Here is a 42,223-nt window from a genome sequence, read left to right as displayed (position 1 = left end):
GGTGCGGCGGGTGCGGCCAACAGCCGTGGCGGTGCGGTCGGTGGCCGGGCCGCGGCCGGCGCGGGTGGTCGCGGGGTCGTCGGTCCGATGGGCGCCGGTGGCCGGCGCGGCGACGGTGAGGACGACGAGGAGCGCTACGCGCCGGACTACCTGCTCGAGACCGAGGACGTCTTCGGTGACGACCGCCGGGTCGTGCCGCCGGTGATCGGTGGGGCGACTCCGCAGGAGTAGACAACAGCTGACGCAGTCGGGGCGGGGTGTCGCGCAAGCGGCGCCCCGCCCCGGTTTCTCTCTGAGTAAGGTTGGCTCTGTGACCAGCGCGTTCTCGATCGGTGAGCGGGAGACCGAGCCGATCACCCTGTCCGCTCTCGAGTTCGACGTCCTGTGGGAGCACCTGCGGCTCGGCCAGCTGCCGCTCGTGGTGAAGGTGCCCTCGCCCGGCAAGACCTTCGAGGAGCGCGCGCGGCTCGAGCAGCGGGCGTGGACGGACCTCGAGGGGCGCGGCCTGGGGCGGCCGGTGGAGGTACACCCGGACCTCGAGGACATGTTGCCGGTGCTGGCGAAGCCGGACCGCGAGGTGGACGTGCGGGCCTATGCGGGCCGCGACTTGCGGGTGCTGGCTGCGGCGGCCGGCGAGCAGGCGGCGGTGGCCGAGCTGAGCGGCGGGCAGGTGACGCTGCGCCGGGCGTCGGCGACGGCTCTGGCCGGGGTGGCGTTGTCGGCGCTGCCCGCGTCGGCGCCGGGCCCGGGCCGGTCGGTCACGTTGCGCACCGAGGACTTCGAGGCGGCGGCCCACGGCGCGGAGGGCGTGCGCGAGGGCTTCCAGAAGGCGTTGCTGGCACGTGGAATCCGCGCGGACGACGCGGAGACGCTGACCGAGATGATCAAGGACGTGACCGGTACCGGCAACTTCGGCGCGGCCGCCCGCGACAAGTTCGGCCGCCGGCGGCGAGCCGAGCGCGTGGTGTCTTTCTTCGACACCGAGGACGGGCGGTACGTGCAGATCCGCCGCTCGGCGCAGGACGGCACCCCGTGGACGACGATCTCGCCGGCCGACACGCGCAACCTGACCCACCACATCGAGGAACTGCTCGACGAGGTCGTCCGCGAGGTCGCGTCCTGAGCACGAAACCCGTTGACCCGCACGAACTTCGCGAGGCCGTGCTCGCGGTCAACCCGTGGCTGGCCGGCGAGGCTCCGCGGCCGCCCCGCCCGACCGTGGCGGCCGCGGTCCGGCTGAGCCTGCGCACGCTCGCCCAGGAGGCGCCCGGCCGCAGTGTCGAGGTGCGGGTGCCGCCATTCGCGGCCGTGCAGTGCGTCGAGGGGCCGCGGCACACCCGTGGCACACCCCCGAACGTGGTCGAGACCGATCCCCGAACCTGGCTGGAACTGGCCACGGGCACCCTGACCTGGCCCGACGCGGTGGCGGCGGGCAAGATCACCGCCTCCGGAAACCGGGCCGACCTCTCCCCGCTCCTGCCGCTGGTCCGCCTCTGACCCGAATGCTCACCACCAGCGGAAACGCCGGTTGTCCACAATGCTCGCCGCTGTCCACAGGCAAGCTCGACAACCCCTTCTCGTCGGTGTGAGCCGGTAGGCTGGCACGTGAGGGTGGCCCCCGGGACAGGGTGGGGCTTTCGGTAGCCGGGTTCTGCACGCGCGTGCGCGCGGGGGAGCTTTTGTTTGTGGTGGGACGGGTTGTCCACGGGGGACGGGTGTTCTGGGCTCGGGTTGTCGGGGTGGGGCCGTAGGCTGGGTGTCGGGGGGCCGGAGGCCATGCCGGGGTCAGAACAGGCGGCCCAAGGTGTTGTCGTACAAGGACTTTCCGGCCTCCACCAGGTCCCGACCGCCCTCGACGACGTCGCCGATCGTGCCCACGACGACGTCGCCCGCGTCGTTCAGCAGCTCGCCGCCCGTATCGCGGAGCTCGTCCCACGCCCCGTCCCAGTCGCCGTGCAGGGCGTCGCCCGCGGCGTTCCACAGGCCGCCGCCCACGTCCTCGGCGATGTCCACGGCCTCCTTGCCGAGGTTCGCCGCCGCGTCGATCGCCGGGCCGACCACCGGGAGGTCCGAGCCCGGCAGCGACGGCGGCAGCGGCGAGTCCTGCCAGCGCGGTTCGGTGACCGCGTCGTAGTTGCCCGTCGCGATGTTGCCCAGGTTGCGCAGCGACTCCGAACCGTCCTGGTAATACGTGCTGTGCGCGCCGAACAGGTTCTCCTCGGTCGCCGCCTCGAACTGGTTGGCGCCGAAGGACTCCTCGTACGGCGTGGTCGACGAGCCGTCCTCGGTGAACCAGTCGCCGCTCGTGCCCGCGACGATCGGATCGTGCTCGGTCGCGCCGGCCCACACGTGGCCCGCGCCCGCCGACAGCTGGTCCACCGACGACGCTCCCACGCCCGGCGAGCCGAGGAACGCCAGATCGTCCGCGGCCAGGCCGTTCATCCCGCCGTACCCGACCACCGTGCTGCCGTAGCTGTGCCCCAGCGCCGTCACGTGCGGGTCGTGCCCCGCCGCCTCGGCCGCCGCACGGTAACCGTCCACATCGGACACCAGGAGGGCGCCGCCCTCCTTCGCGTCGTCCGTCGAGGCCACGCTCAGGTCCCACGACGGCGCGTCGTAACCGAGCCACGCCACCGTCGCGTTCCGCTCGCCGGGCGCCGCGGCGTCCATCTCCTCCCGCAGCTCCGCGGCATGCTCGTTCGGAAACCCGTTCTCCAGCGTGGTCCCGACCCCGGGCACGGCGATCGCGACGTTGTCCGCCACGTCCGGGTTGCCGAACGCCACCGCCAGCGTGCCCTCCTGCCGTCCCGGCCCGACCGGGTCGTACGAGAGCACGTACACCTCGTCCGGGGTCCGGGCCGCCGCCTCGGCCACCCGCTGCTCCGCCGCGACCGCGTTGTCCAGCTGCCGGTGCACGTCCTGCCGCTGGTCCAGCAGGTCCGCCAGCCGCGGATCGGCACGCAGCGCGCCCTCGTCCGACGGGTCCAGGCCGACCTCGCTCGCCCGCTGCGTGATCTGCCCGTCCAGCGCCGAGGCGGACGCACCGAGCCGCTCCTGGTCCGCGTCGATCCGCCGCCGGTTCGCGTCGTCGAGCACCCCGGCCGGCAGCCCGCGCAACCGGCCCAGCGCGTCGAACCGGGTGGCCAGCAGCTGGTCGCGCTCCGCCCGCGACAGGCCCTGCCACCACGCCGCCACGGCCCGCGGGTCCGACCCGGGCGGCGGCACGGTCGCGCCCGACGGGGACGCCGTCCGCTGCCACGTGGCGTCCGACCCGGCGACCTCGGCGAACGCCGGCCGCAGACCGGTGAGCGAACCCGCATAGGCCCGCAGCGTCCGCTCGTAGCCGTCGCGCACGGTCGTCAGCGCCTGGTTGACCCGATCCGCGAGCGCCGCGGTCGCCGCGCCGTCCAGGCCCGCGGGCCGGGAGCGCCACGCCGAGATCGCGTTGTCGGCCGCCGCGCGCATGGTCTGGTACGCCCCGGCGGCCGCCTCGAGCACCTTCGCGGCCTGGTCGAGCCGCGCGTGCGCGGTCGACGTCGCGGTGCCGGACAGCGAGGATCGCGCCGCGAACGCGTCCGCCGCCGCGCCCTGCCAGCCGGCGGTCGCCGTCGAACCGCCGCCGTCCAGCGACGATCGCGCGTGGGTCAGCGCCGACATCGCCGCGGTCACCGGCTCGGCCGCCGCGCGGATCCGGCCCGTGTCGCCGCTGGCCAGCTGCCCGTAGAGCGTCTCCGGGTCGATCACGAGCCGGCCGCCGTCACGCTCGAGGCGGCGTTCTCGTCCCGCCGCTCGTAGTCCTCGGCGCCGGCCACCAGCCCGTCGGCCGCGTCGCCGACCCAGCTCGCGCCGTGCCGCAGGTCGTCGCCGTGCGCACCGACGAAGGCGGCGAACGCCCTGGCCAGCTCGTCCGCCGCGGGCACCTCGCCGAGCGCCGCCGCCACCAGCTGCGCCGACGACAGCCGTGCCGCCGCGTCCCCGACCGCGTCCGAGCCGGCGTAGACGTCGCGCGACGCGCCGCGCAGCGTCGCGGGGTCCACCTGATATCCGTCGGCCACGGCGACCTCCAATACTGAGGGCGCACTGAAATTACCCAACAAGGCGGCTGCGTAGGGTGTTTCCGCGCGCACTGTGTGCATGTGCGCACGAATCGGCCGGGAGGCAGGCATGCCGGTGTGGACTCCGCCGCGGTGGCTCGACGTGTTCACCGAGCAGGCGGCGATGTTCCGGGAAGCCGCGGGCCGCGCCGACCCGCGCGCCGACGTGCCGTCCTGCCCCGGGTGGACCTTCACCGAGCTGACCGTCCACGTCGGCCGGTTCCTCGCCCAGGTCAGCCGCTACCTCACCAGCGGCAGCGTGGTCCAGCTGCGCCCCCGCCCGGCCCGGCCGCCGGCCGAGCCGCTCGCCTACCTCGACGTGGAGCTCGCCGCCGCGAGGGAGGTGCTCGCCGCGACCCCGGGCAACCGTCCGGTGTGGACGTTCTCACCCGCGGCGCCGGACCTCGCCTGGGTCTGGCACCGGCGCGCCGCGCACGAGCTGAACCTGCGCCGCTGGGACGCCCAGGCCGCGCTGCGCACACTCGCGCCGACCGACCGTGACCAGGCCGCGGACGCGCTCGACGAGCTGCTCGGCACGCTGCTCGCCGCCCGGCTGCGCACCGATTCGCCGCCGACCGTCGCGGGCACGGCGGTGGTGTCCTGTACGGACGGTCCACAACGCTGGTTCGTCCGGCTCGCGCCCGGGGAGGCCCCGCTGGTGCGCCAGGCCGCGCGCGACGAGCCGGCCGACGCTCGGCTGGACGGTCACCCCGCGAACCTGCTCTACCAGCTGTGGAGCCGGATGCAACTCACCGGTACGGGTGAGCGCGACGTCCTGCACGCACTGAGAATGAGCTGACCGCCACTCCGGCGCGTCGCGCTGTCCTGGCCGGCGGCGACCTACACTGGTGGCATCTGACGCCGTCCGCAGGGGAGCAACCTCGGTGGTCACCGACCAGAGCAACGCGCCGGAACCCGAGCCCCGCGAGGAGTGCGGCGTGTTCGGGGTGTGGGCCAAGGGCGAGGAGGTCGCCAAGCTCACCTACTTCGGCCTCTACGCGCTGCAGCACCGTGGGCAGGAGGCAGCCGGCATCTCGGTGTCCGACGGCCGGCAGATCGTCGTGTTCAAGGATCTGGGCCTGGTCAGCCAGGTGTTCGACGAGCAGACGCTGTCCTCGTTGCGCGGGTACATCGCGGTCGGACACTGCCGCTACTCCACCACCGGCTCGACCACGTGGGAGAACGCCCAGCCGACGTTCCGCAACACGGCCGTCGGCGGCGGCTTGTCCTTGGGCCACAACGGAAATCTCGTGAACACCGCCGAGCTGCTCGACCGGGCGCGCGCGGCCGGGATCCGCACCAACAACGGCGCCACCACCGACTCCGACCTGCTCTGCGGGCTGCTCGCGGCCGAGGCCGCCGACCGCGGCATCGAGCAGGCCGCGCTCGACCTGCTGCCGGGCGTGCGCGGCGCGTTCTGCCTGGTGTTCGCGGACGAGACCACGCTGTACGCCGCGCGCGACGCGCACGGCGTGCGGCCGCTCGTGCTCGGCCGCCTCGAGCGTGGCTGGGTGGTCGCGAGCGAGACCGCCGCGCTGGACATCGTCGGCGCGTCGTTCGTGCGCGAGGTCGAGCCCGGCGAGCTGCTCGCCATCGACCAGAACGGGCTGCGTTCGGCGCGGTTCGCGAACCCCGAGCCGAAGGGCTGCCTGTTCGAGTACGTCTACCTGGCCCGCCCGGACACCACGATCGGCGGCCGCTCGGTGCACGCCACCCGCGTGGAGATCGGCCGCCGGCTCGCGGTCGAGTCGCCCGCCGACGCCGACCTCGTGATCCCGGTGCCGGAGTCCGGCACGCCCGCGGCGATCGGCTACGCGCAGGGCTCGGACATCCCCTACGGCTCGGGCCTGGTGAAGAACGCCTACGTCGGGCGCACGTTCATCCAGCCCTCGCAGACGATCCGCCAGCTCGGCATCCGGCTCAAGCTCAACCCGCTCAAGGACGTCATCCGCGGCAAGCGGCTGGTCGTGGTCGACGACTCGATCGTGCGCGGCAACACCCAGCGCGCGCTCGTCCGCATGCTGCGCGAGTCCGGCGCCGTCGAGGTCCACGTGCGGATCGCGTCGCCGCCGGTGCGCTGGCCGTGCTTCTACGGCATCGACTTCGCCTCCCGGGCCGAGCTCATCGCGAACGGCATGGAGCTCGACGACATCCGCCGCTCGATCGGCGCCGACTCGCTCGGCTACGTGTCGCTCGAGGGCCTCATCGCGGCCAGCGAGCAGCCGCGTAGCCGCCTGTGCATGGCGTGCTTCGACGGCAAGTACCCGATCGCGCTGCCGGACGAGGCGCTGATCGGCAAGCACCTCCTGGAGGGGTTGGAGAAGGGGGTCGCGGGCTCCGCCGCTCCCGTCGTGCCCGCCGGATATGGTGCCGAGGACGCACTCCAGCGACCCTGAACCGGGAACCATGACCGACACCAGCAACACCCCGCACGCGACCTATGCCGCCGCGGGGGTGAGCATCGAGGCCGGTGAGCAGGCGGTCGAACAGCTGAAGCCGTTCGCCGAGAAGGCGGTCCGGCCCGAGGTGCTCGCCGGGATCGGCGGGTTCGCGGGCCTGTTCAAGCTCAAGCTGGACCGCTGGAGGGAGCCGGTCCTCGCGGCGTCCACGGACGGCGTAGGCACCAAGATCGCGGTGGCGCAGGCGCTCGACGTGCACGACACGGTCGGGATCGACCTCGTCGCCATGGTCGTCGACGACCTGGTGGTGTGCGGCGCCGAGCCGATGTTCCTGCAGGACTACATCGCGGTCGGCACCATGCTCCCGGAGCGGATCGCGGCCCTGGTCAAGGGCGTCTCGGAGGGCTGCGTGCGGGCCGGCTGCGCGCTGCTCGGCGGCGAGACCGCGGAGCACCCGGGCCTGATGGCCGACGGTGCCTACGACCTGTCGGCCACCGGTGTCGGCGTCGTCGAGGCGGACGCGGTGCTCGGGCCGGAGCGGGTGCGGCCGGGCGACGTGGTGATCGGCATGGGCTCCTCGGGGCTGCACTCCAACGGCTACTCGCTGGCCCGGCACGTGCTGCTGGACATCGGCCGGATGCCGCTCGAAGGGCAGGTCGAGGAGTTCGGCCGCACGCTGGGCGAGGAGCTGCTCGAGCCGACCCGCATCTACGCCAAGGACTGCCTCGCCGTCGTCGCCGAGGCCGACGTCCGGACGTTCGCGCACGTCACCGGCGGCGGCATGGCGTCGAACGTGGCCCGGGTGATCCCGCCGGGGCTGCGGGCGTCGCTCGACCGCGGTACGTGGACGCCCGCACCGGTGTTCTCGATGATCGCGCAGCGCGGCCGGGTCGAGCGGCAGGAGATGGAGCGCACGTTCAACATGGGCGTCGGGATGGTGGCCGTGGTGGCACCGGAGGACGTCGACCGGGCTCTGGCGGTGCTCACCGCGCGGCACGTCCCGGCCTGGGTACTCGGCGAGATCGCCCCGCTGGGTGACGATCCGGACGCGGCGCGCGCCGAGCTCATCGGTGATCACCCTCGTTTCTAGGCAACCGCGTCCGGGACACCGCCGTACTACGGGGGACGAGAGGAACGCAGGTCCGTGCCAGACCGCGATGCGGAGTTCGGGGAGTACCTCGAGAGCCGGGCCGTCGTCATGCGCCGGACCGCGTACCTGTTGTGTGGAGGTGACTGGCATCGGGCGGAGGATCTCGTGCAGACCACGCTGACGAAGATCTACGTCGCGTGGTCCCGGATACGGCGCGACGGCAGCGTCGACGCGTACTCCCGCAAGGTCATGGTGCGGGCGGCGATCGACGAGTCCCGGCGGGCGTACCGGCGGCGCGAGGCGGTGGTCGGCGAGCTGCCGGAGACGGAGGCGTCGCTGCCCGCGGGGGTGGAGGACGCGGTCGACGTGCGGCGGGCACTGGCCCGGCTGCCGGCCGGTCAGCGTGCGGTCGTGGTGCTGCGGTACTGGGAGGACCTGACGGTCGCGGAGACCGCGGCGGCGCTGGGCAAGAGCGAGGGGACGATCAAGAGCCAGGCGTCGAAGGGGCTCGCGGCGCTGCGCCGGATGCTGTCCGAGTCCGGCTATTCGGGGTCGGCCGGCGCGCCCGGCTCCGCCGACCCGTCCCGCTCCGCCGGTGACCGGGAGGCGGGTGCGTCATGAGTTCGTCGTCCGACGACGAGGACGTCAAGGCGCTGCTCGGTCGCGCGCTCGCCGGCGAGCCGCCGCTGACGCTGGACCGGGACGAGGTGTTCCGGACCGGCAGGCGCAAGCTGCGCAACCGCCGGGTGTTCTCCGCCGGGGGCGCGATCGCCGGTGTCGTGGCGGCCGCGGTCGGGGCGGTCCTGGTGACGGGTCTGCTCGCCGGGGAGACCGGGCGGGAGCTGCCGCCCGCGGCGAGCCGGACCGGCCATCCGGTCCCGTCCGGCCCGTCGTCGACCACGGCGGCCGGCCCGTCGTCCGCACCGGCCCGGCCGCCGCTGTCGGTGAACCAGGCGGACCGGCTGACGGCGTTGCTGGCCAAGTCCCGGGTGCTCGACGCGGACACGGAGCTGACGGCGATCGGCGGCGGTGAGGCGAGGTTCCGGCCGGGGACCGACGCCTACGAGCTGGAGGCGGACGTGAGCTCGTCGTCCGCGGAGGGCTCGCTGTCCGTGTCGGTCGGCTGGGCGGATGCCGCGACTGGGGTCGGCTGCGAGTGGATCGAGGACCGCAACGCCGGGTGCGAGGTGCGGACGGTGGCCGGGAGCCTGGTAGCGGTGGCGACGTCGAAGGACTCCGACACGGGCGTGAAGCGGTACACGGTGTTCATGGTCCGGCCGGACGGGACGAGCGTGACCGCGAGCGCCTCGAACCTGTCGGAACGCCAGCGGCGGAACGGAAAGCGGCCGACGGACAAGCTCCCGGTCGTGGACGCCGGCACGCTGGTCGGGATCGCCGCGAACGCCGGCCTCAGGTTCCATGGCTGACCTTCGGGTGACCGGTCACCTGGTGATCCCCGCGGCCGAGTTGCACGAGCGCTTCTCCCGTTCCTCCGGCCCGGGTGGCCAGGGCGTCAACACGACGGACAGCCGGGTCGAGCTGTCGTTCGACGTGGCCCGCTCGCCGTCGATTCCGCCGTGGCTGCGTGACCGGGTGCTGGCACGCCTGTCGTCCCGCCTGGTGGGCGGCGTCCTGACCGTGGTCGCCTCGGAACACCGGGCCCAGCTGGCGAACCGTGCCGCGGCCCGCCAGCGGTTGGCGGCCCTGCTGCGGGCGGCCGCCGAGCCCCCGCCCGCGAAGCGCCGCCCGACGAAGCCGACGCGAGGAGCGAAGGAACGCCGCCTGGCGGAAAAACGCCGCCGCGCCGCGACGAAACGCGGCCGCCGAGCCACCGACGACGACTGATCCAGAGTTGTCCACAATGGTCACAGTTGTCCACAGCAACGCCGTGACCACGTGTTTCGTCAGTCCCCACCGGTAGACTGGCACGTGTGGGCGGGGTGTGGACAGGTCGGGCGGTTGTGGACAACCTCCCTCAGCGGGGGGTGGCCGTGGTCGCGCGGACGATCAGGCGGGGGCGGAGCAGGTGGCGGGCCGGCGTGGTGCGCTCGCCGCGGACGCGTTGGATCAGTGCCTCCGCGGCCAACCGGCCCATCTCGTTGCGGGGTTGGTCGATCGTGGTCAGCGCGACGTGGCGCAGGGCCGCGAGCCAGGTGTTGTCGTAGCCCACCACCGACACGTCCGCCGGCACCGACAGGCCCGCCGCCTCCAGGGCCGACAGCACGCCCACCGCGTTCAGGTCATTCGCGGCCACCACCGCGGTCGGCGGTGTCACCTCCGCGGTCGGCGGCGTGCCGAGCAGCGAACGGACCGCCGCCGCGCCCGCGGCCTCGGTGTACTCGCCGCGCACGACCCGGGGAGCCAGGCCGTGCCGCCGCATCGCCGCGACGTAGCCGGTCCGGCGCGGGGCGGCCTGCGATCCGCCGCCACCGTCGATGTGCACGATCTCCCGGTGGCCGAGCGACACCAGGTGGTCCACGGCCATCCCCGAGCCCGTCCGGCCGTCGTCGTTCACCGTGTCCACTGTGGACTGCCTGGAGGAGCGGGACACCAGGACCACCGGGGTGTGCGCCGCGGCCGCGGCGATCGAGCTCGCCGGCAGGACCGGGCCCAGCAACGCGATCCCGGCGGGGCGGAACGACTGCAGGCCGGTGAGCGCCTGGCGCTCGCGCGCCGGCCGCCGGCCGCCGGTGTTGATCACCAGCTCGAACCCGGCCGACCGCGCGTAGGAGTCCAGACCGTCGACCACCTCGGCCCAGAACGGGTTGTGCAGGTCCGACACCATCACGCCGAGCACGTGCGAGGTCCGGCTCGCGAGCGACCGCGCCATCGCGTGCGGCGAGTACCCCAGTTCCTCGGCCGCCGTCAGCACGGCCGCCCGCCGCGCCTCGCTCACCTTCGGCGAACCGCGCATGACCAGCGAGACCAGCGCCCGGGAGACGCCGGCCCGCGCGGCCACGTCCTCGATCGTCGGTCGCCCCAAGGCCCCACGCTCCTTGACACCGGTGTGACGGACATTACAGGATGTTCCGTTAGAGCGCTCTAACGACGGACGGAAGCGAACATGCGCATCGGCGTCGCCGGGGTCGGCCGGATCGGGACCATGCATGCGGCGCACCTCGCGTCGCTCGCCGCGGTCGACGAGGTGCTGCTCTACGACCCGATCGAGGGCCGGGCCGAACAGGCCGCGGCCGTCCTCGACAAGGCCCGCCCGGCGACCGGCGTGACCGGCCTGCTGGAGCAGGCCGACGGCGTCGTCGTCGCCACCCCGACCGACACGCACCCGACCCTCGTCCGCGGTTGCCTCGCCGCCGGCACGCCCACACTGTGCGAGAAGCCCATCGCCGCCGACCTCGCCGAGATGGCCGTGCTCGTCGAGGAGATCGACGCGAGCGGGACCGCCGTGCTCGTCGGCTTCCAGCGGCGGTTCGACCCCGCGGTCGTCGAGCTGCGCCGGCGCATCGTCACCGGCGAGCTCGGACCGATCTACCACGTCCGCGCCACCGGCTTCGACGCCAGCCCGCCCGACCCGGCCTACCTGCCCACGTCCGGCGGGATCTTCCGCGACCTGCTGATCCACGACCTCGACGCGGTCCCGTGGCTCGTCGGCGAGCCGGTCGCCGAGGTGTACGCGTCCGGCTCGGTCCTCGTCGACCGCGCCTTCGCCGACGCCGACGACGTCGACAACGCGGTGGCGCTGCTGCGGTTCGCCGGTGGCGCGCACGCGGTCCTGCACGGCGGCCGGCACGACCCGCTCGGCTACGACCACCGCATCGAAGTACTCGGCGGCATGGACTCGGTGGCCGTCGGGCTCGACCCGCGCACCCCGCTCACCTCGCTCGAGCCGGACGGGCCGCGCGTGAACAGCGACGCCTACCCGGGCTTCCCCGAACGGTTCCGGCGCGCGTACCGCAACGAGATGCAGGTGTTCGTCGACGTCATCGGCGGCCGCGCGGACAACCCGTCGCCCGCCCGGGACAGCCTGGTCAGCCTGCGCCTGGCCGAGGCGTGCGAGCGCTCGCGGCGCACCGGGGCGCCGGTCCGCATCAACGACGGCGACGGGGGGAGCACGCCATGAGGATCGCCGCGGCACCGATCTCCTGGGGCGTCTGCGAGGTCCCGGGCTGGGGCCGGATGCTCGAGCCCTCGACCGTCCTGGGCGAGATGGCCGACCTGGGCATCACCGCCACCGAGCTCGGCCCGCCCGGATACCTGCCGACCGAGCCCGCCTCGCTGCGCGCGCTGCTCGACGAGCACGCGCTGGGCCTCGTCGGTGGGTTCCTCGCCGTCGCCCTGCACGACGAGACGGCCCGGAAGTCCACAGTGGACGAAGCGGCGCGGAGTGCGGAGCTGCTCGCGGCCGCCGGCGCGGACGTCCTGGTGCTGGCGGCGGCCACCGGGCTCGACGGCTACGACGATCGCCCGGCCCTGTCCCCGGCCGCGTGGCGGACGCTCGTCGAGATCGCGGGCCTGATCCGCGACCGGGCCGCGCGCGCGGGCCTGCGGACCGCGCTGCACCCGCACGTCGGCACCCACGTGGAGACCACGGCGGAGGTCGACCGGTTCCTCGCCGACTCCGACCTGCCGCTGTGCGTGGACACCGGCCACCTGCTCATCGGCGGCACCGATCCCGTCGAGCTCGTGCGCGCCGCCCCGCACCGGGTCGGTCACGTGCACCTCAAGGACGTCCGTGCCGACCTCGCCGAGGCGGTGCGGGACGGGCGGATCAGCTACACCGAAGCGGTCGCGCGGGGCGTCTACGTGCCGCTCGGGGAGGGCGACGTCGACCTCCCCGAGCTGCTGAAGCTGTTGCGCGACAACGACTACGACGGCTGGTACGTGCTCGAGCAGGACACCGCGCTGCCCGAGCACGGTGCCGACGAGACCGGTGCGGACGAGCTGCCGCGCCGGGCCACCGCACGCAGCCTGGCCTTCCTGGATTCGGTCCACTGAGGACATCAGGCAGTGAGACGGGAGACGACGATGTCTGACCGAGGGCGACGAAAGCCCAACCTCCTGGCCGCCGCGCTGGCGGCCATGGTGACGGCGACCGCCATGGTGCTCGCCGCGTGCACCGGGCCGACCGCGGAGTCGGAGACCGCCCCGGGCGGAGGTGGTGGCCGGGCCGGCGAGTTCGACCCCGACGCCCCGCTCGACTTCGCGGTCATCACCCACGGCGCCGAGGGTGACGCCTTCTGGAGTGTGGTGAAGAACGGCGCCGAGGCGGCCGGCCGCGAGCTGGGCGTCACGGTGACCTACGTGTCCGACGACGACCCGGGCGCGCAGGCCAAGCTCATCGACAACGCCGTGGCGCAGGGCAAGACCGGGCTGGTGGTGTCGATGGCGAACCCCGACGCGCTCGAGGACTCCATCGTGGCGGCGGTGCGCGCCGGCATCCCGGTGGTCACGATCAACTCCGGGTCCGAGAGCAGCAGGGAGTTCGGTGCGATCGCGCACGTCGGCCAGGACGAGAGGATCGCCGGGCGGGCCGCCGGAGAGCGGTTCGCCGACGCCGGCAAGACGAAGATGCTCTGCGTCATCCACGAGGCCGGCAACACCGGCCTGAACGACCGCTGCGACGGCGCCCGCGAGGGTTTCGGCGGTGAGGTGGAAAACCTTCAGGTGGACATCAACAACCCCACCGACATCGAGGCACGCATCAAGGGCGCGCTGCAGACCAACACCGACGTCGACTCGGTGCTGACGCTGTCATCGCAGGTCGCCGACCGCGCGGTGACCGCCGCGCAGGGCGCCGGTTCGAGCGCCCAGATCGCCACGTTCGACCTGAACACGGGCGTGGTCGACGCCGTCCGGGACGGCACCGTCCTGTTCGCCGTGGACCAGCAGCAGTACCAGCAGGGCTACCTGCCGATCATGATGCTCAAGCTGTACCGGCAGAACGGGAACACCCTCGGCGGCGGGCAGTCCGTGCTCACCGGCCCGGGGTTCGTCGACAAGTCCAATGCGGACCTGGTGCGTCCGTACACCGAACGCGGCACGCGGTGAGGAGCGGCACATGGTTACCACAACGGTAGAACCCGACCCGGAACCCGCGGCCATCGACGAGCGACTGACCACACCCACGCTGGCGAACCGGCTGGTGGTGCGGCCGGAGATCGGCGCGCTGCTCGGCGCCGTGGTCGTGTTCGTCTTCTTCTCGATCGTCGCCGACAAGTTCCTCACCCTGAGCGGCGTCGCGACCTGGCTGGACGACTCCGCGACGCTGGGCATCATGGCGGTCGCCGTGGCGCTGCTGATGATCGGCGGCGAGTTCGACCTGTCCGCCGGCGTGATGACCGCGTCCACGGCGCTGGTCACGGCGATCTTCGCGACGCAGGTCGGGCTGAACGTGTGGCTCGCGCTGTTGCTCTCGCTCGTGTTCGCGCTCGGCGTGGGCGCGCTGAACGGCTGGCTGGTGGTGCGGACCGGGCTGCCGAGCTTCATCGTCACGCTCGGCACGTTCCTCGCGCTGCAGGGACTCAACCTCGGCGTCACCAGGCTGATCACCGACTCGGTGCAGGTGAGCGGGATGCGCAGCGCGGAGGGCTACGAGTCGGCGGGCTTCGTGTTCGCCTCCTGGGTCGACACCGGGGACACGAACTTCCAGATCTCCATCGTGTGGTGGCTGGGCTTCGCCGCGGTCGCCGCGTGGATCCTGCTGCGCACCAAGTTCGGCAACTGGATCTTCGCGGTCGGCGGGGCGGCGCCGAGCGCGCGGGCGGTCGGCGTGCCGGTGGCGCGGACGAAGATCCTGCTGTTCATGGGCACCGCGCTGGCCGGGTGGCTGGTGGGGTCGATCAACATCCTGCGGTTCACGACCGTGCAGGCGAACCAGGGCATCGGGCTGGAGTTCCAGTTCATCATCGCGGCGGTGATCGGCGGCTGCCTGCTCACCGGCGGGTTCGGCTCGGCCATCGGTGCCGCGATCGGCGCCCTGATCTTCGGCATGGCGCGCCAGGGCATCGTGTTCGCGAACTGGAACAGCGACTGGTTCATGCTCTTCCTCGGCATCATGCTGCTGGGCGCGGTGCTGGTGAACAACACCTTCCGGCGGCGAGCGGAAAGGGTCCGGCGGTGACATCAACAGACAGTGCGCTCATCGAGGTCCAGGACATCGGCAAGAACTACGGCAGCGTGATCGCGCTGCGCGAAGTGTCCACTGTGGTCAACGCGGGCGAGGTGACCTGCGTGCTCGGTGACAACGGCGCCGGGAAGTCCACTCTGATCAAGGTGCTCGCCGGCGTGCACCAGCACGACGCCGGGCAGTTCCTGGTCAGCGGCGAGCCGGTGCGGTTCTCCTCGCCGCGCGAAGCGCTCGAGCGCGGCGTCGCGACCGTCTACCAGGACCTGGCCGTGGTGCCGCTGATGAGCGTGTGGCGCAACTTCTTCCTCGGCTCGGAGCCGACGCTGGGGGTCGGGCCGCTCCAGCGGCTCGATCGCCGCAGGGGCAAGGAGACCGCGCGCACGGCGCTCGCCGAGATGGGCATCGACCTGCGGGATGTCGAGCAGCCGGTCGGCACGCTCTCCGGCGGCGAGCGGCAGTGCGTGGCGATCGCGCGTGCGGTGTACTTCGGCGCGAAGGTGCTGATCCTGGACGAGCCGACCGCCGCGCTCGGCGTGAAGCAGTCCGGCGTGGTGCTGCGGTACGTGGCGCAGGCCCGCGACCGCGGGCTCGGCGTCGTGCTGATCACGCACAACCCGCACCACGCCTACCCGGTCGGCAACCGGTTCCTGATCCTCAAGCGGGGTCGCAGCCTCGGCTCGATGGAGAAGTCCGAGATCACGGTCGAGGAGCTGACCCGGCAGATGGCCGGCGGCGCGGAGCTGGAGGCGTTGGAGCACGAGCTGCGGGAGGTCGCCAGCTAGGAAGGACGCCTTCCGGACGCTCATCGTCCGGAAGGCGTCCTTCCAGGCCGGCAGGCGAGGAGGTGGGCACGGTGAGGTTGACGGCCGCGCGGGCGCTGGTTCGCTGGCTCGTCGCGCAGCGCGGCGCGCTGCTGGACGGCACGGAGGTGCCGCTGTTCCCGGGTGTGTTCGCGATCTTCGGGCACGGCAACGTGCTGGGCCTGGGGACCGCGCTGTCCGAGCAGCCCGACCTCCCGGTGTGGCGCGGTCACAACGAGCAGGGCATGGCGCTGGCGGCGGTGGGCTACGCGAAGGCAACCCACCGCCGCCAGGTCGGCGTCGCCACGTCCTCGATCGGGCCGGGTGCGCTGAACATGGTGACCGCGGCCGGGGTCGCGCACGCCAACCGGTTGCCGCTGCTCCTGCTCCCCGGCGACACGTTCGTCAACCGCGCGCCGGACCCGGTGCTGCAGCAGGTCGAGCACTTCGACGACGCGACGGCCACGGTCAACGACGCGTTCCGGGCGGTCAGCCGCTACTTCGACCGGATCACCCGACCCGAGCAGCTGATCGCGACGCTGCCGCAGGTCGCCCGGGTGCTCACCGATCCGGCCGACTGCGGGCCGGTCACGCTGGCGTTGCCGCAGGACGTGCAGGCCGACGCGTTCGACTTCCCCGACGTTCTCTTCGAGCCGGTCGTACACCACGTGCCGCGGCCGCGGCCGGACCGGCACGCGCTGGCCCGGGTGGCCGACGCGGTCGCGGCGTCGCGCCGCCCGCTGCTGGTGCTCGGCGGCGGCGTGCGGTACTCCGGGGCCACGCACCGCGCGCTCGCGTTCGCGGAGCGGCACGGCGTGCCGGTGGTCGAGACCACCGCCGGCCGCACGCTGGTGCCGCACGACCATCCGCTGCACGCGGGTCCGCTCGGCATCACCGGCTCGGCGTCGGCCAACGCGCTCGCCGCCGAGGCCGATCTGGTGCTCGCGGTCGGCACCCGGTTGCAGGACTTCACCACGGCGTCGTGGTCGGTGTTCGCGCCGGACGTGCGGCTGGTCACGGTCAACACCGCGCGGTTCGACGCGGTCAAGCACGGCGCGCTGGCGCTCGTGGCGGACGCGGACGAGGCACTCGGCGAGCTCGCCGGCCTGCTCGACTCGTGGCGGATCTCGGCGTCGTGGACCGCGCGTGCCGGCGTCGAGCGGTCCCGTTGGGACGCCTACGTCGACGGGCTCCGCGAGCCCGCGGCCGGCCCGCCGACCTACGCGCAGGTCGTGGGCGTGGTCAACGAGGAGAGCGCGCCCGGCGACTACGTGATGACCGCGTCCGGCGGGCTGCCCGGCGAGCTGATCGGCGGCTGGCGCGCGCCCGGCGGGGCGGAGCCGGGCATGGATGTCGAGTACGGCTTCTCGTGCATGGGCTACGAGATCGCCGGGGCGTGGGGCGCGGCGATGGCTTTCTCTGCGGCCCGGCCGTCCGGTGTGGTCACGACGCTGCTCGGCGACGGCTCGTACCTGATGCTCAACTCCGAGCTGTTCTCGGCCGCGTTCGCCGGCCACGGCTTCGTCGCGGTCGTGTGCGACAACGACGGCTACGCCGTGATCGACCGGCTACAGCGCGGCAACGGCGCACCGGGGTTCAACAACATGTACGCCGACGCGCGAACGCTGCAAACGCGACCGCCACGTGTGGACTTCGCCTCGCACGCGGCCGCGCTCGGCGCTGCCGTGCTGTCCGTACTGGACCTCGCGGACCTGCGGGAGGCGTACCGGCAGGCGCGCGACCACGCACGAGCCGGCCGGGTGGCCGTCGTGGTGGTCCGCACCCACCCGTCCTCGTGGACGGACGCGGGAGCGTGGTGGGAGGTCGGCGTGCCGGAGCACTCGGCGTACCCCGCAGTCACCGACGCCCGTCGGACGTCGGACAAGGCAAAGTCGGACCAGGTGCGCTACCTGGCCCACCCCTGAACCAGACGATCAACGACGGTAGTCGTCGTCCTCGAAGTCGTCCTCGTCGACACGGTCCTCACCGTTGCCGCCCGCTGGGGACTGGTTCGAGAGCTCTCGTTGCAGAGCTTCGAAGTCCGTGTGGGGAGTGCTGTATTTGAGCTCTCGGGCTACCTTGGTCTGCTTAGCCTTCGCCCGGCCGCGCCCCATGGCTCGACCCCCTCGCACAGTGACGGGGCGGCCGGGGGAATCGGCGGCCCCGCAGATCTCGACATTTGGTTCCTGGTAACTACCGTACCGTGCCGACGGGGTTCTGTGCGAAGGGGCACGGCGTTCGCCAAAGGCACTTCGGTGCCCTGATCGCCCCGTGGCCGATGGCTCGGGCATGCCGTGACACGATGCCTCTCGTGCCCCGACCGTTCGTCGCCTACCTCAGGGTGTACGAACCGCTGTCCGCGTTCTCCGAACCGGTCGCGAAGCGGCACCGGGAGGCACTCGAGCTCGGTCACATGGACTACGCCGCCGCCGGCGAACGCGAGCGGGACATGTGGCTCAGATCACAATTGTCCACGCCGCCGAGGCTGCTGCCCGGCGAACTCGCGAACGGCGACCCGTCGCCCCGGGCGTTGCGCGAGGTGCTCGTCCTCGATCCGGCGGAGGTTCCCGTCGAGGCGGCCACGGTCGGTCCGGGTCCGCTGGTGTGCCCGCTGGACGTGCGGGCGCGGGCGGCGGCCGCGCTGGTCGGCTTCCTGACGTCGTCGCATCCGGCGCTGCGGGAGATGGCGCTGAGCGAGTCGCTGGACTCGGTGCGGGAGAAGGCCGCGTCGGTGCTCTCGGACCTGCCGGGCGGTGCGGTGCACATCGTGTCGACGACGTGGACCGTGCCGCTGCCGTGGTTCACGCTGGTGGACCCGGCGCACCGGCACCTCGAGGTGGCGACCCGCGAGGACGCGCGCCGGCAGGTCTGCTGGCGGGTGGCGATGGCCGACGCGCGGCGGCGGGTGGCGAAGGCGCATTCGCTGGCGGAGCGGGTGCTGGGTGACCAGGGGCCGACGAAGGTGCTGGAGGACACCGGCCGGTGGCTGGAGCACTTCCACCCGCACTCGGCGGTGGAGCTGGACTACGGCGGCCTGGTGCAGCTGCTGGACGACGAGGAGCTGGTGGAGGACACGTCGGCCGACGACGTGAACGCCATCGTGGCGGCGCTGGAGCGCGAGGACGTGGAGGAGATCGCCGGCCGCTTCGAGCGCCTGCGGGACTTCTGGGGCGACCTGGCCGTCCGCGAACGCTTCAACTAACCAACGCCGGCAATCCGAGCAAACCGCGCGCTCAGCAACCTCGTGCCCACCTAACTACCCGCGCGCACGCGCGTGCGGAACGCCAGAAACGTAAGCCCCACCCTGTCCCGGGGGCCACCCTCGATGCCAGTCTACCGGTGAGGGCTGACGAAACCGGTGGTCGCGCAAGGGCTGTGGACAACCCGGGGCCCGTGGATGACGGTTTCAGTCGGTCGGGTCCTCGCCGCGTTCGGCGGCCAGCAGGCGGTCCACGGAGGCGCTGCCCGCGCGGTAGCGGCTGCCGATCTCGTCGTTGAGCAGGTCCACGACCTTCTGTACCTCGCGCCGGCGCTGGGACACCGACGCCTCCTCCGCCGCGTACGTCCGCAGCGCCAGGTCCAGCCGCTCCGCGGGCAGTGAGCCGACATCCGACAGGTCGGCGTCCGACACGAGCGCCTCGACATGCCGGCGGTGCGCCTCCGCGCGCGACGGCTCCAGCGGCTGGTGCCGGCCCGAACCCGCCGGGGCCGGGCCGACCGCGTTGTCGGAGAGGATCTCCACCAGGCGCTCGACCACCGAGCTCGAGCCGCCTTCCACCCGCCGCTGCTGCTCCGCCTTCACGATGTCGATCCGCGCGTGCAGCAGCCGGCGCAGGTACGAGAGGTCCGTCTCCTCCTGCGCGGCGTCGTCGCGGCGCGCGCGGACCTCGGTCAGCTCCAGCTTGTTCAGGTCAGCGACGTAGTCCGGCGCGAGCACCCGGTCGATTCGCCTGCGGCCACCTGGTCGGACTTCGATCACGCCGCCCATCCTCCGGTACCGAGGGGTCCGTCGCCAACCCGGGCGGCATCAGTTGCTTTCCGCAACGCGAATCATGGAGCGGACCTCGTCCGCGGACAGGGGCGGGCGCTGCGCCAGCGACGCGAGCTCCGCGGCCCGTGCCACCAGTTGCGCGTTGTCCCGCACCCGCTCGCCGCGCGCGAACGAGATCGTGTCCTCCATGCCGACCCGCAGGTGCCCGCCGGCGGACAGAGACGCCAGCATCACCGGCAGCGTCGTGCGCCCGACGCCGGTCGCGGAGAACGTCGCGCCCTCGGGAATCGCCTGGGCCGCGGCGACCAACGTCGACGCGTCGCCCGGCATGCCGCCCGGCACGCCCATCACCAGATCGACGTGTACGTGCCCGCCCGCCGGCGGCCCGTGCTGGTCCAGCAGCCGGCGCAGCGTGGCGAGCTGGCCGAGGTCGAAGATCTCGTACTCCGGCACGATCCGCCGCTCCCGCATCCTCCGGTGCAGCTCGACGATGAACTCCCACCGGTTCATGAACACGTCGTCGCCGAAGTTGACCGTGCCCATCGTGCACGAGGCCGAGTCGGGCATCGCGTCGAGCACGCGCAGCCGGTGGGCCTCCGGGTCGGTCACCGCACCGCCGGTCGACAGCTGGACCACCAGGTTCGTCTCGGACCGCAACGCCGCCACCGTGTCCTTCAGGCGCTGCGGATCCAGCGTGGGCGCGGCGTCCTCGCCGCGGATGTGCACGTGGATCATCGCCGCGCCCGCCGCCTCACATGCCACGGCCTCGGCGACGAGCTCCTCGAGGGTGACCGGCAGGTTCGGCACGTCCGACTTCGCGTGCTCGGCGCCGGTCGGCGCGACGGTGATCAGGGTCCCTGTCATGGCCGCAGATGGTAGTGCGGGGCGCTGGTCAGCCACGCAGCCGCCGAGCGGCCTCGCGACCCAGGCCCGGAGTCGACTCGGGCACCGAGTCGGGGTCGATGGCGGCCTGCACGACGCGGTCGTCGACGCCGGCGAGCAGCTCGGCGTCGGTCGGCACGGAGTACTTCACCAGCGCGAGCGCGATCGGGCCCAGCTCGTGATGCCGGGCGACCGAGCCGACCCGCCCCACGGTTCTCTCGCCGAGCACAACCGGATCTCCGGTCTCCGGCAGCACTTCCGGCGACCCGTCCAAGTGCAGCAGCAGCATCCGGCGCGGCGGCCGGCCCACGTTGTGCACCTTCGACACCGTCTCCTGCCCGCGGTAGCAGCCCTTCGCCACGTGCGCGGCCACGTGCACCCAGCCGACCTCGTGCGGGATCGCGCGCTCGTCGGTGTCCACGCCGAGCCGCGGCCGCACGGCCTCGACCCGCAGGGCCTCGAAGCCCCACGAGCCCATCGGCCGCGCGCCCGCCTCGGTGAGCCGGGCCCACCACTCGGCCAGCGACGTGCGCGGTACCAGGAGGTCCGCGGCGAGCGCGCCGGGCCAGGGCATCCGCCGCACGATCACGTCGGTGCCGACGGCACCGCCGGTGGCCACCCCGTAGTCGGCCTCGGGCAGCGGCAGGCCGACAGTGGTCAGCAGCTCGGGCGTCTCCGGCCCGACGACCGACAGCACGGCCCGCTCCGCGGTGGCGTCCCGCGGGGTCACCTTCGACCAGAACACCATCGACTCGAGGTACTCGAGCAGCGCCACCCTGCCGCCGCGGGCACCCGTGGCGGCCGCCCCGGGCTCGGTGTCCAGCCACACGGTCTCCCCTTCGTAGGCCAGGACCAGGTGCGCGTCGACCCGGCCCTGGCTGTTCAGCACGAGCGCCTCGGTGCCGGTGTCCGCCGGCAGCTCGCTGACGTGCTGGGAGATCACGAGATGAAGCCAGGACAACCGCTCCTCGCCGGTGACCGCGATCAGCTCCCGGTGCGACCGGTCGACGACGGCGACCTTGCGCGCGGCGGCCCGCTGCTCGGCGAACGGGTCGCCGTAGTGCCACGGCACGCGCTGGTCCGGTGAGCCTTCGGGCGGCGGTACGGCGCCCGGCCGGTCGAGGGTCACGAGCTCTCCCCGGTGCAGGTCCGGCACGTGCCGGACAACGCTAGATGGCTGACATCCAGTGCGAACCCGTGGCGGGCACGCAGTGTTCCGCGCAGCTCCTCCATGACCTCGCGCGGTGCCTCGATCACGTTGCCGCACCGGTGGCACACGAGGTGGACGTGCCCGTGCTCGTGGACCGAGTAGCTGGGCGCGCCGTGGCCGAGATGGGTGTGCCGGACGATGCCGAGGCTCTCCAGCAGCTCGAGCGTGCGGTAGATCGTGGTGATGTTGACCGTCGGCGTGCGGGTCTGAACCTGCTGGCACACCTGCTCGGGGGTCGCGTGCTCCAGCTCCAGCAGGGCGTCGAGGACCAGCTGGCGCTGCGGTGTCATGCGCATGCCACGGCGGTGCAGCGTCTTCCGCAGTTGATCCCGTTCCGCGTCGATGTCGCGCAACCTCATGGTCTCCACGACACGAATCGTAGGCGCGTGGCCTGAGTAGGCTTCCGGGCATGCGGGTGCTTGCGATGCTTGATGGAACAGTGGCCGACCCCGAGGCGGCGCACATCCGGGTGGACGACCTCGGCCTGATGCGTGGCGACGGGATCTTCGAGACCGTCCTCGTGGTGGACCGCGAACCACGCGAGCTGGGCCCACATCTGGACCGGCTGGCCCGCTCGGCCGCGATGCTGGAGCTGCCGCCGCCGGACCGGGCCGCCTGGGAGCGGTGCGTCCGGGTCGTGCTGGACGCGTGGCGAGGCCCGGACGAGATGGCGCTCAAGCTCGTGTACACCCGTGGCCCGGAGTTCGGCGACGGCACGCCGACCGGGTTCGCGATGGGCATGCCGATCGGTGAGAAGACGCTGCGGAACCGCGTGACCGGCGTGCGAGCGGTGACGCTGGACCGCGGCTACGACCCGGAGATCGTGGCGCGGGCGCCGTGGCTGCTGCTGGGCGCGAAGTCGCTGTCGTACGCGGTGAACATGGCCGCGTTGCGGTACGCGGAGGCGCACGACGCCGAGGAGGCGATCTTCATCGGGGCGGACGGCTCGGTGCTGGAGGGCCCGACGTCGAACGTGGTCGTCGCGACGGGCCGGACGCTGCGCACGACCCCACCGTCGAGCGGCGTCCTGCGCGGGACGACCCAGGGCGCGCTGTTCCGGGCCGCGGAGCGGGCCGGCTGGGTGACGAAGGTGGAGCCGCTGACGCTGCCCGAGCTGCGGGAGGCGGAGGGACTCTTCCTTGCCTCGAGCGTCCGCAAGATCACCCGCGTGCACACGCTGGACGGCGAGAAGCTGCCGGACGCGAGCACGCTGCACACCGAGCTCAACGCCCTGTACGAGTCCGAGTACGCCTGACCACCGCGCCGACCCCGCCCGGTGCGAATGGACCATTCACACCGCCAAGCTGTCCACACCCCCAACCACGACCAGCGTTTCGTCAGTCCCCGCCGGTAGACTGGCGTGGCGGGGTGGCCCCCGGTGAGGGTGGGGGCCGCGGATCACGGGGCCGGGAAATCGGGCGCGGGCGTTCGATGGGCGGGCAGTTGAGGGGCGGGCGTCCAGGGCGAGAGGGCCGGGTCAGCCGGCGACTCGGCGGAGGTAGGCCGACGTGTGCGGTTGCAGGGGCTGGCCGACCATGGCGCGTTCCTCCACGTACGCCAGGTCGCCGTTGTTGACCAGGCCGTACAGGCGCTTTGCCCCCGCCACGTCCTTCGCCGACGACGTTCGCATGGTCACGTCCGTCGCCAGCTCCCAGGACGTCTGCGTGCGTGGCTCGCCGTAGAAGATCTCCACGATCCCCGTCGCGTGGGCCAGCAGCAGCTCGATCGTCTCGTCCGGCTGGGGGCGCCACCAGCCGACCTCCCGCGCAGCGGGGCGGATCACGCGACCGTCCACGTCCAGCAGCCACGCGCGCGACTCGTAGAACACGAACGGCCGGCCGTCGTGGGCGAACGTGACCTGCTGGCCGAAGTGCTGCGACTCGATCGTGGGGTACACGACCTCGCCCTCGCCGCGCCACACGCCGATCAGCGGCAGCAACGGCAGCAGCGCGTCGTGCAGGTTCGCGCCGTCGCGCAGGTTCGCCGTGTCGTTCGGGATCGGCAGGTCCGGCCATTGCGGCAGGTTTCGCTCACGCGTCATGGCGGCCCGCTCGGCCGCCGCGCGCAGCGCCGCGTCACCGCTGCCGGGAACCGGGCCCTCCGGCTCGCTCACGCGACCACCTCGACGGCCTCCGGCGCGGACTCGCGGGTCGTGTGCAGCCGGTGGGCCAGCAGGCCGAGAAACCCGGTGGCGGCGAGCGCCGCGATGATCAGCAAGGCGGTCCAGAACAGTTCCACCCGGCCGAGGATATGCGAACGCGGGACGGCCGAACCGCACGGCCGTCCCGCGTTGCGCGGAAAGCTCAGCCGACCACCACGGCCACCGGGTGCAGCCCCGGACCGTCGGCCGTCACGCTGGCCTCGCCGTTGCCGCTTCGGTGCAGCGCGCGCACGGTCCACCGGCCCGGCGCGGCGAAGAACCGGAAGTCACCGTCCTTTGAGGACACGACCTCCGCGGTGAACTCGCCGCTCGAGTCCAGCAGCCGTACGTAGGCTCCACCGACCGGCGTGCCGTCCGCGGTCACCTTGCCGCCGAGCACGATCTCCTTCGCGAGATCGATGCCCGCCGGCAGGTCCGCGGTCTGCTCCGGCGCGGCGCATCCGTCGCTCATGTCTTCTCCTCCCAGCGGGCGTCAGTGGGTACCGGGGCCGATCTCGACCGGCACGCCGACCAGCGAGCCGTACTCCGTCCAGGACCCGTCGTAGTTCTTCACGTCCGGGTAGTCGAGCAGCTCGTGCAGCGCGAACCAGGTGTGCGACGAGCGCTCACCGATGCGGCAGTACGCGATGGTGGCCTTGGACTCGTCGATCCCGGCCTCCTGGTACAGCGCCCGCAGCTCGTCGGCGGACTTGAACGTGCCGTCCTCGTTCGCCGCCTTGCTCCACGGCACGTTGATCGCGGACGGGATGTGCCCGGCGCGCTGCGCCTGCTCCTGCGGCAGGTGCGCCGGCGCGAGCAGCTTGCCCGAGAACTCGTCGGGCGAGCGGACGTCGACCAGGTTCTTGGTGTTGATGGCCCCGACGGCCTCGTCCCGGAACGCGCGGATCGAGGTGTTCTGCTCCTTGGCGGAGTAGCTGGTCTCCTCGCGGGTCACGGCGTCGGTGGACAGCGGACGGCCGTCGAGCTCCCACTTCTTGCGGCCGCCGTCGAGCAGCTGCACCGCGTCGTGGCCGTACAGCTTGAAGTACCAGTACGCGTACGCGGCGAACCAGTTGTTGTTGCCGCCGTAGAGGATGACCTTGTCGGAGTTGCCGATTCCCTTGGCGGACAGCAGCTTCTCGAAGCCGGCCCGGTCGACGAAGTCCCGGCGTACCGGGTCCTGCAGCTCGTTCTTCCAGTCGATCCTGACCGCACCGGGGATGTGGCCGCCGTCGTACGCGGAGGTGTCCTCGTCGACCTCGACGAACACCACCCCGGCGGTCCCGAGGTTCTCTTCGGCCCAGTCGGCCGTGACCAACACGTCTTCGCGGCTCATCGGAGCGCTCTCTCCTTCGTTGGGGTGATTCGTTTGATCAGCAGATACGTCTCGCAGCCGAGGCAGAACGCGAACGCGGCGTTGAGGAACGCCGCCGCCAGCGCGAACGCCGTCGCCACCAAGCCGAGTGCCGGCACGTCCAGGGCGTAGCCGAGCGTGCCGAGCACGGCGAACCCGAAACCGACGCCCTGAGCGAAGCGCAGCGGCGCCTGGTCCTCGCGCGCGCCGGTCGGCGTCAGCCTCGGCGCGACCAGGCGCCGGTAGAGCAGCGAGTACGGGGCGACCCGCAGCCCCGCGAACGCGCCGATGGCGAAAACCACGGCCTGCGCGGCGAGCAGAGGCCACCACGAGGTGACGAGGACGACCGCGAGAACGACCGTGGTGACCCATGCGGCGAACCGCGGGCCGCGAGGATCGACGGGTGGACCGGCGGACATGGACGACCTCCTGACTGCGACAGCTGGGCTGGTGGCATCGGCACCGGGAAACCAGCGCGGGCGAAGGTCCGAAGGGAGTTCGCCCGTCAGTCAGTAGCCAGACACAGGCTCGAGTCGACGCGGCAGTAGTCGACCGCACGCCGCCTCGTGAGCAGCCTGGTCAGCATCGTGTCCACGTTCAGCACACTACCGCCGGATCCCTGCTCCTGGGAGGTGCGTCCATTGGGTGGGACGGCTCGGCCGGCTGGTTTTCGCAGGTCAGGCCGTGACGAGGTGCGGGCGGAGCGCGTCGAGCAGCGCCTCACGCCTCGGCACCCCGCCGATCCGCAGGAGCTCCGTGCCGTGCCCGTCGATCGCGAGTGTGGTCGGCGTGCGCCGCACGGACAGCGCACGGGCCAGGTCGGGCCGCTCGGTGAGGTCGAGCTCGGTGTGGTGCAGGCCCTCGGTGTGCGCGGCGAGGTCGGACAGCAGCACCCGGGCCTGCCGGCACGGCGTGCAGAACGTGGTGGACAGCTGGACCAGGGTGACCGCTCCCGGGGCGAGCTCGCGGCGCACGTCCTCGGGCAGGGAGCTACGGGTGGCGGCTTGGCGGACGCGGCCGTTGCGGGCGCGCAGGGCCAGACCGGCCAAGCTCGCGAGCACGAGCGTGCCGATCAGCACCAGCGCACCGGTCATTCACCACTCCCGCCGAGCACGACGTCGAAGGCCTTGCCCTTCACCGACAGTACGCCCTGTTCGACATTCACCGCGGTGGGCGTGACCGTGAACGGCAGCTCGCCGGGGTCGAGGGTGACCGTGAGCATGGTCAGGATGTCGGCCTCGAACTGCTCGGGCAGCTCGCCGGAGCCGAGCACGCTGTTGCGCACCTCGAGCCGGGACGGGGTGAACTTGGCCTTGGCGGCCTCGATCAACGTGATCAAGCCGTATGCGCAGAAGTCGGTCTGCTCGCCACCGATGTCGCCCGAAGCGCAGATCTTCGCGCCCGCCCTCGTGTCGTCGTCGTCCTCGAGCTCCTGGGCGCGGTCGGCGGCCGCCTGCTGCTCCTCGCTGCGCTCGTCGGGGTCGGACTGCACGTCCGCCTCGCTGATCGGGTCGATGGTGAGGTTCGTGATCGAGGAGACCAGCGGGTTCTTGTTCTCCAGGATCGCCCGGCTGACGTCGGAGGCCTTGACCCGGACCTGGCCCTCGACCTCGCGGACCTCGACCTCCTTGAGCGAGCCGGACAGGAGGTCGCCGAGCGGCGCGAGCACGCCCTGCAGGTCGACGTGCACCTCCAGGTCGCGCAGCGTGTCCTGCACCGGCACACCCTTCGCGTCGATCGACACGTGGTCGTACTCGCCGGAGAAGGCCTGCGCGAGGAAGGAGAAGCCGTGCACCTTGACCGCCGGGTCGTCGGTGAGGTTGAACTGCTCGCGGGCACGTTTGGACACCTGGTACTCGAAGACCGCCGCGGCGCCGAAGTCGACGGCCACCAACAGGCCGATGATCACCACGGACGTGATGACGAGCTTGCGCGTCCGCCGTCTCCGCCTGGGCGGGGTGCGGGGCCTGCCGGGGTTCGTCATCTCTGTCGCCCTCGCTGTCATGCCGCCATTCGCTCCGATTCGCTCGTCCGGCCCTCACACCGGCCCGCCAGCCACGTCGCCATCCGGTCGACCAGCTCCGGGGTCATCGCCGTCTCGGCGTGGCGCAGGCCGTGCTCGAGCCACAGTTCCGCGTGACCACCGGTGGCCCGGCGCAGGGCCAGCGGATGGTCCACGCCCACGTAATGATCCCCGTCGCCGTGCACCAGCAGTAAGGGGGTGGGGGCGATGCGGTGCGCGACTTCGACGGGACTGGCCGGCAACTCGATCGTCGGCGGTGCGACGCGGACGCGCAAGGCACGCATCACGAGGCGGCCGTGCGGCAGTTCGGCGAGCCAGAACAGGCGGCGCATGGCGTCGGTGTCGCGCGTCCACCAGCGTGCCGCGGCGCTGACCGCGACTACGGCGTCCGGCCGGTGCGCGCCGGTCGCCGCGTGCAGCACGGCGACCGAGCCACCCATGGAGAAGCCGAGCGTCGCGACCTTGTCGTGGCCGTGCTCGCGCGCGAGCCGGACCGCGGCGTCGAGATCGTGCACCTCGCCAGGCCCGGCGGTGCACCGCCCGCCCGAACGCCCGTGCCCGCGGAAGTCGAGCGCGACTACCGTGTGTCGCCGCGCCAGCCGGTGGAGGATGCGCGCGACGGACGGTTTGCGGACCTGGTTGGTGAACCCGTGCCCCACGACGACGGCCATTTCGTTACGGGAATGTTTCCGTCGCAACAGCAGTCCCGTCAGCCTCACGCCGTCGGCCGTGTGCTGGTGCACTCGTGTGACACCTGCGTCACGACCAGGACATTTCATGGGCACGGCGGCTATTCTCCCGGAAAGCCACGGAGCAAACCCAGAGAGGCGGGCCGTCATGAGCCTCGACCTGCTGCTGCTCACCGCGGACCCAACGCCGGGCTCGGTCGTGCCATCCCTGATGTTGCTGCCCCACCACGTGCGCACCCAGGCGCCGGAGGTGACCGCGTTGCTCGACGCAGGGTCACGAGACGTGGTGCTCGTGGACGCACGTGCCGACCTCGCCTCGGCGAAGAGCCTGTGCCGCCTGCTGACCAGCGGCGGCGACTCCGTCCCGGTCGTGGCGATCGTCAACGAGGGCGGCCTGGTCGCGGTCAACCCCGAGTGGCGCGTGGACGACATCATCCTGCCGACGGCGGGCCCCGCGGAGGTCGACGCCCGGCTGCGCCTGCTGACCTCGCGCAGCCCGGCCGGCGCACCCGGTGCCGACGGAAGCCTGCGCCTGGGCGAGCTGGTGATCGACGAGGCGACGTACATGGCGCGGCTGCGTGGGCGGCCGCTCGACCTGACGTACAAGGAGTTCGAGCTCCTGAAGTACCTGGCGCAGCACGCCGGGCGGGTGTTCACCCGGGCGCAGCTGCTGCAGGAGGTGTGGGGCTACGACTTCTTCGGCGGCACCCGGACCGTGGACGTACACGTCCGGCGGCTGCGGGCCAAGCTCGGCCCGGAGCACGAGCAGCTGATCGGCACGGTGCGCAACGTGGGCTACAAGTTCGTCCAGCCACCGAAGCCGACCGCCCAGGCGCCCGAGCCCGACCCGGTCAGGTCACTTCCGCTGTCCTGACGTTGCCGGGAGGGTCCGGCCGGTAGCCGAGATTCCGCTCAACCACAAGGAGTCTCGCCGCACCAACCCCGGCCCGGCAACACCGACCCGCCCGAACGCGCTCCGCCAACCGAAACCAACCCCGCGTGCACGCGCGTGCGGAACGCAAGAAACGCAAGCCCCACCCTGTCCCGGGGGCCACCCTCGATGCCACTCTACCGGCGATGACCGACGACAACCGGGCTCGGCGGTGTGCCTGTGGACAACCACCATCCTTGTGGACAACCCACCTCTGGGCGCGCCTCGCTGTCGGCGCGGGTCGGTAACGTCGTCGGCGTGGACATGACCTGGCAGGAGTCCGAACCCGGCGACGACGTGCGGGCGCTGCTCCTCGCGGCGAAGGAGACCGACGGTCGGCCCGAGATCGAGGCCGGCCGGCCGCTTCCGCGTGAGTTCCGCGGCGGCTTACACCTGCTTGCGCGCGACACGGCCGCGGACGAGAACGCGGACGGGAGCACGGACGCGGGCGGGCGCGAGGGACGGCTCGTCGGATACGCCCACCTCGACACCGGCGGCGACGCGTTCGGCAACCAGGTCGCCGAGGCCATCGTGCACCCGGCCCACCGCCGCCACGGGCACGGCGCACGGCTCGTTGCCGAGGTGCTGGCCAAGGCGAGCCCCAAGCTGCGGATCTGGTCTCACGGCGACCATCCGGCCGCCGCGCGCATCGCGGAGCGATACCACCTCGCACGGGTCCGCGAGCTGCTCAAGATGCGCCTCGACCGGCGCACCGACCTGCCCGAGCCGGTCTGGCCCGACGGCGTCGCCGTGCGCACGTTCATCCCCGGCCAAGATGAGCGCGAGCTGGTCGCCGTCAACGGGCGCGCCTTCGACTGGCACCCCGAGCAGAGCCAGCTCACGGTCGCCGACGTCGAGGCCACCGAGCGGGAGTCCTGGTTCGACCCGGCGGGCTTCTTTCTCGCCACCAGCAACGAAAAGATCGTCGGCTTCCACTGGACCAAGACCCATCCTGGCGACATCGGCGAGGTCTATGTCGTGGGCGTCGACCCGCGTGCGCAGGGCGGCGGCCTGGGCCGGGCGCTTACCCTCGCCGGTCTGCATCACCTGCGGGACAAGGGACTCGGCGACACGATCCTCTATGTCGAGTCGGACAACGCACCGGCTGTCGCCGTGTATCGCCGATTAGGGTTCACGGTCGCCGAAAAGGACGTCGCCTACCAGCGGTGATCGGCGAACGTCGTTACGCGACGCAACAAAAGTCACAATCCGGTGGTGTTCACGTGGTGTTCACCTGAACACCCGGCCCTGTCCACCCCCCTTCCCTAGCGTCCGCGTCGTGCCGCGAATCCAGCGGGGCACAGCGTGTCGTCCGGGCCTGCGTGCCGGCGGGCAGGACGACCCGTGACTTCGACATACCTCGAGAGGATCCAGTGAAGCGCATCCGCTACGGCCGCATCGCGGCCATCGTCGCCGCCAGTGCCCTGGCGCTGACCGCGTGCGGCAACGACCCCGTCAGCTCCGGGGGATCGGAGCAGTCGAGCGACCTGTCCGGCAACCTCGCCGGTGCGGGTGCGAGCTCCCAGGAATCGGCCATGCAGGCGTGGATCGCGGGCTTCGGCTCGTCGAACCCCGACGTCACCGTCAGCTACGACCCGGCCGGCTCCGGCGCCGGTCGCACCCAGTTCGGGGAGGGCGCGGTCGACTTCGCCGGCTCCGACGCGGTCCTCGACGACGAGGAGCGGACGGCCGCGAGTGAGCGGTGCGGTGGCGACGCCATCCACCTGCCGCTCTACATCAGCCCCATCGCGGTGATCTACAAGCTCGACGGCGTGGACAACCTCCAGTTCTCGCCGGCGACCGTGGCGGCCATCTTCGACCGCAAGATCACCAAGTGGAACGACGCGAAGATCAAGGCGGACAACCCGGACGCCGACCTGCCCGACACCCGGATCGTGCCGGTGAACCGGTCGGACGAGTCCGGCACCACCGAGAACTTCACCGAGTACCTCGCCGCTACCGCCGGTGGGGCTTGGCCGCACGAGCCGAGCGGTGACTGGCCGCTCAAGGGTGGTCAGTCGGCGCAGGGCACCTCGGGTGTCGTGCAGACCGTCCAGGGCGGCCAGGGCACCATCGGGTACGCGGACGCCAGCCAGGCGGGCCAGCTGGGCACGGCCAAGATCAAGGTCGGCGAGAGCTTCGTCGAGCCGTCCGCCGACGCGGCCGCGAAGATCGTCGACGAGTCGGAGCGGCTTTCGGGCGGGTCGGAGCACGACCTGGCCTACGAGCTCAAGCGCGACACCACGACCGAGGGCACCTATCCCATCGTGCTCGTCTCCTACACGATCGTCTGCCAGACGTATGAGGACGCGACCCAGGGGGAGCTGGTCAAGGCGTTCATCGGCTATGTCGCGAGCGAGGACGGGCAGAAGGCCGCTGCCGAGGCCGCCGGGTCCGCGCCGATCTCCGACACGCTGCGCACCGAGGTAGCGGCCGCCCTCGATGCCGTCAGCGCGGGCAGCTGATCGAGCTGGACCCCTTGTTACGGTCTGATCAGGCGGATGGGCGACCGGCCGAATCGGTCGCCCATCCGGCTGAGCCCGTCCCTTCCCGTTCCGCGGAGATGTCGTGACAACAACGGGCCAACCGGCGGCCGGGCGCGAGACGCCAACTCGACGAGGCAAGCAACGTGCACCACGGCGACCAGGCGATGTCGTGTTCGCCGGCGCCGCCCGGGTCGCCGGTGTCCTGATCCTCGTCATCCTCGCGGCGGTCGCCGCGTTCCTGTTCGCCGAGGCGTGGCCGGCGATCGGAACCCCCAGCGCCGAGCTCACCGAGAAGATCCAGTGGATCGAGGACGGCCAGTCGCTGCTCGGCTACGTGGGTCCGCTCGTGTTCGGCACCGTGCTGGCGGCGATCATCTCGCTGCTCATCGCGACTCCGATCGCCGTCGGGGTCGCGTTGTTCATTTCGCACTACGCACCGCGCAAGCTGGCACAGACGTTCGGCTACGTCATCGACCTGCTGGCCGCCATCCCGAGCGTGGTCTACGGCCTGTGGGGCGCCCTGTGGCTCATGCCCAGGGTCGAGCCGATCTTCGTCTGGCTGAACGACACCTTCCCCTTCATTCCGCTCTTCGAGGGGCCGGTGGCGAGCCCGCCACGCACGATCCTGACCGCGGGCATCGTGCTCGCGGTGATGATCCTGCCGATCATCACCGCGGTGTCCCGCGAGGTGTTCCTGCAGACGCCGACCCTGCACCAGGAGGCCGCGCTGGCGCTCGGGGCCACCCGCTGGGAGATGATCCGGCTCGCGGTGTTCCCGTTCGCCCGCTCCGGCATCATCAGCGCGACAATGCTGGGCCTCGGCCGCGCACTAGGCGAGACGATGGCCGTCGCCATGGTGCTCTCGCCGGGGCTCACCTACTCGATCTTCATCCTGCAGGCGGGCCAGCAGCAGAACATCGCCGCGAACATCGCCCTGAAGTTCCCGGAGTCGGCCAACCTCGGTGTCAACGTGCTGATCTTCACCGGCCTGGTGCTGTTCGTGATCACCCTGATCGTCAACCTGGTCGCGCGGTGGATCGTGTCGCGGCGCGCCGAGTTCTCGGGGGCCAACTGATGACGACCCTCCAGGACCCGTTGGACGTCGAGCTCGGGTCGAAGAAGCTGAGCCACGGCAGGCTGCCGCGCTTCGCCCCGATCGCCCTGCTCGCGCTGTCGCTCGCGGTCGTGTCCGGCATGCTCGCGATGTTCGGCGCGTTCTCGATCGCGCTCGCGGTGTTCCTCGGCGTCATCCTGTTCGCCGTGACGACCCTGGTGGTCGCTGGCGTCGTCGAGGGCGGCCGGGCTGCTCGCGACCGGCTCGCGACCACGCTGATGTACAGCGCCTTCGCGCTCGCCGTGATCCCGCTCGTGAGTCTGCTGTGGACTGTGCTGCAGTACGGGCTCGAGCGGTTCGACCTCTACTTCCTCACCTACACGATGCGCGGCGTGTTCGGCGGCATGGACGCCGGCGGCGTGTACCACGCCATCGTCGGCACGCTCGAGATCACCCTGTTCGCCACGGTGATCTCGGCGCCGATCGGCCTGATGACCGCGATCTACCTGGTGGAGTACGGGCCGACCCGGCTCGGCCGGGGCATCACGTTCCTCGTCGACGTGATGACCGGCATCCCGTCCATCGTGGCCGGCCTGTTCGCGTACGCGTTGTTCGCGCTGCTCTTCGGACCGGGCGTGCGCATGGGCGTGGTCGGCTCGGTGGCGCTGTCGGTGCTGATGATCCCGGTGGTGGTGCGGGCGTCGGAGGAGATGCTCAAGCTGGTGCCCAACGAGCTGCGCGAGGCCGCCTACGCGCTGGGCGTGCCGAAGTGGCTCACGGTCGTCAAGGTCGTGCTGCGCACCGCGGCGGCCGGCATCGTCACCGGTGTCATGCTCGCGATCGCCCGCGTCATCGGTGAGACCGCGCCCTTGCTGATCACCGTCGGTGTCGTCGACTCGGCCAACTTCGACCTGTTCGACGGACGGATGATGACGCTGCCGGTGTTCGTGTTCCGCCAGTACAACCAGGGCCTCGCGCCCAACGGCATCGTCACGATCAACTACGACCGGGCCTGGGCCGCGGCGCTGACGCTCATCATCACCGTCATGCTGCTCAACCTGATCGCCCGGCTCGTGTCCCGCTTCTTCGCGCCGAGGACCGGCCGCTGAGGCCCCACGACGGATCACGACTAGGAAGACGCGACCAACACGATGGCGAAACGACTCGACATCTCGAACCTGAACATCTACTACGGCGACTTCCTCGCGGTCGAGGGCGTGACGATGGCGGTTGAGCCGCGCGCCGTGACCGCGCTCATCGGCCCGTCCGGGTGCGGCAAGTCGACCGTGATCCGATCGATGAACCGGATGCACGAGGTCATCCCGGGCGCCCGCATCGAGGGCCGGATCGCACTGGACGGCGAGGACCTCTACGGCAGCTCGGTCGACCCGGTGCAGGTGCGGCGCAACATCGGCATGGTGTTCCAGCGGCCGAACCCGTTCCCCACGATGTCCATCCACGCGAACGTGATTGCCGGCATGCGGCTGAACAACCGGCGCATGTCGAAGCAGACCGCCGACGAGATCGTGGAGCGGTCGCTGCGCGGGGCGAACCTGTGGAACGAGGTCAAGGACCGGCTCGACAAGCCGGGCTCGTCGCTGTCCGGGGGGCAGCAGCAGCGCCTGTGCATCGCGCGGGCGATCGCCGTGCAGCCGGACGTGCTGCTGATGGACGAGCCCTGCTCCGCGCTCGACCCGATCTCGACACTGGCGATCGAGGACCTGATCGGCGAGCTCAAGAAGGACTACACGATCGTGATCGTCACCCACAACATGCAGCAGGCCGCACGGGTGAGCGACCAGACGGCGTTCTTCAACCTCGCCGGCGTCGGCCAGCCGGGCAAACTGATCGAGATGGACGCGACGGAGAAGATCTTCTCCAACCCATCCCAGAAGGCGACCGAGGACTACATCTCGGGCCGCTTCGGCTGACCCACCCCACGCGGTTGACCAGGAGCGGCTTACGTTCACCAACGGGAACCCATACGGGCCGAGTTACGTCACAATGGGGACCCGCACGGATGCTGATTGGTACCGTGCTGGTGTGGTGTGAGCAGGCAAAGACAGGGGCCGATCATGCTTGACGCAGGTGGTGGCGGTGGGGCGGGAATTGGCGCTGCCGCGAAAATTATGGGTATCGCGGCTGCGGCCGGCAAGTTCGCGGTGGCCGCCGCCGAGGGACACTTCGCGATCAACGAGAGCGGTGGCCGAGCGTTGCTCGAGGCCATCCGTGAGATGCGTGACTGGATCAACGGGCAGGATGCCAAGCTGACACATTTGGCGCAGGTGCCGCCGCTGGGCGGCAGCCACGGTGCCCAGACGCTCAAGCCCTATGTCCAGAACGTCGCCACCGACCAGCAGGGGTTCATCACGATGCTCAAGGAGTTCGCCCGTTCGCTCGACCAGGCCGAGCAGGGCATCAAGGACGCCATGGGCAACTACAAGAACATGGACACCGAGCTGGCAAAGCGGTACAAGGCGTGACGGGCACACCCGTGAGGCTTCTGCTGGTTCCGCTGGTGGCGGCGGTCGCGCTGGTGCTCGCCGGCTGTTCCCAGGAGACGCCGGGCAACGCCAGCCCCGGTGGCAACGGGGACGGTACCGGCCTGCCGACGATCCCCACCGAGGACACCAGCGAGCCGGCCGAACCCACCGAGACCGGGGGTGGCGACTCCGGCACAGGCGATCTGCAGCCATGTGAGCTGCTGACCAGCGCCGAACAGTCGCAGCTTCAGCTCGCCGCCGGCACCGAGGACGACATTGGCGGGCAGCGCACGTGTCTCTTCACGGCGTCTGGAAGCCACACGGTCAGCATCGGGGTCGCCGACGAGCTCGGGCTCGCGGACGTGCAGTCCAGCGGTCCGGCAACGCCGACGACCATCGGGTCGCATGACGCCGTTCAGTTCACCGGTGGCGTCAGCAGCTGCGCCTTCGCTCTCGGTGTGACGGACACGTCCCGGGTGGATGTCATTTCGGCGGCCAACGGCGACGAGGCTAGGGCCTGCGGGATCGCGAAGCAGGCTGCGGAACTTGTAGAACCCAAGTTGCCCTGAGGTAGTGGGAGTAGCGAGCAATGGCACCGCGAGGCGTGACCAATCCGTCCGATTCGGACTACGGTGGCGGGTACGACCCCACGACGGATCCGAACAGTGAGTACTACAACCCGACCCGGGATCCGAACAGCGAGTACTACATCGATCGCGGTGAGACCTCCGACACCAGCGAGCAGGCCCAGCAGGACGCCGAGCATACGGCCGACGCGCAGGAGGCCGGCGACGACGGGCTGCTCGACCGCATCATCAACATCGTCACCCGGCAGCACCGCGTCGACTCGGCCTACGATCAGGAGCTCAACGAGCAAGCCCGGGAGCTCGCCGTCGGCGTGGAGACCCGCAAACCGCCGCCGATGATGACCGGGAACTACCTGAGCAACCCGCATCCCGACCTGCAGAAGATGGTCACCCAGGGGGTGGACCCCGACGGGGTCGGGGAGATGGGCGATACTTGGATCGAGGCGGGCAACGCGATGACTCGGTTCCAGTCCGGCGTCGCGTCCGCGATCACCAACAGTGAGGCTGACTGGCAGGGTTCGGCCGGGAACTCCGCTCGCACATTCATGGCCGACGTCGGCAACTGGGTCGGCAACGCCGGGCAGAGCGCGCAGCTCGCCGGCACCCAGACGAACATCCAGGCGTCCGCGCTCGCCGACGCGAAGCGCTCGATGCCCGAGCCGGTCGACTTCGACGTGGCTGCGGCCAACCGCGACCTGCAGTCGACGACGAACCCGGTCGAGTACATGACCAAGTACCGCACCTACATGACGCAGTACTCCGCTCAGCAGGAGGCGCACCAGAAGGCGGCGCAGGTCGTGGGGACCTACGACAGCTCCCTCGCCACCGCGAGCACCATGCCCGCGTTCGCGCCGCCGCCGGCGATGAGCGGTGCGGGCGGCAAGATCAGCCCGACCGGCGGGGACAAGATCGGTGGCATCAGCAAGGCTGGAGGCCTGGCGTCGGGTGGCACCTCGGCCATCTTGTCGGGGCCGACGGGCACCGCCGGGCCCGGCGGTGGTGGGATTCCGACTCCGAGTGGCGGTGCCGACGGCGGCGCGGGTGGCGTTGGTGGCGGCGGCACGGGTACTGGCGGCACCGGCGGGCTCCCGGGTCTCCCGAGCGGCGGCTCCACCGGCGTGACCGGTCCCAGCGCAGGCGGTGAGGTCGGCGGCGGCCCCGGTCAGTTCCCGGTGCCGGGTGGCGGTGGCCCCGGGCCCGGCGGTGGCCAGCCCGGCGGTAACTTCCCCGGCGCGCCGCTGCCGGTCGGCCTTGGTGGCGGTCCTGGCGGCAGCGACGCCGAGCGCAGCGGCGGCCGGTTCGGCCTGGGCGGCGGGCGCGGCTTCGGACCGGGCGGTGGCTTCGGACCGGGCGGTGGCTTCGGGTCCGGCAGTGGGACTGGTGCGGGCGGCGGCCTCGGCTCCGGCTCGGGTGCCGGCGGTGCCGGTGGCTCGTCGAGTGCGGGTGGCCTGGGCGGCCGCGGCGGCGTCGGACCGGGCGGTGGCATGGGTGCCGGTGCGGGCGGTGCGCTGGCCGCGGAGAACGCGGCGATGCGCGGTGGCGCGGCCGGTGCCGCCGGACGCGGTGCCACGGGCATGGGTGCCCCGATGGGTGCCGGGCGCGGTCAGGGCGATGAGGACGATGAGCACCAGCGGCCGTCGTTCCTGGTCGAGGGCGATCCCGATGCGGTGTTCGGTACCGACGAGATGACCGCACCGCCTGTGATCGGTGAGTGATGGTGCGGTCCTTCTCGCTGTCGCTCGCCGCGGCGGACATCGTGGCCGAGTTGCTGGGGGTGAACATCCGGTTGTTCCCGTTCGAGATCCCCAGCGTCGGGGAGTTCCAGGTGGACCGGCAGCGGATCACCCGCGCGGTCATCGCCGACCTGGCCAAGCGGGGCCTCGTCGGGGTGAACGGGTTCGATCCCGACCTCGAGTGCGCCATGCGGACGTTGTCGGACTACGTGATCGCGGTGGCCGTGATGGGCACCGTCGAGAAGAACCAGGAGATCTACGCGCGGGCGTCGGCCACGAAGGACACGGGTGTGCTGGCGGTCAAGGAGAAGCAGAGCATGCGCTTCGAGCTGATCCGGCCGACCGCGCTAGCGCTGACGCTCGTCGGTCTGCTGCCGAAGGCGCAGGCGGGACCGGGCCAGTCGGTGACGATCCGCCGGCCGGCCCCGGCCCGGCACCGGCGCGACGACGGTGAGCAGACGGTCTTCGGCGAGCAGGTTCGGGCCACGACCGAGCAGCAGCTGCGCGCGGCGGCGAGCTATCTCTCCCGGCCGCGCACGGGCACCGGCTTCTTCGCGGTGAGCGGCCGCGACCGGCACGGCCGCGAGGTTCGCGCCGGCGGGCTGACCTGGCTGGACACCGACGCCGGTCGATACCTGACCCTGTCCCGCCCACCGGACGAGGACGGCGTGATCACCGGCACCTTCTCCCCGGCCGACACGTCGCGGCTGACCCACCAGCTGGGCGAGATGATCGAGTCGGTCGCGCCAAACCGCTGACCTCTCGCCGCTCCCCACCCGCACCTGTCCACAGTCCGCTCGTCACGCGACCGAAACCGTCGGTGGTGCCGAATAGGCTGGAAAGCGGGGGCCCCCACGTGTCGCCGGACGTTGTCCACAGGGGCGGCTGTGCGGCCGGTTTCGTCGGTGGGCGTCGGTACGCTGGATTCCGGGGCCGGAGGCCGCCGGAAACGCTCAGAGCACGTCGTCGTGGGCGGCACCCGGCATGCGGCCCGTCACCACGAACACGACCCGCTTGGCCACCGACACGGCGTGGTCGGCGAAGCGCTCGTAGAAGCGGCCCAGCAGCGTCACGTCCACCGCCGAGGCCACGCCGTGCGGCCAGTCCTTGTCCATGATCACCGAGAACAGGTGGCGGTGGAGGTCGTCCATCTCGTCGTCCGCCCGCTCCAGGGAGTGGGCCTGCTCGATGTTCTTGCTCAGGATGACCTGCTCGGCCTCGCGCGCCAGCTCGACCGCCACCCGGCCCATCTCCGCGAAGTGGGGCCGCACCTGCTCGGGCAGCACCGGCTGCGGATGCCGGCGCCGCGCGGCCTTCGCCACGTGCAGCGCCAGGTCGCCCATCCTCTCGAGGCTCTCCGCCGCGTGAATGGCGGCCAGTACGCTGCGCAGGTCCGTGGCCACCGGCGCCTGCAGGGCCAGCAGCGCGTACGCGTGCTCCTCGCACGCGGACCTCGTCTCGTCGACCTTCGTGTCGTCGCCGATCACCTGTTCGGCCAGGCGCAGATCGGCATCGAGCAGCGAGCGGGTGGCGAGCTCCATGGCCGTCGCGACCATCGAGCACATGCCGGCTAGCTCCACGACGAGCTCGCCGAGTTCGACTTGGTAGGCCTCGCGCATGGCGACAGCCTACGGGTGCGGCCACTCACGAAGCGCATCGCTCGATGAATCCCGGGTGAACCCCAGGCCAACGAATGAAGCGCCTGGTCAGGCGCAGGAGACGTCTCCGCCGTTGACCGTCGAGAGATCCTCCGGCAGCGGCTGCCCGCCACTGCCCTCACCGGGCGCGACCACCTCGCCGTCGAAGCCGGGACCGATGATCAGCTGCACCGCGCCCGCCAGCGACGGATCCTCGACGAGCTCCGCGTCGGGCACCGAGGATCCGAGCGTCCGCGCCTGCGCCTCGCTGCCCTTCGCGTACTTGATGACCGTGCGGTCCACGTTCTCCGGCGCCGCGTCCACCCACACGATCTGGTAGCCCAGGTCGGCGAGCTGGTCGGCGGTGGCGCCGGCGATGCCGCCGGTCGGGTTGCCGCCGTTGAACACCTGCAACTTGATCGTCTTCGGGTCGACCGGTCCGCTCGGCTGCGCCGCCAGCCCGGACTGCAACTGCTGCGTGCCGCTGCCCGGCGACTCGCCGGGCAGCGGGGAGTCCTCGCGGATCGCGGAGAACAGCGCCTTGGTGTCGTCGACGCGCAGGTCCTCGTTGCCCCGCTCGTTCGCCTCGCCGACGGTCGGCACGGTGACGAACGTGACCCGCCCGGCCTCGATGCCCTGCAGGGACTGACCGAGCGTGAACATCTGTTCGACGCCGATGTTGTCGCCGAACGTCGACTTCGAGAACGCCTGCACGAAGCCCGTGAGCTTGCCCGGGTCGAGCAGCACCTCGGACGACATCGCCTTGCGCAGCAACGAGGACAGGAACCGCTGCTGGCGGATGATCCGGCCGTAGTCCGACGTCACGTCGCCCTGCACGTGCCGGGCGCGGACGAAGTTGAGCGCCTCGTCGCCGCTGAGCGTGACGTTCTCGCCGGCCACCGGGACGATCGTGCCGAGGACGTCGTCCTTGAGCGGCCGCTCGACGCACACCTGCACCCCGTCGACCGCGTCGACCATGCCCTTGAAGCCGTTGAAGTCGACGCCCACGAAGTGGTTGATCATGAGCCCGGAGAGCTGCTGCACCATCTTGGTCACGCACTTCGGTCCGCCGACCTGGTAGGCGGTGTTGAGCTTGACACCCTCCTCGGCCGGCTTCCGCTCCCCGGTGTAGTCCCCGGACTTGGGGTCCCATGCCTCGCAGGCGGGCCGGGTGACCTCGAGGTCGCGGGGGAACGACACCACGACGGCACGCTCACGGTTGGCCGGGATGTGCGCGATCATCACGGTGTCCGAGCGGGCGCCGAGGACGTTGCCCTCGTCGCCGGCCCCGTCCTCGGCCGCCGCGCCGGCGCGCGTGTCGGAGCCGACGAGGAGGAAGTTCTCGTCGCCGCTCTGCTTGGCGGCGTCCTGGATGGCGTCGGAGTTCGGGTCGAGCGCGTCGACCTGTTGCGAGCTCGCGTCGACCCAGCTCTTGAAGCCCCACGCGATGCCGGTCGCCACGAACACCAGGATCGCGGCGGTCGCGGCGAACGCGCGGATGGCGAGCGTCGAGCGGGTCCGGCGGCGCGACTTCTTCTCCTGCAGCCGCGTCGGGCCGCCGCCGTCGGGGAGCATCTCGGCGAGCTCCTCGGGGGCATCGGCCTGCTGCGGCGCGACCTGCGGCCGGGGCCCGTTGATGGTCTGCCCGGCGACCAGCTCGTCGAGCCGGTCCATCTCTTCGTCGTCGTGCCGCCACGGCATGAGCTTGCGGCGCTTGGCCTTGCGCTCGCGTTCCTCGGCCTGGATCTCGTCGTGCACGGCGGAGAAGCGGGCCAGCGTGTGGTCGATGCCGCGGCGCTTCTGGACCTCCTCGCCGATCGCCTCCATCTCGGCGGTCATCGAGATGGCGTCCTCCTCGGGGAGGCGCGGGGGCGGCAGCGGGACCGGGCCCTGCCCACCCGGCATGGAGCGCTGACCGACCGGCTCCTGGCCTCCCGGCCGCGCCGCCGGGATCGGGGGAGCTCCGTCCATCATGGGGTCGGCGGGCCGGGGCAGCGGCCCGGACGGGTGGCGGCCGCCTGGCGGTTGTTCGCCGGGTCCTGAGGGGTGACGGCCGCCGGGCTGGTCGCCGGGGAGCGGGCCTGAAGGGTGGTGGCCGCCGGGCAGCTGGTCGCGGGGAATCGGGCCGGAGAGGTGGCGACTGCCCGGCATCGGGTCGCGCGGTAGGGGGCCCGAGGGGTGGCGGCCGCCCGGCATCGGGTCGCCGGGACCGAGTTGTTGGTGGCCGCCGGCCATCGGGTCGCCGGTGAGCGGGCCGGGGTCGCCGGGGATGGCTCGGTAGCCGGAGCTCTGGCCGGGTCCACGCAGCCCTTCCGGTAGCGGGCGGCTCCCGGTGGAGTGGCCGGGGGGCAGCGGGCGACCACCGGTGGACTGCCCGGGGGCGGGTGGCACCGGCCGGGGACCGGACGCCTGCCCTGGCGGCAGGGTGGGGCCGGGACCACCGGGGCCGAAGCCCCCAGGAGGCATGGCGCGGCGGCCTGTGCCCTGGCCAGGACCGAACCCGCCCTCGGGTGCGCCACGCCCGGCGCCCGGGCCGAAACCGTTTTCGGCCGGCCCGCCTGGTCCGAAGCCGCGTTCTGGTGCACCGGCGCGCGGCCCGAAGGCGTTGTCGGATTCGGCGCCCGGGCCGAACCCGTTGGCTGGCGCCGCACTTGGACCGAACCCGTTGTCGGCCGGCGCGCCGAACCCGTGGTCGGTACCCGCGCCCGGGCCGAAGCCGCGCTCTGGTGCGCCTGGTCCGAAGCCGTTGTCGGGCGCGACACCTGGGCCGAAGCCGTCGGGTGCGGCGGGTCCGGGGGTTCGGTCGAAGCCGTAGTTGGCCGCTGGGCGGAAGTCGTCGTGGGGCGTTGGGCCTGGGCCGAAGCCGCTGTCCGGAGTGCCTGGCCCGAAACCGCCGTCTGGCGCCGCGCCAGGGCCGAAGCCGCTCGGCCCGGGGCCGAAGGTGTCCGGGGCGGCTGGGCCGAAGCCGCGGTCCTGTGCCGCCGGTCCGAAGCCGTTGTCCGGTGCGGCGCTGGGGCCGAAGTCGCCGTCGGGGGCGGTCCCCGGGCCGAAACCGCTGTCGAACGGGCTGAAGCCGCCGTCTGCCGGCGGTCCGAAGTCGCTCCCGGGGGTGGCTGGGCCGAAGCCCTGGTCGGGCATCGCGCGGCGGCCGGTGTGCTGGCCGGGGCCCAAGCGGTTGTCGAGGCCGTTGTCGAGGCCGTTGTCGAAGGCGGCTCGGTGGGCGGCCTCCACACCGGGGCCGAAGCTGTGGGGTCCATAACCGTCGTCGGGCCTGGCGCGGCGGCTGATGTTCTGGCCGGGGACGGGAGGCACGGGATAGCTACCGGAGCGCTGGCCCGGGGTGTCCGGCCTGACGCGGCGATCCGTGTGCCGCGTCGGTGGCGGGTCGGCCGGTGGGTAGCCGGGTGGCTCCGGGAACGCGTGGGAGCCGGTGGCCGACGGCTCGGCGGAGGGGAACCCGTGCGGCTCGGGTAAGGCGCGGCGACCGGTCGACTGGCCGGGGGCGGGCGGCACGGGGCGGCGGCCCTCCGACTCGCCGGACTCCGGCCACTGGGGG

44 protein-coding genes and 1 pseudogene are annotated in these 42,223 nt (G+C 72.0%); 27 read left to right on the top strand and 18 right to left on the bottom strand.

Annotation, left to right across the window (positions count from 1 at the left end; genetic code table 11):
* The 3 genes and pseudogenes from ACRDTB_RS18845 to ACRDTB_RS18835 form a co-directional block, all read left to right on the top strand.
* Nucleotides 1-231: pseudogene (locus ACRDTB_RS18845) on the top strand (hypothetical protein); the annotation flags it as partial.
* 79 nt (nucleotides 232-310) lie between these two features.
* On the top strand, nucleotides 311-1,123 hold the full coding sequence (locus ACRDTB_RS18840) for an ESX secretion-associated protein EspG (RefSeq protein WP_431431979.1): 813 nt from the start codon (nucleotides 311-313) through the stop codon (nucleotides 1,121-1,123).
* Nucleotides 1,120-1,497: a sterol carrier family protein gene (locus tag ACRDTB_RS18835; RefSeq protein WP_431431987.1), complete on the top strand. Its 378-nt coding sequence runs from the start codon at nucleotides 1,120-1,122 to the stop codon at nucleotides 1,495-1,497. Before ACRDTB_RS18840 ends, ACRDTB_RS18835 begins: the two co-directional genes overlap by 4 nt.
* A gap of 288 nt (nucleotides 1,498-1,785) precedes the next feature.
* Here the strand turns inward: ACRDTB_RS18835 and ACRDTB_RS18830 are convergent, their stop codons facing one another.
* Both ACRDTB_RS18830 and ACRDTB_RS18825 read right to left on the bottom strand, forming a co-directional pair.
* Nucleotides 1,786-3,744 (bottom strand): alpha/beta hydrolase, encoded by a 1,959-nt coding sequence (locus ACRDTB_RS18830; RefSeq protein WP_431431976.1) that lies wholly within the window; start codon nucleotides 3,742-3,744, stop codon nucleotides 1,786-1,788.
* Nucleotides 3,741-4,055: a hypothetical protein gene (locus tag ACRDTB_RS18825; RefSeq protein WP_431431974.1), complete on the bottom strand. Its 315-nt coding sequence runs from the start codon at nucleotides 4,053-4,055 to the stop codon at nucleotides 3,741-3,743. The genes ACRDTB_RS18830 and ACRDTB_RS18825 overlap by 4 nt, the downstream gene beginning before the upstream one ends.
* Before the next feature lie 79 nt (nucleotides 4,056-4,134).
* Between ACRDTB_RS18825 and ACRDTB_RS18820 the strand changes: the two genes are divergently transcribed.
* The 6 genes from ACRDTB_RS18820 (at nucleotide 4,135) to arfB (ending at nucleotide 9,428) form a co-directional block, all read left to right on the top strand.
* The gene (locus ACRDTB_RS18820) at nucleotides 4,135-4,893 is read left to right on the top strand and encodes a maleylpyruvate isomerase N-terminal domain-containing protein (protein WP_431431972.1); all 759 of its coding nucleotides are present in this window, start codon (nucleotides 4,135-4,137) and stop codon (nucleotides 4,891-4,893) included.
* Between the two features lie 85 nt (nucleotides 4,894-4,978).
* Nucleotides 4,979-6,490, top strand: coding sequence for an amidophosphoribosyltransferase (purF, locus tag ACRDTB_RS18815; RefSeq protein ID WP_431431971.1), 1,512 nt, complete (start codon nucleotides 4,979-4,981; stop codon nucleotides 6,488-6,490).
* A 10-nt stretch (nucleotides 6,491-6,500) separates the two neighbouring features.
* A complete protein-coding gene (gene purM, locus ACRDTB_RS18810) occupies nucleotides 6,501-7,583 on the top strand; it encodes a phosphoribosylformylglycinamidine cyclo-ligase (RefSeq protein WP_431431969.1) in 1,083 nt (360 codons plus the stop codon).
* A 54-nt stretch (nucleotides 7,584-7,637) separates the two neighbouring features.
* Nucleotides 7,638-8,204 (top strand): SigE family RNA polymerase sigma factor, encoded by a 567-nt coding sequence (locus ACRDTB_RS18805; RefSeq protein WP_431431967.1) that lies wholly within the window; start codon nucleotides 7,638-7,640, stop codon nucleotides 8,202-8,204.
* Nucleotides 8,201-9,010, top strand: a complete 810-nt coding sequence (locus ACRDTB_RS18800) for a hypothetical protein (RefSeq protein ID WP_431431965.1) — start codon at nucleotides 8,201-8,203, stop codon at nucleotides 9,008-9,010. Before ACRDTB_RS18805 ends, ACRDTB_RS18800 begins: the two co-directional genes overlap by 4 nt.
* The gene (gene arfB / locus ACRDTB_RS18795; protein ID WP_431431963.1) at nucleotides 9,003-9,428 is read left to right on the top strand and encodes an alternative ribosome rescue aminoacyl-tRNA hydrolase ArfB; all 426 of its coding nucleotides are present in this window, start codon (nucleotides 9,003-9,005) and stop codon (nucleotides 9,426-9,428) included. Before ACRDTB_RS18800 ends, arfB begins: the two co-directional genes overlap by 8 nt.
* A gap of 130 nt (nucleotides 9,429-9,558) precedes the next feature.
* On the opposite strand, the gene ACRDTB_RS18790 is transcribed toward arfB, so the two are convergent.
* Nucleotides 9,559-10,566 (bottom strand): LacI family DNA-binding transcriptional regulator, encoded by a 1,008-nt coding sequence (locus tag ACRDTB_RS18790; RefSeq protein WP_431431961.1) that lies wholly within the window; start codon nucleotides 10,564-10,566, stop codon nucleotides 9,559-9,561.
* Between the two features lie 81 nt (nucleotides 10,567-10,647).
* Between ACRDTB_RS18790 and ACRDTB_RS18785 the strand changes: the two genes are divergently transcribed.
* From ACRDTB_RS18785 to iolD, 6 genes are all read left to right on the top strand, one after another.
* Nucleotides 10,648-11,661 (top strand): Gfo/Idh/MocA family protein, encoded by a 1,014-nt coding sequence (locus tag ACRDTB_RS18785; protein WP_431431959.1) that lies wholly within the window; start codon nucleotides 10,648-10,650, stop codon nucleotides 11,659-11,661.
* Complete coding sequence (locus ACRDTB_RS18780) at nucleotides 11,658-12,536, top strand: TIM barrel protein (RefSeq protein ID WP_431431957.1); 879 nt, start codon at nucleotides 11,658-11,660, stop codon at nucleotides 12,534-12,536. The genes ACRDTB_RS18785 and ACRDTB_RS18780 overlap by 4 nt, the downstream gene beginning before the upstream one ends.
* Before the next feature lie 30 nt (nucleotides 12,537-12,566).
* Nucleotides 12,567-13,589, top strand: a complete 1,023-nt coding sequence (locus tag ACRDTB_RS18775; RefSeq protein ID WP_431431956.1) for a sugar ABC transporter substrate-binding protein — start codon at nucleotides 12,567-12,569, stop codon at nucleotides 13,587-13,589.
* A 10-nt stretch (nucleotides 13,590-13,599) separates the two neighbouring features.
* The gene (locus tag ACRDTB_RS18770) at nucleotides 13,600-14,661 is read left to right on the top strand and encodes an ABC transporter permease (RefSeq protein ID WP_431431954.1); all 1,062 of its coding nucleotides are present in this window, start codon (nucleotides 13,600-13,602) and stop codon (nucleotides 14,659-14,661) included.
* Complete coding sequence (locus ACRDTB_RS18765) at nucleotides 14,658-15,449, top strand: ATP-binding cassette domain-containing protein (RefSeq protein WP_431431952.1); 792 nt, start codon at nucleotides 14,658-14,660, stop codon at nucleotides 15,447-15,449. The genes ACRDTB_RS18770 and ACRDTB_RS18765 overlap by 4 nt, the downstream gene beginning before the upstream one ends.
* Nucleotides 15,450-15,520: 71 nt before the next feature.
* Nucleotides 15,521-17,392 (top strand): 3D-(3,5/4)-trihydroxycyclohexane-1,2-dione acylhydrolase (decyclizing), encoded by a 1,872-nt coding sequence (gene iolD / locus ACRDTB_RS18760; RefSeq protein WP_431431950.1) that lies wholly within the window; start codon nucleotides 15,521-15,523, stop codon nucleotides 17,390-17,392.
* 9 nt (nucleotides 17,393-17,401) lie between these two features.
* Here the strand turns inward: iolD and ACRDTB_RS18755 are convergent, their stop codons facing one another.
* Nucleotides 17,402-17,581 (bottom strand): DUF3073 domain-containing protein, encoded by a 180-nt coding sequence (locus ACRDTB_RS18755; RefSeq protein WP_431431948.1) that lies wholly within the window; start codon nucleotides 17,579-17,581, stop codon nucleotides 17,402-17,404.
* Nucleotides 17,582-17,778: 197 nt separating this feature from the next.
* Between ACRDTB_RS18755 and ACRDTB_RS18750 the strand changes: the two genes are divergently transcribed.
* Complete coding sequence (locus ACRDTB_RS18750) at nucleotides 17,779-18,669, top strand: hypothetical protein (RefSeq protein ID WP_431431946.1); 891 nt, start codon at nucleotides 17,779-17,781, stop codon at nucleotides 18,667-18,669.
* A 204-nt stretch (nucleotides 18,670-18,873) separates the two neighbouring features.
* On the opposite strand, the gene ACRDTB_RS18745 is transcribed toward ACRDTB_RS18750, so the two are convergent.
* Genes ACRDTB_RS18745 through ACRDTB_RS18730 form a run of 4 tightly spaced genes read right to left on the bottom strand, consistent with a single transcriptional unit; the run spans nucleotide 18,874 to nucleotide 21,909 of the window.
* A complete protein-coding gene (locus ACRDTB_RS18745) occupies nucleotides 18,874-19,446 on the bottom strand; it encodes an aerial mycelium formation protein (protein ID WP_431431944.1) in 573 nt (190 codons plus the stop codon).
* 48 nt (nucleotides 19,447-19,494) lie between these two features.
* A complete protein-coding gene (locus tag ACRDTB_RS18740) occupies nucleotides 19,495-20,322 on the bottom strand; it encodes a 3-keto-5-aminohexanoate cleavage protein (RefSeq protein WP_431431942.1) in 828 nt (275 codons plus the stop codon).
* Nucleotides 20,323-20,350: 28 nt separating this feature from the next.
* On the bottom strand, nucleotides 20,351-21,469 hold the full coding sequence (locus ACRDTB_RS18735) for a YgfZ/GcvT domain-containing protein (protein ID WP_431431940.1): 1,119 nt from the start codon (nucleotides 21,467-21,469) through the stop codon (nucleotides 20,351-20,353).
* Nucleotides 21,466-21,909: a Fur family transcriptional regulator gene (locus ACRDTB_RS18730; RefSeq protein WP_431431985.1), complete on the bottom strand. Its 444-nt coding sequence runs from the start codon at nucleotides 21,907-21,909 to the stop codon at nucleotides 21,466-21,468. The genes ACRDTB_RS18735 and ACRDTB_RS18730 overlap by 4 nt, the downstream gene beginning before the upstream one ends.
* Before the next feature lie 50 nt (nucleotides 21,910-21,959).
* Here ACRDTB_RS18730 and ACRDTB_RS18725 point away from each other — a divergent pair, with 50 nt between their 5' ends.
* Nucleotides 21,960-22,805, top strand: a complete 846-nt coding sequence (locus ACRDTB_RS18725; protein WP_431431938.1) for an aminodeoxychorismate lyase — start codon at nucleotides 21,960-21,962, stop codon at nucleotides 22,803-22,805.
* 222 nt (nucleotides 22,806-23,027) lie between these two features.
* Here the strand turns inward: ACRDTB_RS18725 and ACRDTB_RS18720 are convergent, their stop codons facing one another.
* The 8 genes from ACRDTB_RS18720 to ACRDTB_RS18685 all read right to left on the bottom strand — a co-directional run bounded on the left by ACRDTB_RS18720 (nucleotide 23,028) and on the right by ACRDTB_RS18685 (nucleotide 27,738).
* Entirely contained in the window at nucleotides 23,028-23,591 is a 564-nt protein-coding gene (locus ACRDTB_RS18720; protein ID WP_431431984.1) for an FABP family protein, read from the bottom strand.
* 68 nt (nucleotides 23,592-23,659) lie between these two features.
* Entirely contained in the window at nucleotides 23,660-23,788 is a 129-nt protein-coding gene (locus ACRDTB_RS18715; protein WP_431431936.1) for a hypothetical protein, read from the bottom strand.
* 65 nt (nucleotides 23,789-23,853) lie between these two features.
* The gene (locus ACRDTB_RS18710) at nucleotides 23,854-24,162 is read right to left on the bottom strand and encodes a DUF1416 domain-containing protein (RefSeq protein ID WP_431431935.1); all 309 of its coding nucleotides are present in this window, start codon (nucleotides 24,160-24,162) and stop codon (nucleotides 23,854-23,856) included.
* A 21-nt stretch (nucleotides 24,163-24,183) separates the two neighbouring features.
* Nucleotides 24,184-25,026, bottom strand: coding sequence for a sulfurtransferase (locus ACRDTB_RS18705; RefSeq protein WP_431431933.1), 843 nt, complete (start codon nucleotides 25,024-25,026; stop codon nucleotides 24,184-24,186).
* Nucleotides 25,023-25,463 (bottom strand): DUF4395 domain-containing protein, encoded by a 441-nt coding sequence (locus ACRDTB_RS18700; protein WP_431431930.1) that lies wholly within the window; start codon nucleotides 25,461-25,463, stop codon nucleotides 25,023-25,025. Before ACRDTB_RS18700 ends, ACRDTB_RS18705 begins: the two co-directional genes overlap by 4 nt.
* Nucleotides 25,464-25,721: 258 nt before the next feature.
* Complete coding sequence (locus ACRDTB_RS18695) at nucleotides 25,722-26,138, bottom strand: TlpA family protein disulfide reductase (protein WP_431431928.1); 417 nt, start codon at nucleotides 26,136-26,138, stop codon at nucleotides 25,722-25,724.
* Nucleotides 26,135-27,028 (bottom strand): LmeA family phospholipid-binding protein, encoded by an 894-nt coding sequence (locus tag ACRDTB_RS18690; protein ID WP_431431926.1) that lies wholly within the window; start codon nucleotides 27,026-27,028, stop codon nucleotides 26,135-26,137. Before ACRDTB_RS18690 ends, ACRDTB_RS18695 begins: the two co-directional genes overlap by 4 nt.
* A 17-nt stretch (nucleotides 27,029-27,045) precedes the next feature.
* Nucleotides 27,046-27,738 (bottom strand): alpha/beta hydrolase family protein, encoded by a 693-nt coding sequence (locus ACRDTB_RS18685; RefSeq protein ID WP_431431925.1) that lies wholly within the window; start codon nucleotides 27,736-27,738, stop codon nucleotides 27,046-27,048.
* A 166-nt stretch (nucleotides 27,739-27,904) separates the two neighbouring features.
* Here ACRDTB_RS18685 and ACRDTB_RS18680 point away from each other — a divergent pair, with 166 nt between their 5' ends.
* From ACRDTB_RS18680 to ACRDTB_RS18635, 10 genes are all read left to right on the top strand, one after another.
* Entirely contained in the window at nucleotides 27,905-28,630 is a 726-nt protein-coding gene (locus tag ACRDTB_RS18680) for a winged helix-turn-helix transcriptional regulator (RefSeq protein WP_431431923.1), read from the top strand.
* 321 nt (nucleotides 28,631-28,951) lie between these two features.
* On the top strand, nucleotides 28,952-29,857 hold the full coding sequence (gene mshD / locus ACRDTB_RS18675) for a mycothiol synthase (protein ID WP_431431982.1): 906 nt from the start codon (nucleotides 28,952-28,954) through the stop codon (nucleotides 29,855-29,857).
* Between the two features lie 203 nt (nucleotides 29,858-30,060).
* The gene (gene pstS, locus ACRDTB_RS18670) at nucleotides 30,061-31,152 is read left to right on the top strand and encodes a phosphate ABC transporter substrate-binding protein PstS (protein ID WP_431431920.1); all 1,092 of its coding nucleotides are present in this window, start codon (nucleotides 30,061-30,063) and stop codon (nucleotides 31,150-31,152) included.
* A 190-nt stretch (nucleotides 31,153-31,342) separates the two neighbouring features.
* Nucleotides 31,343-32,248, top strand: coding sequence for a phosphate ABC transporter permease subunit PstC (gene pstC, locus ACRDTB_RS18665; RefSeq protein ID WP_431431919.1), 906 nt, complete (start codon nucleotides 31,343-31,345; stop codon nucleotides 32,246-32,248).
* Nucleotides 32,248-33,336, top strand: coding sequence for a phosphate ABC transporter permease PstA (gene pstA, locus ACRDTB_RS18660; protein WP_431431917.1), 1,089 nt, complete (start codon nucleotides 32,248-32,250; stop codon nucleotides 33,334-33,336). Before pstC ends, pstA begins: the two co-directional genes overlap by 1 nt.
* Nucleotides 33,337-33,378: 42 nt before the next feature.
* Nucleotides 33,379-34,158 carry a phosphate ABC transporter ATP-binding protein PstB gene (gene pstB, locus ACRDTB_RS18655; protein ID WP_431431915.1) on the top strand — a complete coding sequence of 260 codons (780 nt, stop codon included), beginning with the start codon at nucleotides 33,379-33,381 and terminating at the stop codon, nucleotides 34,156-34,158.
* 144 nt (nucleotides 34,159-34,302) lie between these two features.
* The gene (locus tag ACRDTB_RS18650) at nucleotides 34,303-34,710 is read left to right on the top strand and encodes a hypothetical protein (RefSeq protein WP_431431913.1); all 408 of its coding nucleotides are present in this window, start codon (nucleotides 34,303-34,305) and stop codon (nucleotides 34,708-34,710) included.
* A complete protein-coding gene (locus ACRDTB_RS18645) occupies nucleotides 34,707-35,279 on the top strand; it encodes a DUF3558 family protein (RefSeq protein WP_431431911.1) in 573 nt (190 codons plus the stop codon). Before ACRDTB_RS18650 ends, ACRDTB_RS18645 begins: the two co-directional genes overlap by 4 nt.
* 20 nt (nucleotides 35,280-35,299) lie before the next feature.
* Nucleotides 35,300-37,012, top strand: coding sequence for a hypothetical protein (locus ACRDTB_RS18640; RefSeq protein ID WP_431431910.1), 1,713 nt, complete (start codon nucleotides 35,300-35,302; stop codon nucleotides 37,010-37,012).
* Nucleotides 37,012-37,788: an ESX secretion-associated protein EspG gene (locus ACRDTB_RS18635; RefSeq protein WP_431431980.1), complete on the top strand. Its 777-nt coding sequence runs from the start codon at nucleotides 37,012-37,014 to the stop codon at nucleotides 37,786-37,788. The genes ACRDTB_RS18640 and ACRDTB_RS18635 overlap by 1 nt, the downstream gene beginning before the upstream one ends.
* Nucleotides 37,789-37,983: 195 nt before the next feature.
* Here the strand turns inward: ACRDTB_RS18635 and phoU are convergent, their stop codons facing one another.
* Nucleotides 37,984-38,649: a phosphate signaling complex protein PhoU gene (gene phoU / locus ACRDTB_RS18630; protein WP_431431908.1), complete on the bottom strand. Its 666-nt coding sequence runs from the start codon at nucleotides 38,647-38,649 to the stop codon at nucleotides 37,984-37,986.
* An 87-nt stretch (nucleotides 38,650-38,736) separates the two neighbouring features.
* On the bottom strand, nucleotides 38,737-42,223 hold a 3,487-nt coding region (locus tag ACRDTB_RS18625; RefSeq protein WP_431431907.1), incomplete at its 5' end, for an LCP family protein.

Source organism: Actinophytocola sp. (assembly GCF_050699935.1).
Classification (GTDB): Bacteria; Actinomycetota; Actinomycetes; order Mycobacteriales; family Pseudonocardiaceae; genus Actinophytocola.
This window is presented reverse-complemented; position numbering and strand designations above follow the sequence as displayed.

Bases quoted from the DNA above. Each gene is read 5' to 3' on its own strand.
- ACRDTB_RS18820 (WP_431431972.1), top strand. From the start codon at position 4,135: ATGTGCGCACGAATCGGCCGGGAGGCAGGCATGCCGGTGTGGACTCCG.
- purM (WP_431431969.1), top strand. From the start codon at position 6,501: ATGACCGACACCAGCAACACCCCGCACGCGACCTATGCCGCCGCGGGG.
- ACRDTB_RS18800 (WP_431431965.1), top strand. From the start codon at position 8,201: ATGAGTTCGTCGTCCGACGACGAGGACGTCAAGGCGCTGCTCGGTCGC.
- arfB (WP_431431963.1), top strand. From the start codon at position 9,003: ATGGCTGACCTTCGGGTGACCGGTCACCTGGTGATCCCCGCGGCCGAG.
- ACRDTB_RS18785 (WP_431431959.1), top strand. From the start codon at position 10,648: ATGCGCATCGGCGTCGCCGGGGTCGGCCGGATCGGGACCATGCATGCG.
- ACRDTB_RS18780 (WP_431431957.1), top strand. From the start codon at position 11,658: ATGAGGATCGCCGCGGCACCGATCTCCTGGGGCGTCTGCGAGGTCCCG.
- ACRDTB_RS18775 (WP_431431956.1), top strand. From the start codon at position 12,567: ATGTCTGACCGAGGGCGACGAAAGCCCAACCTCCTGGCCGCCGCGCTG.
- ACRDTB_RS18770 (WP_431431954.1), top strand. From the start codon at position 13,600: ATGGTTACCACAACGGTAGAACCCGACCCGGAACCCGCGGCCATCGAC.
- ACRDTB_RS18755 (WP_431431948.1), bottom strand. From the start codon at position 17,581: ATGGGGCGCGGCCGGGCGAAGGCTAAGCAGACCAAGGTAGCCCGAGAG.
- ACRDTB_RS18740 (WP_431431942.1), bottom strand. From the start codon at position 20,322: ATGACAGGGACCCTGATCACCGTCGCGCCGACCGGCGCCGAGCACGCG.
- ACRDTB_RS18730 (WP_431431985.1), bottom strand. From the start codon at position 21,909: ATGAGGTTGCGCGACATCGACGCGGAACGGGATCAACTGCGGAAGACG.
- ACRDTB_RS18725 (WP_431431938.1), top strand. From the start codon at position 21,960: ATGCGGGTGCTTGCGATGCTTGATGGAACAGTGGCCGACCCCGAGGCG.
- ACRDTB_RS18720 (WP_431431984.1), bottom strand. From the start codon at position 23,591: ATGACGCGTGAGCGAAACCTGCCGCAATGGCCGGACCTGCCGATCCCG.
- ACRDTB_RS18710 (WP_431431935.1), bottom strand. From the start codon at position 24,162: ATGAGCGACGGATGCGCCGCGCCGGAGCAGACCGCGGACCTGCCGGCG.
- ACRDTB_RS18705 (WP_431431933.1), bottom strand. From the start codon at position 25,026: ATGAGCCGCGAAGACGTGTTGGTCACGGCCGACTGGGCCGAAGAGAAC.
- ACRDTB_RS18700 (WP_431431930.1), bottom strand. From the start codon at position 25,463: ATGTCCGCCGGTCCACCCGTCGATCCTCGCGGCCCGCGGTTCGCCGCA.
- ACRDTB_RS18695 (WP_431431928.1), bottom strand. From the start codon at position 26,138: ATGACCGGTGCGCTGGTGCTGATCGGCACGCTCGTGCTCGCGAGCTTG.
- ACRDTB_RS18690 (WP_431431926.1), bottom strand. From the start codon at position 27,028: ATGACGAACCCCGGCAGGCCCCGCACCCCGCCCAGGCGGAGACGGCGG.
- ACRDTB_RS18685 (WP_431431925.1), bottom strand. From the start codon at position 27,738: ATGGCCGTCGTCGTGGGGCACGGGTTCACCAACCAGGTCCGCAAACCG.
- ACRDTB_RS18680 (WP_431431923.1), top strand. From the start codon at position 27,905: ATGAGCCTCGACCTGCTGCTGCTCACCGCGGACCCAACGCCGGGCTCG.
- mshD (WP_431431982.1), top strand. From the start codon at position 28,952: ATGACCTGGCAGGAGTCCGAACCCGGCGACGACGTGCGGGCGCTGCTC.
- pstA (WP_431431917.1), top strand. From the start codon at position 32,248: ATGACGACCCTCCAGGACCCGTTGGACGTCGAGCTCGGGTCGAAGAAG.
- pstB (WP_431431915.1), top strand. From the start codon at position 33,379: ATGGCGAAACGACTCGACATCTCGAACCTGAACATCTACTACGGCGAC.
- ACRDTB_RS18650 (WP_431431913.1), top strand. From the start codon at position 34,303: ATGCTTGACGCAGGTGGTGGCGGTGGGGCGGGAATTGGCGCTGCCGCG.
- ACRDTB_RS18640 (WP_431431910.1), top strand. From the start codon at position 35,300: ATGGCACCGCGAGGCGTGACCAATCCGTCCGATTCGGACTACGGTGGC.
- ACRDTB_RS18635 (WP_431431980.1), top strand. From the start codon at position 37,012: ATGGTGCGGTCCTTCTCGCTGTCGCTCGCCGCGGCGGACATCGTGGCC.
- phoU (WP_431431908.1), bottom strand. From the start codon at position 38,649: ATGCGCGAGGCCTACCAAGTCGAACTCGGCGAGCTCGTCGTGGAGCTA.